This window comes from Falsochrobactrum shanghaiense (assembly GCF_003149535.1).
Classification (GTDB): domain Bacteria; phylum Pseudomonadota; class Alphaproteobacteria; order Rhizobiales; family Rhizobiaceae; genus Brucella; species Brucella shanghaiense.
This window is the reverse complement of sequence record NZ_QGDB01000003.1, coordinates 1-57,671: the sequence shown is the minus strand read 5'-3', so window position 1 is coordinate 57,671 and position 57,671 is coordinate 1. Positions and strand designations below refer to the sequence as shown.

Below are 57,671 nucleotides of genomic sequence, written 5' to 3'. Positions count from 1 at the left end.
TCTCCACTGGAACGTCACCCCTCGCTCGACATAGCCCTGGAGATCGCTGCCATCGCTCTTCGTCTCGAAGAAGCGGACGGCTGGAAAATCTGCCGCAATGGCAAAGAGCTCGACGAGGCGCTTGCCAGCGACACATTTGCGGCGGTTCTCCATATGGAAGGCTGCGAAGCCATTGATGCCGATCTTGCAGCGCTTGAGGTTTTCTACGCTGCGGGCCTGCGCTCACTCGGTCCCGTCTGGAGCCGCAATAATATATTCGGTCACGGCGTACCCTTTGCCTATCCCATGTCGCCTGATACCGGCCCCGGCCTGACCGATGCAGGCAGGCGACTGGTGAAGGAATGCGACCGCAAGGGCATCCTGATCGACCTTGCTCATATCACCGAAAAAGGCTTCTGGGATGTCGCGGAAATCAGCGATCACCCCCTGATCGCCAGCCATTCCAACGCTCACGCCCTCACCCCCGTTGCCCGCAACCTGACCGATCGGCAGATGGATGCGATTCGCGAACGCAAAGGTCTTGCCGGGCTTAATTTCGCGACCACCATGCTGCGGGCGGACGGGCTGGAAAGTGCGGCCACGCCACTTTCCGACATGGTGCGGCATATCGATTATATGGTCGAGCGCATGGGGATCGATTGCGTTGCGCTTGGTTCGGACTATGACGGCGCAACCATTCCTGCGGAAATCAACGATGCGGCGGGAACGCAGAACCTAGTCGCAGCCTTGCAAAAAGCCGGATATGATGAAATCGAGCTGGCAAAACTTTGCCGCGAGAACTGGATAAGAGTCCTCAAGCAATGCTGGCACGGAGCAGTTTGACCTCTACAGAATTCTTATAAATCACGAAAGGGAACTCAAGATGATGCATTTTGGACGTTTTCGAATTCTCGCTGCCGGTGCGGCGGTTTCAGCTCTGCTGGCGGCAAGCCCGGCCTGGACGGCAACGCCTGCCGACACGCTTGTGCAGGCATGGGCCATCGACGACACTATCACGCTCGACCCTGCTGAATCCTTCGAGTTCAGCCCGGCGGAATTCATCGGTAACACCTATGACATGCTGGTTCGCCTTGATCCCGAAGACACCTCCAAGGTCGTGCCGGGCGTTGCCGAAAGCTGGTCCGTTTCCGATGACGGCCTTACTTATACGTTCAAGCTCAAGAAAGGCATCACCTTCGCTTCGGGCAATCCGATTACGGCGGAAGACGTCGCCTATTCCTTCGAGCGAGCCGTACGTCTCGACAAGAGCCCGGCCTTCATCCTGACCCAGTTCGGCCTGACCGGCGAAAACGTCACCGAAAAAGCGAAAGCCGCCGATGCTGAAACCTTCGTCTTCACGACCGACAAGGTCTATGCGCCAAGCTTCGTGCTGAACTGCCTTTCGGCCACCGTCGGCGCAATCATCGACAAGAAGCTGCTTCTGGAACACACCCAGCAAGTGACGCCTGACGACAATTACAAATATGATAATGATTACGGCTCAGCCTGGCTGAAAACCGGCTATGCAGGCTCCGGCCCGTTCAAGCTTCGCGACTGGCGCGCCAATGAAGTTGTCGTACTGGAACGCAATGACAATTATTATGGCGAAAAAGCCAAACTGGCCCGTGTCTTCTACCGCCACGTGAAGGAAAGCGCCACGCAGCGCCTGATGCTTGAGGCAGGCGACATCGACGTCGCGCGCAATCTGGAGCCGGGCGACTTCGAGGCTGTTACGAAAAATGACAAGCTGTCGACCGTCAGCGCGCCCAAGGGCACGGTGATGTATATCAGCCTCAACCAGAAGAATGAATATCTCTCGAAGCCAGAGGTTCGCGAAGCGTTCAAATATCTGGTCGATTATGAAGCCATCGGCTCCACGCTGATCAAGGGTATCGGCGAACTTCGCCAGACTTATCAGCCAAAGGGTGTGCTGGGCGCACTCGACGAGGCACCTTATAAGTTCGACGTTGAAAAAGCCAAGGAACTGCTCGCCAAGGCGGGTCTGGAAAATGGCTTCTCCGTCACTTTCGACGTGCGAAGCAACCAGCCTTCGACGGGCATAGCCGAATCCTTCCAGCAGACCGCGGCACAGGCTGGCATCAAGATCGAGATCATTCCGGGCGACAACAAGCAAACCCTGACCAAATATCGTGCCCGCAACCACGATCTCTATATCGGTCAGTGGGGTATGGACTATTGGGATCCCAATTCCAACGCAGAGGCCTTCACCTCCAATCCGGACAACAGTGACGATGCCTCCGTCAAGACGCTTGCCTGGCGTAACGCATGGGATATTCCTGAACTGACCAAGCAGGTCCAGGCGGCCCTCCTGGAGAGCGATAGCGATAAACGAGCCGAAATGTACAGGAAACTGCAACAGGAAGCGCTTGATGAAAGCCCGTTCGTGGTGCTGTTCCAGCAGATCGAAACGGCGGGTCTTGGCGGTAATGTCAAGGATTTCAAGCTTGGTCCGACTTTCGACTCCAACTCGCTCATTTCCGTCAGCAAGGAATAATTGAAATTGCCGAAGCGGCACCCGGCCACTTTGCCGGGTGCCGCTTCGGCTTTGATGCAAGGTGTCAGGCGGTTTTCGAACATAAACAAGCAAGGCCGCTCTGAACGTCCCCACTGTTGGAAGCGGATGTAACATTGAGCACCACAGAAAATCTTTCAGCGAAAGGGAGCGCCCGACGGCGCTCCCCTTCCGTAATCTCCGCGATAGCCGGTTTTCTGGTCATCGTCGTGACCACTTATCTTGGTCTGCTGGCCGTCACGTTCTTCATCGGTCGTGTCGTCCCGATCGATCCGGTTCTGGCGATCGTCGGTGATCGCGCACCTGCACATGTCGTTGCGCGCGTGCGCGAGGAAATGGGCCTCAACCTGCCCTATTATCATCAGTTTTTCCTCTATGTGAAAGGCGTTTTGCAAGGCGACTTCGGAACATCGGTCCTTACGACAAATCCCGTCATGACCGATATACGCCGCGTCTTTCCTGCGACGATGGAACTTGCCACCATCGGCACCATCATTGGCGCGCTGATCGGCGTTCCGTTAGGCGTGCTGGCTGCGGTAAAGCGCGGCAGCCTTGTCGACCAGATCGTCCGTGTCATCGGCCTGATCGGCTATTCCGTCCCGATTTTCTGGCTTGGCCTGCTGGCGCTGCTTGTTTTCTATGCGCGCCTTGGCTGGACGTCCGGGCCGGGACGCATCGACATCATGTTTGAATATACCTTTACGCCGATCACCGGTTTTTACCTTATCGATGCACTCATTCAGCGCGACTGGGCCGCTTTGCGGAATATCGTGTCCCACCTTGTTCTACCCTCGGCGCTGCTGGGCTATTTCTCGATGGCCTATATCAGCCGCATGACGCGTTCCTTCATGCTCAATGAACTGGAGCAGGAATATATCATCGCGGCCCGCGCCAAAGGCATATCGGAAACCCGTATCATCTGGGGACATGCCCTGCGCAATGCCGCCGTACCGCTCGTCACGGTGATTGTCCTTTCCTATGCTGGCCTGCTGGAAGGCTCGGTCTTGACCGAGACCATTTTCGCCTGGCCGGGACTGGGCCTCTATATCACCAATTCATTGCAGAACGCCGATATGAACGCCGTTCTTGGTGGCACGATCATCATCGGTTCGGTCTTTATCGCGCTTAATCTTCTGTCCGATCTTCTGTATCGGCTTCTCGATCCGAGGACGCGCGCAAAATGAGTCAAATGACAGACACATCGACATCTTCCTGGCGCGAATGGCTGCTTTCCGAGCGCCCGCAATCGCGCATGCAGGCTCGCTTGGGTCGCTCCTATATGATCTGGCGCCGCTTTACCGCCAACAGGCTGGCCGTGGTGGGATTGCTGATCCTTCTCGCGCTTTTGCTGGTAGCGGCTTTTGCGCCCTGGCTGGCGCCGCATTCTCCCTATTCGGGTGATCTCGCCAATGCCCGCCTGCTCCCGCCCGGAACACCGGGCCACCTGCTGGGAACCGACGATCAGGGCCGCGATATTCTCTCCCGCCTGATCTACGGCTCGCGTATCACACTCTATGTCGTGCTGCTCGTGGCCATTATCGCAGCGCCCATCGGCCTGCTGGTCGGCACGGTCGCCGGCTATGCAGGCGGCTGGGTTGATGCGGTCCTCATGCGCATCACCGATATTTTCCTCGCTTTTCCCAAGCTCATTCTGGCGCTCGCCTTCGTCGCGGCGCTTGGACCCGGCATTGAAAACGCGATCATCGCCATCGCCATCACCTCATGGCCGCCCTATGCGCGTATTGCCCGCGCCGAAACGCTGACCGTGCGTAATTCTGACTATATTTCCGCCGTCCGCCTGATGGGGGCCTCGCCGTTCCGCATTGTCCTTCGCCACATCATGCCGCTTTGCACTTCCTCGCTGATCGTGCGCGTTACGCTCGATATGGCCGGAATAATTCTCACGGCGGCAGGGCTTGGTTTTCTCGGGCTTGGAGCACAGCCGCCATTGCCTGAATGGGGCGCGATGATTGCCTCCGGTCGCCGGTTCATCCTCGACCAATGGTGGGTTGCGGCCATGCCCGGCATAGCGATCCTTATCGTAAGCCTCGGTTTCAATTTTCTCGGCGACGGCCTGCGCGATGCGCTCGATCCGCGGGGGAGCAACCAGTGAAACCACTTCTGACAGTTGAAGACCTGCGCGTCACATTTCCAACCCGGACAGGCGCTGTCGAGGCCGTGCGCGGCGTCAGCTTCACGCTCGGCCGCGAACGGCTTGGCATCGTGGGTGAGTCCGGATCAGGCAAGTCCCAGACCGGCCGCGCCATCATGGGGCTGACCCCGCCTCATGCCCGCATTACAGCTAAAACGCTTCAGTTCGACGGTATCGATCTTCTGAATATTTCTGCTCGCGAACGCCGCAGCCTGCGTGGCAGCCGCGTCGCAATGGTGTTGCAGGATCCCAAATATTCGCTCAACCCGGTTATGACCATCGGCAGGCAGATTGCCGAGACGCTCAAGGCCCACGGCAAATATAGCAGTAGCGAGATTCGCAAGCGTTCTATTTCCATGCTCGAAGCGGTGCAGATCAGGGATGCCGAACGGGTCATGAAGCTTTATCCGCATGAAGTTTCCGGCGGCATGGGACAGCGCGTCATGATAGCCATGATGCTGGTCGCAGAACCCGAATTGCTGATCGCGGACGAGCCGACCTCCGCGCTCGACGTGACGGTTCAGCTCGAAGTTCTTGGCATTCTCGACAAGCTGGTGGCCGAACGCGGCATGGGATTGATATTCATCAGTCACGACCTGCGTCTCGTCTCCTCCTTCTGTGACCGCGTCATCGTCATGTATGCCGGCCAGATCGTCGAAGAAATCGCTGCGAGCGACCTCGCCAATGCAAAACATCCCTATACGCAAGGACTGCTCAACTGCATGCCCAAAATCGGAGCTGACCAGCACCCCCTCCCCACCTTGCAGCGTGAGGAGGCATGGCGTCTATGAACCCGGCACTGGCCATTGATAATCTTAACGTCTATTTCGATCATTTCCACGCGCTCAAATCGGTGAGCATCGAGGTCGCGCGCGGCAGTTCATTCGGGCTGGTGGGCGAATCCGGCTCCGGCAAATCCACGCTGCTGCGCGCCGTGGCCGGCCTTGCCCCCGTCGATAGCGGCGAAGTGCGCATTGACGGCAAGCCGCTTAAAACACCGCGCGACAAAGCCTTCTACCGGACGGTCCAGATGGTTTTCCAGGATCCCTACGGCTCGTTGCATCCCCGCCAGACCATTGACCGACTTTTGCTGGAACCACTGGCAGTTCATGGCATCGGTGACAGCGAACGACGCATCGTCCGCGCACTTGACGAAGTCGGCCTTGGCTCGGGCTTCCGGTTCCGTTATCCACACCAGCTTTCCGGCGGTCAGCGACAGCGCATCGCGATTGCCCGCGCCCTCATCATCGAACCAACCATCCTCTTGCTCGATGAACCGACCTCCGCACTTGATGCTTCCGTACAGGCGGAAGTTCTCAATCTGCTGGAACAGGTACGCCGGGATCGCAACCTGACCTTCGTCATGGTCAGCCATGATCTGGCAGTTATCACACATATGTGCGATCAGCTCGCTGTCATGCGCAATGGAGAAGTCGTCGAACAGCTGAAAGCGGATGCGCTCGTCAAAGGCGACATCAGCGCCGACTATACGAAGAACCTGATGCGCGCCAGTGAGGGCTTCCGCAGATAACCCAACAAAAAGGCAGGGAAATCCCTGCCTTTTGAATGAGTTGTGCGTTTTTATTGAATCACTTCCTGCGTGATTGTTTCTGTGGTGCTGTTCGCGCTTCTGCTTCCGCCTTTGCAGCAGCCGCTTCGGCGGCAACCTGGTCCGCGCTTTTGGGCGTCGTGTCGATAACAGCGCGCACCGAACCATTCGCAGAAACCTGACATACCGCCGTACGCAGATCGACCTGCAGATCGACATCCGTTCCGCCGCCTGCGCCCGGACGCGAATTGACAGCCGAAATCACACGCTCCGGCAGGAAGTATTTATTCGCCGCAGTGGTAATGCACGGCGCTGCCAGCGCAGGATCAACCGTCGAGGTCGGAATGAAGCGCCGCGTCGATATGGTCGGCGCGGTAACAGGTGCTTCGGACAGTCCGGGAGGCGTCGGGGTCTGTGTCGTGGTCGTACAGGCCGCAGCCAAAGAGGCCAGCATCGCGATAGCAAAAAAACGGGCTCCGTAATGGACTGCTCCGTGCATAATCAACCTCATAAGATTTGCTCTACAGCTCAGATTTAACCAGATAACTATTCTGTTTTGGTCCGTTGTCGAGTGCAGGAACGCCACATTGCAGGTTTTTCGTCTGGCGTCCACAGCCCCGTTATCACTGTTTCGCAAAAATCCAGTTCAGCATCTCGCGCCAGTCGCTCATGCGAATCGGCGTGCCGTGATTGCCCGTCTCAAACCGGCGAAACTGCACCGGATAGCCGGGCGCACGCCTGCGGATCTCGCGATAAAAGCCTTCCTGTTTTTCGACGGCAAAAACCGGATCGCGGCTGCCATGCGTGAAAAATACCGGCGTTTTCTTCTTGAATGCGGGTGAATTGAAAAAACTTTCATCCCACAGCGACCCCATAAGAATAAGTCCGGCAAGCTGGTCGCCCGCAGTTTTGCTGGAGGCCACGCGCCAGCACAGCGCCCCGCCCTGCGAGCCGCAGGCAAGAACCAGCGGCGCAGATGGAGATGAAGCCTTCGCGGCTTCAATCAATCCAGCAATCTGTGCCTCGCCTGCCGCTGCGAAATCCTTGAAGTCCGGGGTAAGATAAAGCCCGCCATTGCGGCTTGCGAGATTTTTCACACGGTTGAAATTGCCACCGAATGTGAAATCATTCACGCCCTGCAAGCGATTTCCACCGCGCCCATGCAGATATATGACAATGAAAGCTGCCCCTTCCCGCTTGCCGACCGCCATGGCTTTCACTGGACCGGCTTTGGTCTGAAATGTGACGTCTTTCTGATAGGCGCGCGCTTTCAGCGAAACATAGGCATCCCTGGCCCGCTTTTCCGGCACTGCATCGCGCCCGTTAATATCGCGCATTTCATTATAATCGACGATTTTATAGTCACCATTATCGGCGCTGCCGAGAATGCCGGGATAGGAAAAATGCTCGTCCTTGAACGAAGGAAGCGGCCCTTGCGCAAAGGCAGAAATGGCGGAGAAGAAAAACAATCCGGCAAATAGCCCAGCCCGCTTATGCATTATTTCTCCCCATCAACTCTTCTACAACTCCAGTCTATGATAGCGGCGGTTGAGATAGATCAGCGCCTCCTCGGCATCGCCGGAGCGCAATGCCACCACTTCACCGAAAAGAACATGATGGGTTGAGTGATCCTGCACGCTCGTCACCCGGCAATCGAACACCGCCAAAGCCCCTTTCAGCGTCGGTGCTCCCGTCGCAAGAATGTCCCATTGCGCCAGTTCGAAACGCTCATCCTGCGTCAGTCCGATACGTCCGGAAAAGGCGTCTGCCAATTGCTCATGGGGAGCCGCAAGCGTATTGACGGCAAAAACGCCGTTCTTCATGAAGATCCGGTTCTCTTCATGCACCTTTTGCAAGCATATCAAAACGGTCGGAGGATTGTCGGAAACCGAACATGAAGCTGTCAGGGTAAGCCCGCGCCGTCCGGCAGATCCACCTGTCGTTACGACCTGCACGGCCCCCGCATAATGGCTCATGGCGTCGCGATAGGCTTTCGGTGCGACAGGCGCTGTATCTGGAATGATATTTTTTATCGTTTGCACTTGATAAGCATCCGTATTGTCTTGCAAGCCATGGCGGAGCTATGCGCTGATTGCCTGCATGGATTACGGGCATTGCACAATGGCAAGGAAACCGCTACCCAATTTTCATTCAAATTACCATGAAATGTTAAAGAAGACCTGTCGCGTGAATGAGCCAGACCAGTTTGTAAAACCATATGATGCGGCTTTCCGCCTGATATTGCACGGCAATAATTACCCGAAGCTCTTTTCTGCCAGCCTCGCGGCCCTGGCGTTTCTCAGCCTCATACTGATACCTTCTGCCTTTGCGCAGGAAATGCGCATTGGATTTGCCGCGCCCTTGAGCGGTACATTCGCACCCTTGGGGCAGCAATTGCGAGATGGCGCGCAAGTCGCGGCAAACACAATGAGCGTCCAGCTGACCATATCCGACGATCAGTGCAGTGCTGAAGGCGGCAAGACGGCGGCTGATAATTTCGTCAGGGAAAATGTGCAGATCGCCACCGGTTTCCTCTGTTCCGAAGCACTGGAAGCAGCCCTGCCCATTCTCAATGAAAAGAATATCCCGGTTTTAACATCAGGGATCAGCGATCTCACCCTCTCCGAGCGACGCGCATCGACGCACCTGCCCGTCTTTCGTCTTTCAGCAGGGATTGAAAAGGAAATGCGGGCGACCAGCAGCTTTCTGGCAAGCCTCTGGCGCTCGCAGCCCTTTGCGATCATCGATGACGGCACCATAGAAGGCCGTCAGCGCGCTTCGCTTCTGCTTGCCAGCCTCAGGGAACAGCAGCTCCAGCCCGTATTTACCGATACCTATCGCCCGGGCCTTGAAAACCAGAACGCCCTTGTGGCTCGCCTGCGCCGGGCCGGTGCAACCCATGTCTATGTCGGTGGCGAACGCGACGACATTGCCGCCATTGGTGCCAGCGCCCAAACTCTCAAATATCCGCTGGTCATCGCAGGAGGCAGCGTCCTGAATGCCGCTGCCGGCCCGCAAGCTTTAAGCGATGGAACACTGATGATTGCCCCCATCAGACCGCAGGATCTGCCGACAGCCAGACCCGCCGCCGATGCTCTTCGTCAGGCAGGCATGCTCGTGGAAGCCTATTCCGTCACCGGTTACGCCATGATCGAGCTGGCGGCACAGGCGACAAAACAAGCCGAAGCGGAAAAACGCAGCGTAACAGGCATCCTCACCAGCAGTTCCTTTGAAACTGCGCTGGGCACGATCAAGTTCAATGAATTGGGAATGCGAAACGACAATCCCAATCGTCTGCAACGTTATGCAGGCAAGCGCTTCATACCAGCCGATAGATAAGTCCAATCAGGCTGGCCGTTATTGTCAAAGCCGTCAATAAGCTCATCGATGCCCAGAACAGTGTCACCGCTGCATCAATATCCCCGGCATTGGCGCTTCTTTTGCCTTGCATGTTGAGCATCGGCCCGTCAACCTTTTCAGCGCCATAGCGGCGCGGTCCTGCAAGCGCCAGCCCCAGCCCCCCTGCAAATGCTGCTTCAGGCCAGCCCGCATTCGGCGAACGATGCAGCCGCGCATCGGCGCGCATGACGCGAAAGGCTTTGCGCCCGCTTTCCTTACCCATATTGAGCCCGCACGCCAAAACAGCGAGCAAGCCGGTCAGCCGGGCCGGAACAAAATTTGCCACATCGTCAAGCCGGGCCGCAAAGCGCCCGAAATGGCGATAGCGTTCGTTCATATGACCGATCATGGAATCGGCTGTATTGATGAGTTTATAGGCAAGCAGTCCCGGCAAGCCGCCGACCAGAAACCAGAATGCGGGCGCGACAACTCCATCTGACGCGTTTTCGGCAAGGCTTTCGATGGCAGCGCGACTAACCCCGCTTTCATCGAGCTGCTCGGGATCCCGCCCGACGATCATCGACACAGCCATGCGCCCGCCTGCGATCCCATCGTCCCGCAAGCCTTTCGCAACATTGCCGACATGGTCGGCAAGGCTTTTTTGCGCAAGAAGGACGGCAACGATAACGATCTCGACCAGCGCGCCCGCTGTGCCAAGAAGCGGCAGAAGCGCTTCGATAAAAACTCCCAGAAAAAGGCAGCATGCAACGAGCCAGACAATCAGCCACATGCCGTTGCGGCGCAGTTTTTCAACCGGCAATGCGGGCTTGTTCCAGCGATGTTCGCCCCACGAAATGGCCTTGCCAAACAGAACGACCGGATGCGCAACCTTTTGCCAAAGAGCGGGAGGGTCGCCAGCCAGTCGATCCAAAACCAGCGCCAGAGAAAGGATTATCAGCTTAATTTCCATAGGCTTGGCCCGCTATTCTGAATCAGGTCTTCAAGCGCGATATGGTCTCAAGCGCCTCTTCCAGTCGCCTCAACCCCGCATCATCCAGCGCAAGGCCGATACGCAGCCATTCTGGCGCGTAAGAAAACTTACGGACGAGGATATGCCTTTTGCAAAGCTCCTCATGCACCGCATATGCATCGGGATGTTCCACGAGCGAAAAAAGGGCCACGCCTCCGATCTCTTTCAAGCCCGAACGTTCCAGAACGCCGGAAAGACCAAGACGCCGCAGGTCGATCCTCGCGCGAAAGTCGGTCAGTTCCGTGCGGCTTTTAAATGCCTGTCCGGCTATAGCCAGTGCAGGCCCGGACACGGCCCATGGGCCAAGGCGCTGCTTGACCCTTTCGGCAATAAGCGGATTGGAAATCATAAAGCCCAGCCGCAACCCCGCCAGCCCGAAAAACTTGCCGAAAGACTTCAGGACGATCATGGGAAGGCTGGCGGCTTCCGCCGCCACACTCACATGATGATGCGCATCGGCAAAAGCCTCGTCAACCACCAGAAAGCCGCCACGCGCGCCCAGTCTTTGCGCAAGCTCCACCAGATCCTTGCGCGCAATAACGCGCCCATCGGGATTATTCGGGTTGACGACCACAGCCACGCGCGCCTCATCCGGAATATCGTCAGGCCCGCGGCATTCGACCACATTCCAGCCTGCCGCCTGAAAGGAAGCGCCATATTCCTGATAGGTCGGCCCCATGATAGCGACTGTCGAAGCAGGAAGAAGCGTCGGAACAAGCTGTATCAGCGCCTGTGTTCCGGGCGCTGCCACGATGGGTGCCGTCTCCGCTATACCGTAATACAGCCTTGCCGTTTCAAGCGTTCGCTGAAAAAGCCCCTCATCCGGCAAACGGTTCCAGAGCGCCTCCCCCAGCGCGGGCAGCGGGAAGTGTTCGGGATTGATCCCGGTCGAAAGGTCGAGCCAGTCCTGCGCCTTGCCGCCATAACGTGCCACCGCCCGGTCAAGTGCTCCGCCATGTTCGACAGGCTTGATCACATATTGTCTCCACGCAAATCGATAATATGCATGAATGAGCCTGAAACCGAACCGACACGCTGTCCCGCCTCGCCCAGTTTTTCACCCTGAGCGTTGTTCACGCTAAAAAGCCTTTGCGCCGCCCCCTCCAGCACGATGCTCGTATAATGAAATTCATGGGCGCTCAGCGGCATTTTCCATGGCGCGCCTTCCAATGGCTCCACTATGCGATAGCCAAGATGCAGCTTCCTTTTGGCAAAGGATGTTTCAAGCGGCAACAGGCCCAGCATTTCATGGCGCAAACCCTCGGCGTCTTGCAGTCCCTCGCCAAGCACGATATAGCCGCCGCCCTCACCATAGACCATAGCGCCGCGTGACACGGCTCCGTTCATGCCTTCCCGAAAGCGATGCAATTGTGCAAGCTTGCCGGCAAAGGCTTCAGGATAACCACCCGGCAGATAGACGGCATCCGCATCCGGCGCTGGCCCCTCGTCTGCAAGGGGCGAAAAGAACGATATTTCCGCTCCGCGCCTGTGCCATGCTTCGAAAACATGCGCATAAGCAAAAGCAAAAGCATCATCACGCGCGACTGCTATCCGGTTCCCCAAGGGCGCAAGCCGCGGCACATTGGCCATTGCCGCAGGGCGTTTGGAGCCGAGCCAGATATGACGCAGAATCCTGAAGTCGATATGCGCTTCCATCATATCTGCGGCATGATCGAGAAAGCGTTCCAGATCGGAATGTTCTCCCGCCTGCACCAGCCCGAGGTGGCGTTCCGGCAGCAGCAACGCATCATCATGCGGCAAAGCGCCCAGCACCGGAATTCCAAGCGGCAGCAAAGCTTCGCGGAGCATGGCTTCATGACGCGCGCCGCCGACCCGGTTGAGTATCACGCCCGCAATCAGCACATTCTTGCGAAAGGCGCTGAAACCCGAGACAATCGCAGCCACCGAATGCGACAAGCGGGCGCAATCCACCACCAGCACGACCGGGAGATCGAGCATACGCGCGAGATCGGCAGACGATCCCCCATTGCTGTTTGCCCCGTCGAAAAGCCCCATCATGCCTTCCGCGACAAGCAGCTTTCCACCTTCGGTCATGCGTGAGGAAAGCGCGCTGATGAGTTCGGCCCGCATGCCCCATGGATCGAGATTGAAACACACAGCACCGCTTGCAGCCTTATGGTAGCCCGGATCGATATAATCCGGTCCCGCCTTGACGGGCGCCAGCGCCACGTCCATTCGTCTGAGCGCGCGCAGCAAACCAAGCGTTATCGTTGTTTTTCCCGAGCCCGATGACGGGGCTGCGATCATGAAACCATTCATGCCTTGTATGTTCCTCCGCTCTCCTCGACATGCATCGGATGTCTGAATGAGACCACTGGCGCCAGAGCTAACAGATAGGTTATAAGCCGTCCATGAATGATGAAAGCCCATTAGAAAATAAAAGCCCCGAGAACACCATCGGCACCTATGCGGCAGCCGCCGCCAAGGCTGCCCTGAGCGCGCTCATAACCGGCGAGTTTCCCGATCCTGTCGGCATTATATTGCCTGATGGCGAAGTGCCCTGGTTCCAGCTTGCCTATGAGGGGCTGGGCGAAGGCTATGCCATGGCAGGCATTGTCCGTCACGATGAGGATGCCCCGCAAGGCGAAGAGGGCAGAACCGTCATATCGACCGTCTTTCCCGCACCGCCGGGAAGCGGCATCGCATTTGAGGCCGGGGAAGGAATCGACGAAACAGCGCTCGACCCGCTATTTCGTCGCCTGACGATGGAAATCTGCGAGCAGATATGCGCCGAATATGACCTGCCCGCCGATCTGGTCATTACGGTTTCAATGCCAAAAAACGAAACCGCTCATTGAGCTTAGGTCAACTGCCGGAAGGTGAAGCCTGCCGCGCATCGCGCAATTCCTGCGCGGTGACGCCCAGCACTTCGGCGATACGCTGAATCATCGCGGTTTCGGTTTGATCGATTCGGTTATCGGCACAGGCAATCTTCATCAGATTGCTCAAAAGCGAAAGGCGTCGCTCAGGCGCCATTTCGGCCAGCATATTGGCTGCCTGTTTGGTCGTCGTCTCATAAGCGAAATCTTTGAGATATTCGGCGACTTCGGGAATTTCGTCAGGCGCAATGCCGAAATTCTCGAAAATAATCTGTTTGAAAGTGGCGATTTCCGCCGGATGCCGATCGCCATCGGCAAAGACGACATGCAACAAAAGCAGCAGTTCCGCGGCCAGTGCGGGATCATCCGCCACGCGCTGCACAGCACTTTTCTTGCTTAAAAACGTGGTAATGCGCTCGAAGATGCTCTCGCTCATAGGCGCCCTTCTCCCTCTATGGGCCAATCTGCCGCCAAGTGTTGCCGGAACGATAAAACAACGCAAGCGCATATGGAATTTGTCAGATAGATTTATGAAATAAGACACCGGCGAATCCCGAAAGCATATCTGCCTCAAACGGAATCACCGGGACATCCAAGCCCTTGTTTTAACGGATTATCCCGCGCTGAGCCTTTTTTTGCCTATGCCGCAAATGCTCTGGCACAATGAAATGGCCTGCTCTATGGTGCCGCCATCAGCATCTGGATTCTCCCATGCCCGAATTCTTCGATACTCTGACCTTGCTTCTCATTTTTGCAGCCTTCATCGCGGGCATCATCGATTCCATTGCAGGTGGTGGGGGAATGATTACCATTCCTGCCCTGCTTCTGGCTGGCATCCCTCCCGTGGAAGCGCTCGGCACCAATAAATTGCAGAGCCTGTTCGGCTCATCATCGGCAACCATCGCCTATGCCCGAAAAGGATATGTCAATATTCGCGAGCAATGGCCCGAGGCGATAGCATCGCTTGTCGGCTCCGTTCTTGGCGCGCTTCTGGCGATTATCCTGCCGGTCGATATTATGCGGGCAGCCTTGCCTGCACTGCTTATGGCAATTGCAATCTATTTTGCGATCAAGCCCAATATAGGCGACCTCGATCGTTCACGTCGCATCGGTCCGTTTCTCTTTGGCGTGACGATCGTTCCGCTGATCGGCTTTTATGACGGCCTGTTCGGGCCCGGAACCGGATCGTTCTTCATGCTCGCCTTCGTCGCGCTTGCAGGATACGGCATCCTGAAAGCCACAGCCCATACCAAGCTTCTCAATTGTGCTTCCAATGTGGGCGCCTTCGCCACCTTCGCGCTGGTGGGCCAAATCAACTGGAAAGTTGGTATCAGCATGGGGGTTGCCCAATTCATCGGAGCGCAGATCGGCGCAAGCCTGGCCATGAGGATTGGTTCACGGATTATCAAGCCGCTGCTGATCGTCGTAAGCCTTGCTCTCGCAATACGTCTGCTGATGGACCCCACCAATCCCCTGCGGCAATGGGCCGGATTTTAAAAACAGTTTTAAACCCGCAAGGCCACCAGAACCACGCCGCAGCCGATCAGGACAATGCCCGCCCAGTTGATCGCCGTCATACGCTCGCCTAGAAAGGCTGCGCCAAAAAGCGCAACCAGCACCACCGAAAGCTTGTCAATCGGCGCGACACGCGACGCTTCGCCAATTTGCAATGCGCGAAAATAGGCGAGCCACGATGCCCCGGTCGCAAGCCCTGAAAGAATGAGAAAAATCCACGATTTCGCGGAAACCTCCCCGGGCCGCTGCCACTGCCCGGTAACGGTCAGAAACAGGCACAAGGCGCCAATAATGACCAGCGTACGAATGAGGGTGGCGAAATCGGAATTGATGCCGTGAATGCCAACCTTGGCGAAAATTGCGGTCAAGGCGGCAAATACCGCCGACATGAGCGCCCAGAATTGCCAGCTGTCGACCATGATCAGAATTCAATTCCCTTCTGCGCTTTCACGCCCGAACGAAAAGGATGCTTGATCATTTCCATCTCGGTGACGAGGTCGGCAATTTCGATGAGTTCGTCCTTGGCATTTCGTCCGGTGATGATGACGTGTTTCATTTCGGGCTTTGCCGAGAGCACTTCGATCACCTCCTCGACCGGCAGATAATCGTAGCGCAGCACGATGTTGAGTTCATCGCAGAGCACCATGTCATAGCTTTCATCGAGGATCATGGCCTTGGCCTGCTCCCATCCCTCGCGCGCATTGGCAATATCACCGGCGCGATCCTGTGTTTCCCAGGTAAACCCCTCGCCCTGCGCGCAAATCGTTACCTGCTCCGGGAATTTCTCCAATACATGCCGCTCTCCGCTGTCCCATGCCCCTTTGACGAACTGGACGACGCCGATCTTCATGCCATGACCAATCCCGCGAAGAACCATGCCGAACCCTGCGGTTGACTTGCCCTTTCCCTTGCCCGTATGAACGATCACCAGACCCTTTTCTTCAGTCTTGGTCGCCTGAATCCTGTCGCGCGCGGCTTTCACCTTGCGCATTTTCTCCGCATGGCGCTCATTGATTTCCTCTTCCGTCATGGAGAGAAGTTTTTCTGATTTTTCAGCCATTTACCGCCCTTTCCGGATTCATTCTTCAAACTCGTTCACTTCATTTTGAGGGACAGGCCCGCAGCCATGAAAAAAACCTCATCGGCAGCGGAGGCCATTGCCTGATGCAGAAATCCGGCTGCATCGCGAAATTCCCGCGCCATGCGATTTTCCGGAACAATCCCCAGTCCGACCTCATTGGAAACAAGCACGACCGGACCGGGCAATTCTCCAAGCATAGCGACCAGCGCCGCACTTTCGGCGGCAATATCGCGCTCCGCCATCATCAGATTGGTGAGCCATAATGTCAGGCAATCAACCAATATGAAGCTCTCGCCGGAGCTATGCCGCACCAGCGCCTGTGCCAGTTCAAGCGGTTCTTCCACCGTTTGCCATTGCGGGCTGCGCCTGTCGCGATGAACGGCGATACGATTTTCCATTTCGGAATCAAAAGCCCGCCCCGTTGCCAGATAAACCGGCTTCAGACCAGAATTTTCGACCAGTCCCTCTGCAAAGGATGACTTGCCCGAACGGGCCCCGCCAAGAACGAAAGTGATTTTTACAGGCCGAGCCATTTTGCATCCGCTTCCGGTTATCTATGACTGGAACTGAGCACAAAAAGCCCGTCTATATCCAGACTGGCTTCCAGCCCTCGCGCCAGTTCATCGAGGGCCTCTTCAACGCCTGCACGATAATTGCTTTCACCCTGGCTCTCCACGCCCAGAGAGGCGAGAAAACGCCGCCGGAATTCATCCGGGCCGAAAACCCCGTGCAGGTAAGTGCCAATGATACGGCCATCAGCTGAGGTCGCGCCATCCGGCTTGCCATCCAGCATCGCAAAAGGACGAGCCGCATCGGTGCCTGTTGTCCGGCCGACATGAATTTCATAGCCTTCAAGCGGCGCGTCATGAAGCAGGGAACGCCCCGTAATATTGCGCACGCATTTTTCCGGCTTCATGATCGTGTCTATATCAAGCAGGCCCAGCCCGACAGTTTCATGGATCGCGCCTTCCAGCCCCTCCGAATCGCGAATTGTCATGCCGAGCATCTGATAGCCGCCGCAAATGCCAAAGACATGCCCGCCTCGTCTCACATGGGCATGAATGTCCCTGTCCCAGCCATTATCCCGCAACGCGCCCATATCCGCTATCGTCGATTTGGTGCCGGGCAGGATGATCAGCCCCGCATCCGCCGGAATCCGCGACCCCGGCGCAACCATGACGACTTCGACGCCAGATTCCGCCTTGAGCGGGTCGAGATCGTCAAAATTGGCAATGCGCGGCAGCATGGGCACGGCAATTCGGAATGCCTTTTCTTCCCCCTTTGCCACCTGTTCCAGCACGACCGAATCTTCTGCCGGAAGGCGCGAAACCGCTTTCAACCATGGCACGATGCCAAAGGAGCGCCAGCCGGTAAAGCTTGTTATCGCCGCAAGCCCGTCATCAAAAAGCGAAATATCACCGCGGAATTTGTTGATGAGAAAACCCTGCACCATGGCCCGGTCTTGTTCCGCCAGAACGGCATGGGTTCCCACCAGCGAGGCGATCACCCCGCCCCGGTCAATATCGCCGATCAACACCACCGGCACATTGGCCTCGATGGCAAACCCCATATTGGCGATGTCCCCGGCGCGAAGGTTGATCTCCGCAGGCGATCCGGCCCCTTCCACCAGCACGAGATCCGCACCCTCGCCGACACGCGTAAAGGAATCCATGACCGCCGCCATCAGTTGCGGCTTCAACTGCTGGTAATAGCGCCCGCGGGCTTCGCCGCGCACCTGCCCCTGCACGATAACCTGACTGCCGGTATCCGTCTGCGGCTTCAGCAAAACAGGGTTCATGTGAACGGAAGGCGCAACGCCACAGGCCAATGCCTGAAGCCATTGCGCCCGCCCCATTTCCCCACCATCGTCGCTGACGGCGGCATTATTCGACATGTTTTGCGGTTTGAACGGTCGTACCTTCAGGCCGCGATTGCGCGCAGCACGGCAAAGCCCGGCGACAAGCACACTCTTGCCGACATCCGAACCCGTACCCTGAAACATGATTGCGCGCGTCATATCATGCTGCCTATCCCAAGTTTACCGTGCTGGCAACAAGGGCTTGCGACCCGGCCTTATATGCAAAAATGCGCATCGGTTTATTGCAAATGCGCGCAATATTATTCCAATGGAGCGTTGGCAGTTTTCAGCTCTTATGCTCTAGTTGTAACCGGAGGCGCGGTCCCGGAGGGAGGAAACCATGGATACGGCGGACCAGAACCAATTCGAATTAAGCGAAGAGCAGGTCGCGATCCAAACGATGGCATCGGATTTTGCCGCCGACCAGGTCGCGCCGAACGCATTGCAATGGGATCGCGACAAGTTTTTCCCCGTCGATACCATTCGCGCGACCGGGCCGCTTGGCATGGGCGGCATCTATGTGGGCGAGGATGTTGGCGGCTCGGCACTCAGCCGTTTCGATGCAGTGCTGATCTTCGAAGCCCTTGCCAAAGCCTGCCCTGCCTTTTCCGCCTTCATATCCATTCACAATATGACCGCCTGGATGATTGACCGTTTCGGCACTGAAGACCAGCGCCGGAGATTTCTGCCCAGTCTTACCTCCATGGAATGGCTCGGCAGCTATTGCCTGACCGAGCCGGGTTCAGGCTCCGATGCTGCCGCCCTTCGCACCCGCGCGATACGCGATGGCGATCATTATATCCTCTCAGGAACCAAACAATTCATATCCGGTGCCGGCGCAACCAATATTTACGTGACCATGGTGCGCACCGGACAGGACGGACCGAAAGGCATTTCGGCGATTATCGTGCCCAAAGATGCCCCCGGCCTGTCATTCGGAGCCAATGAGCACAAGATGGGCTGGAACGCCCAGCCCACCCGCACGGTTATTTTCGATAATTGCCGTGTGCCGGTTGAAAATCGACTGGGGGAAGAAGGCGCAGGCTTCAGCATCGCCATGGCCGGACTGGATGGCGGTCGGCTCAATATTGCCGCCTGCTCGCTAGGCGGAGCCCAGTCAGCCTTGGAAAAAGCCCTCGAATATAGCAGCCAGCGCCAGGCATTCGGCCAGACGATCGACCGCTTTCAGGCCTTGCAGTTCCGCCTTGCCGATATGGAGACGGAGCTTACCGCCGCACGCCAGCTTCTTTATACGGCGGCAAGCAAGCTGGATCGCAAGACCCATGATGCAAGCAAATGGTCAGCCATGGCCAAGCGCTTCGTCACCGATACCGGCTTTGCGGTGGCCAATGACGCGCTGCAAATTTTTGGCGGCTATGGCTATCTTCATGACTACGGCATCGAGAAACTCGTCCGCGATCTGCGGGTGCACCAGATACTCGAAGGCACCAACGAGATCATGCGCCTCATCATCGCGCGACATATGATCGGACGCTGAAATTTCACATCTCCCGGGAGGATTTCGTCATGGCCACTATCGCATTCATAGGTCTGGGCAATATGGGTGGGCCGATGGCCGCCAATCTGGTCAAGGCAGGACACAGGGTGATCGGCTTCGATCTGCTGCCTGAACATCTGGAAGAAGCCAGGGCGAACGGGCTTGAAAGCGCGGCAAGCGCCAGCGAGGCAGCAGGCAGTTCTGACGCGATCATCACCATGCTGCCTGCGGGCAGGCATGTTCTTTCAGTTTATGAAGATATTGCCGCCAAGGCCCGAAAAGATTCACTTTTTATCGATTGCTCGACCATCGATGTCGATTCCGCGCGCAAGGCGCATGAGATTGCGGCCGCGCACGGCCATCTCTCGGTTGACGCTCCTGTTTCCGGCGGCACGGGTGGTGCTACGGCAGGAACGCTCACCTTCATGGCCGGGGGGAGCGGTGACGCTTTCATGCGTGCCGAACCCCTGTTGAAGCCCATGGCGGGCAAGATCGTGCATTGCGGTGGCAATGGCGCCGGACAGGCCGCCAAGATCTGCAACAATATGATTCTGGGCATTTCGATGATCGGCGTCAGTGAAGCCTTTGTCCTGGCCGAAAAGCTCGGCCTTTCGCATCAGGCATTATTCGATGTCGCCTCCACCTCGTCAGGCCAGTGCTGGTCGCTGACCACTTATTGCCCGGTTCCCGGCCCCGTTCCCGCTTCTCCAGCCAATAAGGATTACAAACCCGGCTTTGCCGCAGCCCTGATGCTCAAGGATTTACGGCTTTCGCAGGAAGCCGCCAGAAGCGCTGGCGCACACACGCCGCTTGGCGCCCATGCTCAGGAACTTTACGACCGCTTTGAGCATGAGGGCCATGGTGGCGAGGATTTTTCGGGCATCATCAATTTTCTGCGTGCCGCAACTGAAAATACCTGACGGATTTTCTCCAAAACCCTGAAAAAACTTGCGTTGTTTAGATTTGCTTAAGGCTCTGATAACCGTCCGGTAACGATGTTGGGCTAGAAAGGAGCAAGAGACGGGGCGCGCACCCTCTCATTGCTCCGGATCAGGTATTGCGTACCGGAGCTTCCAGTCTCTTCCGCTCGTGTATTGTTTGGCGGAACTCCATGCGTATTTGGCAAAACCGTGCACCCATAAGGCTGCGCGGTTTCTGCCATGTTGCAAAACTATAAAATATGCGTGATCTTGAGAAATCTTTCCAGACGGCAATTGAATTCCAGCCATTTTCCTGTGAAAGCTGCGCACAGCCGAAGCCTATTTTCATGCAGCCATTATCAGGGCCGAAGAAACTTTGACCAAAGACCAACCAGAATCGGCATCCATTGCCGACAAAACCATCTTCGGACTGCCATTGGCGGTCGCCTTTATAGTGTGTTATTTCGCTTTTCAGGCCCTTCTCGTTACTTACGTCTCCAATGGCGCGGGCGTCGATGATGCCGAACAGCTTGCCAATATCGGCTATCTGGACTGGGGATACGGCGGCTCGCAACCCCCGCTCTATACGTGGATAAGCAACCTTGCTGCCTCCATCTTCGGCACATCGATGCTGACCCTGCAATCTGTCAAATTTGGCGTCCTCGCCAGCCTGTTTCTGAGCGTTTTCAAAGCAATGCGCCTGCTGGGCTTTTCGCGCGCCGTTGCTTCCGCAAGCATGCTGGGATTGTTTCTCATTCCCCAGATAGGATGGGAATCCCAGCGTGCGCTTACGCATTCCGTGGCCGGGACCGCTGCGTGTGGATGGGCGTTCTGCGCCTTTGCCTGGCATATGCGTTCGCCGCGGCCCGTTTCAGCAGCCCTTCTGGGCATGACCATGGTTGCCGCCATTCTCGGCAAGTTCAACGCCTCGCTCTTCGTCGCCACGCTGATCGTGACAGGACTATCGGTTGCGGAATACCGCAAGGTTCTGCTTTCAAAACTCTCCATCGTCACCGCGCTTGCATTTGCGATCTGCATCGCACCGACCGCCCTCTGGATGCTCGATCACAGATCGAGTGTCATAGCGCGTTCGGAAAAGTTGCAAATCGGCACCTCCGGCAATCTCCTGCTCGACCGGATCAGCGGTATCGAAAGCCTGATCATCGCGGCATTTCTGTTTTCGGTGCTGGTCGTAGCCGTTGCGGGCATCATCGCCCTTCTCCACAGGGACAAACGCCTGAACGCCGGACATGCCCTGACGCCGGGCGAAAGCTTCATGCGCCGCATCCTTATCGTCGGCCTGCTGGTTGTTCTGGCCGGAATCCTGACGATGGGCATCACCAATATCAAGGACCGCTGGTTACAGCCGGTTCTTTTCCTCACCCCGGCAACACTTTCCTGCCTGCTTGCCCGCTATTGGCGTGGCGATCGCTCCCTCACCGATTTTGCAACCATGGGCGTAATCGCAGCGCTCCTCGTGCCGCCGGTCCTGAGCTATTATCTCGTCTATGGCTCCAGCGCCCCTCCCTATGGGCAGCTGGATTATCAGAAGCTTTATACGGAAATAAGATCAAACGGCGATTTCACGACGATCCTTGCCGACAACCCCCAGATTCCGGGCAATTTCAGGCTTTTCGATTCAGACATTCGGGTCATTCACTCTGAAACGCCCATTGACGCCTATAAAATAGAAAAACCTGTTCTGGTCATGTGGTTTGGCGATGCAACCCCAAATCCGGCGATCATGGAAATAATGAATGCCGCAAATATCGCTGTACCGCAAACAGGCGTCAAAACAACGACGCTCGCCTATAGAACCGACCCCCATCGGCAATTCACCATCAGCTATTTTCTGGCGCAATAGACGCGCATCCCGAAAAGGGTGAAACGGTTTTCGGAAAAGATGCGCGTTTAAATAAAAAGTGAGAGCGCCGATCCGATACTATCAGATCGACGCTCTAAAGCATGTCGCCCCAAAGTGGGAACCGGTTTCGGGATAACGACATGCGTAAAAACAATAACTTAAAGCGCAAGGAGTGAATCTGAAAGATCACGACGCGCTCTAAAGGCGGCTGTCCCGCTATTGGCTGGATAGTCGCTTATTCCACCACATCCTCCACGGCATTCGCCGTGCTTTTAACGTCACGACCGACGCCGCGCACCGTATTGGCGCACGATACGAGTGTGAAAGCACAAAGAATAATGGCAATCGGAACGATGCGGGATAATTTCATAATAGCCTCTCCATTGCGACCCTGCCTGTTCGGGCAGTCATATTAAGCAATTAGCGCGAGAATAATCGCCGACAAGAGAAGGCATGTCATCATATTTTTCAGCGGCCCATTAAATAGAACGAAAACTCTCGAAACGCCCGCATCGGCGGTATGTTTCAAATACATTGCGCAAATGCTCGGCTACCACCTGAATATGTTCTTCCGCATCGGGCTTGACCACCATGCCAAGCTGATAACGTCCAAGCTGTGGCAATCCATGCTCCTCCCCCAGCACCACAATTCCATCGTCAAGCAACGTCCGGGCAAACGGGGCGACGGCAAGATCGGCAACGATAGCCGCCCGCTGTCCCGTCGAGTGTGAACTCATATAGGCAATGCGATAGGAGCGTCCGTCTTTCTCAAGCGCTTCCAATGCATTGCCGCGCCATGCGCAACCATCTTCCCATATGGCGAGCGGCAAGGGATCGTGCCGATAGGCTGTGCCGCTTTTGGCGCCAACCCAGACCAGTTCTTCATCCAGTAAAATCTCGACATCGCCCTTGCCGGGAACGGTATGCGACATATTCATCAATGTCACATCCAGACGCCGCTCGTCGAAGCGCCTGCGAAGACTGACGCTTTGATCGATGACGACATCGACAGTCACGCCGGGATGGGTATGAGAGAACCGCTTGAGGACCAGCGGCAGGACACATTGCCCCAGATCATCCGGCGATCCAAGCCGCACAACGCCGGTTACGCCCGGCGCAATGAACTTCGAAACCGCCTCACGATTGAGCGACAACATGCGCCGCGCATATCCAAGCAGCACCTCGCCGTCGACGGTCAGCGTCACCGAACGGGCATCGCGGTCGAATACGCTCACGCCGATCTGTTCTTCAAGCTTCTTGATCTGCATCGACACGGCGGAAGGCGTGCGAAACACCACATTTGCCGCAGCCGAAAAACTGCCCGTATCGGCAATGGCTGCAAAAGTGCGCAGCACATCCATGTCGAGCAAAGGCAGAGGGAGTTTAACTGGTGCCGTCATAATGGACCTCGCTGCCTGATTAAGGTTCAATTTTTATGATCTTATACGTTTCTATATTTCATTCGATTGAACGTCAAGATGACTGCAGTGTGCATGTGAATGAGATCCATCCAAGACGATAAACCATTCGATCTCTTTTCATCAGGAGAAAGAAAATAACCATGCAACGTGATCTTTCACTCGTCCACACAGCCTCGCCGCTTCACTCCGTAACCGACCGGCTTAAAGGGGCAGGCGTCTTCGTTGCGCAGAGCTACAAGGCCTGGGCTCACCGCAGGCGCGTGGCGGGCAGCCTCCGTATCCTGGAGGCCCTGCCGGAGCATATTCTGCACGACATCGGCTGGCCCAATATCGACGACCGGCTGGCCGGGCCGGAACGAAAGAGGAAAGGATGATTCCAGAATGCGGGCGGATGATGGTTCGCCCGCAATTTCGCGACAGTCACCTGCCACTATACGGCAGGCATTTAGCCGCACTATGCAACCTGAATGTTCTGTGCCTCAATGCATATCTATTCCGTTTGCGCCATACCCTACCCCTTGTATAATCGGGCATGCGCAGTCGGATAGCGGTCAAGGAGCGACCGAAGAACGGAGCCGAAATTCGGCACCGGTGTCATGACGGAGGCACAAGGCTGAAAACCGCAATGGGAACTGCGGTAACGGCCTTCATGAATGGGAACGATCAGGCTATGAATCAGGCTTCGTCGATCAAGCGGTCTATTGTTTTTTTTCTTGTTCCAAATTTTTCGATGATTGCATTTGCAACGGCAATCGAGCCGTTGCGCATTGCCAATCGCATGCTGGGCTATGAAGCCTATCGCTGGCGGCTTACATCCGCCGACGGCAAGCCGGTCATGGCATCCAATGGCGTGGAATGCGCGGTCAACACATCGCTGGAGGAAGAACGTCGCCTGCTTCCCCAGGAGCAGCGCCCGTCCATGGTCTTCGTCTGCGCCGGCGTAAATGTCGAGGAGTTTCGGAACAAATCGGTCTTTGCCTGGCTTCGCGAGCAATATAATCGCGGCGTGGCCGTCGGCGGTCTTTGCACCGGCGCACATATTCTGGCCGCGGCAGGACTTCTTTCTGGAAAACGCTGCGCGATCCACTGGGAAAACCTGCCCGGCTTTTCCGAAGCCTTCCCGAAAGCGGAAGTTTATGCAGATCTGTTTGAAGTGGACGGGAATATCTATACCTGCGCTGGCGGGACTGCCTCGCTCGATATGATGCTCAAGCTGATCGGTGACGATTTCGACAGCAATCTGGTCAATAAAATTTGCGAGCAGGCGCTTACCGACCGCGTGCGCAACCCGCATGACCGCCAGCGCCTGCCCCTGCGTGCGCGCCTTGGCATCCAGAACTCGAAAATTCTCACTATTATCGAGATGATGGAGGCCAATCTTTCCGAACCGGAAACGCTCATCGATGTAGCGCATAATATCGGCCTCTCGCGGCGTCAGGTCGAAAGGCTTTTCCGGCAGGAAATGGGGCGCTCCCCTGCCCGCTATTATCTGGAAATCCGCCTCGACCGCGCCCGTCACCTGCTGCTGCAATCACCCATGCCGGTTGTGGAAGTGGCCGTTGCCTGCGGTTTTGTTTCCGCGTCGCATTTTTCAAAATGCTATCGCGAACTTTACGGTCGCTCACCGCAGCAAGAACGCGCCGAACGCAAAATGCTCACCGCCGCCTGAATTTGAAAAGCGAGAATGCTGCGACATCCTGTATTCACTCGAAATATCAAGGCACTGCCCTGACATCATGAATCAAATCGTCAGCCCGCGCTGACGATTTTCCGCATTGTCGAATCCTGTCGGCCATCTTGCCAAAAGAAGATTGCACCCGGTCGCCCCGCGCCGTGATTATGTCGTAGAAAGACAATTATCCCTTCTTGCCAGCCAGTATGGTTTCGTCAATTTCGTCCCTTACAAACCAAGGTCGCATAAAATGGCAGAATTTCCTAAAAAGGCGAAAGTCGTCATCATCGGGCTGGGCGGCATTGTCGGCGCATCGGTTGCCCACCACCTCGTTGAGCGCGGATGGGATGACATTGTCGGCATCGACAAATCCGGCATCCCGACCGACATCGGCTCTACAGCCCACGCATCCGATTTCTGCTATGCGACAAGCCATGATTTCCTTTCATGCTGGACATCGCTTTATTCCATCAATTTCTTTGAGAAAATGGGCCATTATGCCCGTATTGGCGGCATTGAAGTCGCACGCGTCGGTGACGATGCCCGCATGGATGAACTCAGGCGCAAAGTTGTTTCCGGCAAGGCGTTCGGCACCCGCGCCCGCATGATGGACCCGGCGGAAGTCAAGGAAAAATTCCCGCTGATTGAGGAAAGCATGGTGCAAGGCGGCATGTGGGATCCGGATGCCGGTCTCGTTATTCCGCGTTCGCAGACGGTTGCAGGCAAGCTTATCGATCAGGCCGAAGCTTCGGGGAAACTGACAAGTTTTGCCAATACGCCAGCGCAATCTCTCGTCATTGAGAATGGCCGCATCAAAGGCGTCGTCACCCATCGCGGCACCATCGAGGCCGATTATGTCGTGGTATGCGCCGGGCTTTGGGGCCGCCTGATTGCGGAAATGGCGGGCGAAGACCTTCCCGTCATGCCCATAGACCACCCGCTGACCTTCTTTGGCCCCTATAACGAGTTTTCAGGCACCGGCAAGGAAATCGGCTGGCCATTGCTGCGCGATCAGGGCAATTCCGCCTATATGCGCGATACCGGCGACCCCAAGACCGCCGAAGGCGGCCAGATCGAATGGGGCTATTACGAGGAAACCAATCCACGCCTCTGCCACCCCCGTCATCTACAGGAAAAGGACGAAGCACGGCTTTCGCCCTCGCAGCGCGATCTGGAGATGGAACAGATACTTGAGCCGCTGGAACGCGCTATCGAATTGACGCCCATACTGGGCGAGCTTGGCTATAATGAAAGCCACTCCTTCAACGGCTTTCTTCAGGTCACGACCGATGGCGGGCCTTCCATCGGCGAAAGCCAGAAAGTGCGTGGTCTCTGGTATGCGGTTGCAATCTGGGTGAAGGACGCGCCCGGCATGGGCAAATTGCTTGCCGACTGGATGAGCGATGGCCGCACTGCAATCGATCATAACGCCATCGACTATTCGCGTTTTTATCCGCATCAGATGGAAGAGCAATATATCGAGGACCGCTGCACCGAAACCGCGATGAAAGTCTATAATCCGGCAGTGCACCCGCGCGAGCCTTTCTCAAAGGGCCGCAACATCCGCCGCTCGCCCTTCTACGAACGCGAAAAGGAGCTTGGCGGTTATTTCATGGAGCTTGGCGGCTGGGAACGCGCGCATGGCTACGCCGCCAACGAACATTTACTCGAAAAATACGCAGACCGCGTTCCCCATCGTGAAAACGAATGGGACAACCGCCATTTCTGGCGTGTTTCCAATGCCGAACATCTGGCGCTCAGTGAAGATTGCGGCATCATCAATCTTTCGCATTTTGCCATTTATGACATTGAAGGCCCGGACCACGTCGAGCTGATGGAATGGCTGTGTGCTGCGAAAATTGGCGGCGACGCCAATATCGGCAAAGGCATCTATACTCATTTCCTCGATGATGAAGGCATGGTGCGCGCAGACTTTACCGCCATTCGCATGCCGGATCGTATCCGCATGATCAACGGTGCCGATGCGGGCCCGCGCGATTACCATTATATGCGGCGCGTGGCGCAGGATAAGGGTTTTGACGTCACCATTACCGATGTGACCGAAAAATATGTGACCATTGGCATATGGGGTCCGAATGCGCGCGAAAACCTCAAGAAAGTCGTAGAAGACCCCGACGGTCTGAACATCGAAAACTTCCCCTTTGCGGCAATCAAGCCGATCCGCATTGCGGGCAAGGACGTGACTGCATTCCGCATCTCCTATGTCGGCGAACAGGGCTGGGAATTGCATATGCGTTATGACGATGGCCTTGCCGTCTGGGACGCATTGCGTTCGACGGGCGTGATTGCGGTCGGTGTTGAAACCTATGCCAATACCCGTCGCATGGAAAAAAGCCTTCGCCTGCAAAATGCGGATTTGCGCACCGAATATAACCTGCTCGAAGCCGATCTGGCCCGGCCCAAGGTCAAGGAAGCCGATTTTTGCGGCAAGGCGAAGCATCTCGAATATAAGGCGCGCGATCATCAGCCTGCCATGCTTTGCACATTGGTCATGACCGATAATATCGATTCAAACGGCGTCGCGCGTTTTCCTGTCGGCATATTGCCCGTAATGGACCCGGAAACGGGAGAAACACTGGTGGATGAGCTAGGCCGCCGCTCTTATACATCCTCGATCGCCTATGGCCCCAGCATCGGCAAAAATATCGCCCTCGCCTACCTGCCCTGGTCTTACTGTCAGGAAGGTCGAAAGCTGATCGTGGAATATTTTGGCGAGACCTATCCGGTCGAAGTCACGTCCATCGGCTATAAGCCGCTTTACGACCCCGAAAACCTTAAACCGCGCAGCTAAAGCATATCGCCCGAAAGGGGGAACCGGTTTCGGGATAACGACATGCGGAAAACAAAGACTTGGAGCGGTTCAAATGTTTCTGTTTAAACAGGAACCGCTCTGGCTTTTATCCCTTTCAAGGGTGGCTATGATGCATCGTCCTTTGTCGATCGGATTTCATGCCTGTTCAACTCATTCGACAATTTCTCCACCTCTGCGGCATTGACCACCAGAGAAGTCGAGCTTGAAGCCAGTTGGATATTTTCAGCGTGAAATCTCTCGACAATCTGGAAACGTATCTCGTTCTTGATCCCGCCGGTTGAGGTAATATCCGCGACAAAGGCATAAATATCGAAGACCAGCAGCGACTCCGTCATGCTCTGAAGAGCCACAAACGGCTCAGGATTTTTCAGGATTGACGGATTGCTGCGTATGATTTCCGTCAGCAGCGTATGGACGCGGCGCGGGTCCGCCATATAGCCCGTCTGCACATTGATGTCGATGCGACCGAGCTTGTTGCGCAAGGTCCAGTTGCCGACATTGCCATTGATCAGGCTGGAATTGGGCACCACGATTGATTGTCGCTGGAAGGTCTCGACTTCCGTCGCACGAACGCTGATTTTCTTGACGATCCCGCTGACGCCGCCAGTTTCAACCCAATCCCCCACCTTGAAAGGGCGTTCGGCAAGCAAAATGAGGCCGGACACAAAGTTCTGGACGATATTTTGCAGGCCAAAACCAATACCCAGCGAAAGACCGCCCGCAATCAGCGCCAGACTGGAAAGATTGAAGCCCGCAGCCGAAACGCCGATCAGCGCCGCAAGCACGACGCCGACATATCCAATCACGGTGCGGATTGAATTACGCACCCCGGCATCAACCCGGCCCCGCGCCAGAACCTTGCTGTCGAGCCAGTTCTGAAACCAGTGCATCAGGAAATAGACAATGACAAACAGTGCCAGACCGGTCAGAATTCCGGTCAGCGAGACCGAAATACTGCCGATCTGGAAGCCCGTCATCAGGCCATAGAAGCCGCTTTTGAGTTCAGCCCATTGAAAGCCGAATTGCATGAGCACCAGAGGAACCCCGATCAGCGCCACCGCCAGATTGATCAGAATGCCAATCATCACGCCAAGCTGGTCAAGCGCCATGTCATCGAAATGAAAACGCTCATGCAATAGCCGCCCAACCGGTCTGGAGGCGAAAGCCTGCTCTTCCGAAATCGTTCGCCCCGTCAAAAAGCCCAGATACATCACAACCAGAAACGCACCCGTTACCACGATCTGCTGCGAGATAAACCGGGCCAGCCCGATAAAGCCCAGCGAGGCCACGATAATTGGCAGTAATCCCAATAGAATGAGAAATCTTCGAAAGGCTCTCGGCCAGGGCTGCACGCCATTTTCTTCCGGCTTTTCCATCGGCTTAAGAAAAGCCGCAATCAAAATGAGAAGCCCGATCACCAGCGTCAGCAACAAGCTCTTCGCCATGGTAAGCGAAAGGGGTGCCGCAAGCACTTCGTTGACCTTGCTGAAAAAGGAGTCGGCCCCGCTTGCCACGGCCATGGCAATGATAAGGCAAATAAGGATATACCCGGGTCGGGGAGCAATCGGCATCAGCCGCCATACCGGCATATTCGGACTGATGCAGACAAAAGCCAGTCGACCAATGAAAAAAATAATGCCCACTGCTATGAAGAAGGCTTGTAATATTATTACAACATTCGGCGTCATTATATCGAAATAATTTAAGAAAAAATATGCCGTGACTAAAAAGGTCGCGACGGCCCCAGCGGGAATTACCGTGGACCAGAATGCGACCGACAGGCGGCGCAGATTTGAGGGGACTTCATTTTCCGCAGTCCGGCTATAAAGGGATCCCAGAATTCTTCGCGCCCCCAGTTGCAGGAAGAACGCTGCGGCCAGGGCCAGCAGAGTGGCGGCAAGAAAGGCATGCAGTTTAAACTCAAGGACGAACCGCCACCAGGATTTCAGGATAAGGCCCAGTTCAGCCAGCTGGGTACGAGCGTCAAGGATCACTTTAGAAGCAAGCGTGGTATCGATATGAACCCGATGTGACAGGGTGCCTGTAAATAACTCCCGGCGAAGATTGCTAACCGTTGCTGATAATTGCTTGACGGTAAGCGCTGTATCTTCCGTATCGCTCAGCTTCGCATTGATTTCGCTCTTTTCCGCATTCAGCCGGGCGCGTTCCTCAGTGACAATAGCCGCCTCGGACGCCTCGTCTCCTGCCGGAGCGGTGCCAAGCTGTTCCAGCCGCCTGTTGATTTCTGCCAGACGCTGGCGAAGAACAGTATTCGTATCTGACAATTGGCGGGAGAGCGCATCCAGACGAAGCCTTAAACCGGCCAGTTCTTCATCACTGCTCATCGGCGCCTGTAATTGGTCGCCAATTGTTTGCGCCTGTTCCTTATAGTCGAGAAGCTCCTCTTTTTGCTGCTGCACCACGCCCGGCGCGGGAGCGTCCTGTGCGGATGCAATAACCACCCCTCCGAGAAGGAGGGCGAAGAGGACGGATAGGAATCCAGGAATGCGAAATCTTGAAATATATGCCAATTTAAGCGCCACCAGTTTCAAGTCCGATGCTCCAACATAGCGCAGGCCGAAGAGGTCGCAAGGCCACCTGCCTCCGAAAGTTCCTGCTTTATGAAGCATACCGGCGGCGCAGGCGATAGGTGAGAAAACCAGTATTTCCTTGTTCGCCGGGAGATAAATCGGTAATGAGGATTCGCAAATGGTGTTATAATTTCTCATTACAGCGCACTGACGAAGGAAGCCTCGGCGTTTTGACCAACGGCATCGATAAAAGGGATCGGCGCACCGACCTCAACGAACGGCATGGCTTCATGCTGTTTCTTTCGTGCGTCCTGTCGATTGCTGCAGTTCTGTTCTCCGCCGATTTCGCAGCGCTCAACGGGCAGTTTTTCCGCAATGGCCCCGCAAACGAGACCACACAACAGATTGAAGATGCCTCGGCAATTCCCCCGCGGCAGCAATCCGCATCCCTTTCGCAGACAATACGGGCAATCCTCGTGGAAGCGGCTTTGGCAAAGCCACAGCCGGCCTATCCAGACGGCAACAGTCATGGCCTTCCTGCCCGCTTTGCGGCCTTGAGCTTTCATGAGGCCAAAACTGCCGAAGCTGTGAGCCGACCCCGCGCTTTTCGCCTCTTCGCCAGCAGCAAAAAGAGCCCGCGAGCGCCGCCCGCTTCTGTATGAACCATTTTAAATGATTGACCAGGATCAATCCTGAATCACATTACAAGAATAGCGCCGTAACCCTTTTATTCAAAAGGGATTTCATAGGCGCCAAGCTTCGGAACCTGAATTCATGCGTACTTCAAAATGGGTCGCTGTGCTATATGGCCTGATCGTCCTGATCGGCGTCGCCATCGCCTTGCCCAACTTCATCTCTCAAAAGCATCTCGATGCGCTTCCATCCAGGCTCCCCAAGCGACAGGTTACACTCGGCCTCGATCTGCGCGGCGGCTCCTATCTCGTTCTGGAAGTGGATGCGGCGAGCCTTAAAAAAGACCGTATGCGGGCGCTGCTCGATGATGCGCGCAGCAAGCTGCGTGCCGAGCGCATCCAGCCGCAATCGATCCGTGCCGTGGGCGATTCCGTCATCGTTACAATTCCCGATGCAGATCAGCGCACAAAAGCCGATACGGCCCTGCGCACGCTGATTTCGCAGGTCAACACCAGCGGCTTCGGCACTGCGATCAACGACATCGACGTAACGAGCAATGACAATCAGGTTCGCCTGACGCTGACGGAGGCGGGCTTCACCTATCGTCTCGACTCCGCGCTTCAGCAAAGCCTTGAAATCATCCGCCAGCGCGTTGACCAGGTCGGTGTCGCCGAACCATCGATCCAGCGTGTCGGCGCCGACCGCATCGTGGTTCAGCTTCCGGGCCTTCAGGACCCGGCGGAACTTCGCCAGCTTCTTGGCAGCACCGCGAAAATGAGCTTCCATATGGTCGCGGATGCCAGCCTCAATGACACGCCGCCTCCCGGCGTGAGCATCCTGCCTGACGCCAAGGATCCAAATATCAGATACCCGATCGAGGATCAGGTCGCCCTTTCCGGCGAACGCCTGACCGACGCACGCGCAGGCTTCGACCAGCGCACCAACGAACCTATCGTTTCATTCCGCTTCGATAGCCTTGGTGCACGCCAGTTTGCCGATATTACGACCAAAAATGTCAACCGGCCCTTTGCAATCGTGCTTGACGGCAAGGTCCTGAGCGCGCCGGTTATCCGCGAGCCGATCACCGGCGGTTCGGGACAGATCAGCGGCAGCTTCACGGTTCAGGATACGGTCGTCCTTTCCGCCCTCCTGCGCGCTGGCGCCCTGCCCGCTCCACTGACGGTTATTGAAGAACGCACCGTTGGCCCCGATCTGGGCGGCGATGCGATCCGAATGGGCCTGATTACCGGCATTATCGGCTTTGTTCTGGTGGCCGTCTTCATCCAGCTTCTTTACGGCGTATGGGGGACCATCGCCAACGTGGCCCTGCTGCTCCATACCTTGCTCACCTTCGCGGCGCTGAGCCTTATTGGAGCAACGCTTACCTTGCCGGGCATCGCAGGTATCATTCTGGGCATCGGCATCGCGGTAGATGCGAATATTCTCATTAACGAACGAATACGGGAAGAGACCCGCAAGGGGCTGGGTGCCATGGCGGCCCTCGACAAAGGCTTCCACGCGGCTTTTGCGACCATCGTCGATGCCAATGTGACATCGATGATCTCGACCCTGCTGCTGTTCATGTTCGGTACGGGGCCGGTGCGCGGCTTCGCCATCACCATGATGCTCGGCATCGCCATTTCCATGTTCACCGATGTGACGCTCGTTCGCATGGCCATGGCATGGTTTGTTCGCAAGCGTAAGCTCAAGGTTCTTCATATTGAGCCATTCCTGAAATTCGTGCCGGAAAAGACGAATATCAGCTTCATGAATGCGCGTTTCTTCGGCATCGGTGTTTCCATCGTGCTGTCGATCGCCTCGATCTTCCTGTTCTTCAAGCCCGGCCTGAATTACGGCATCGACTTCATGGGCGGTATTCAGGCGGAAATCAGCACGTCGCAACCCGCCGATCTGGCACAATTGCGCCAGAAGCTTGGTTCGCTCGAACTGGGTGAGGTTGCTCTCCAGACTGCGGGCAGCCCCAGTCAGGTGCTGATCCGCATCCAGCGGCAGGAGGGCGGCGAGGAAGCGCAATCCATAGCCGTCGCCAAGATGCGCGACGCCGTAACCGAAGTCGATCCGGGCGTGAAAATCGAACGGACCGAAGTTGTCGGCCCCAAGGTTTCCGGAGAACTGGCCCGCAACGGCTTTATTGCGGTCGTGCTTTCCGCACTGGGCATGACGGCCTATCTCTGGTGGCGCTTCGAGTGGTTCTTCGCCATGGGTGCGATTGTCACACTCATCCTCGACACGACGAAGATGGTCGGTTTCTTTGCCTTGTTACAGCTCGATTTCAACCTGACCGCAATCGCAGCCCTTCTGACCGCAATCGGCTACTCGGTAAACGATAAGGTTGTGGTCTATGACCGCATGCGTGAAAACATGCGGCTTTATAAGTCCAAATCGCTGCGGGAAATCATCGATATGAGTATCAATCAGGTGCTCGTGCGCTGTGTCTACACATCGCTTACGACCTTCCTGTGTATGCTGCCGATGGCGATCTGGGGCGGCAGCGCCGTGCACAATTTTGCTGTGCCCATGCTGTTCGGCATCGTGATCGCCACCTCCTCGTCGATCTTCATTGCAGCACCGATTCTCCTTCTGCTCGGAGATTGGTGGCAGCATCGCAAAGATGCGCATAAAGAAGCCGAGGAAACGGCTGTTCCCCAGAAGTAACCTTCAAGCCGGGCAAGATAAAACTTGCCCGGCTTTTTCATCATTGCCATTCCCATCTGCCGGATAAAACGGAACAGGCCGCAAAAGCGGCATCTCTTTTTCGCGCAAACCAAATTTCGCCCAAGATTTGTGTCGCATTGAAAGAATTTGTCATCCAGCCTATTGCAGCTCAGGCTACAGATGCGAAAATATGACAAAGACGAATCCCGGACGGCATCAGGACGCGGAGCTGCTCGCCACTCCCAACGAGGTGTTCAAACTACGGAAAGAGCCATTATGGATGAAGCCCGCGCGCAGCATATGCGGAATGAAAGTGCGGTGAGCCGTTAATGAAAGCCAAGGATTATATCTGGCCGATCGTGGGCATTTGCGCTGTCGGCATTTCAGCTTGGCTTCTCTATCGCGAATTGCGCAGCATTTCGATAGATGATGTCATAGATAGTCTTTACGCAATCCGATTTTCCCATTGGCTCCTGGCGTCCGCTTCCGCAATTCTCGCCTATAGTTCGCTCGCAGGCTATGATCGCATTGCACTGCTTCATCTGCGCCGCAAAATATCCTGGCTCTTTATCGCGCTCTGCTCCTTCACCACCTATGCGCTGTCCCACAATATCGGTGCTTCGGTCGTTTCGGGCGCTGTGGTGCGATACCGGGCCTATTCATCCCAGGGTATGCCCGGCAGTGAAATTGCCGTCCTCATTGCCTTCTGCTCTTTCACCTTTGTCATCGGCGTCATCATCACATCCAGCCTCGTTCTTCTCTTGGAACCGCATATCCTCATGCGCTTCAACGAAGAGCTGACACCGGCAATTTCTATCGGCATTGCGCTGGTGATGCTGGCCTTCATACTGCTTTATATATTCGGAAGCTGGCTGCAATTGCGTCCCTTGCAGATCGGCAGGTTCCGTCTGGAATACCCTCGCCTGACGGTCGTTTCCCAGCAATTGATTGTCGCCCCGCTCGAACTGATCGGAGCAGCCGGCATCATCTATTTTGCACTTCCAGAAGCCGGAAATCCGGGTTTTCTGATTATTCTGGGCATTTTTCTTGTGTCGTTTTCGGCAGCATTGATCTCGCATGCACCGGGCGGACTGGGCGTCCTCGAACTGGTTTTCCTCACCGGATTACCCGATATGGATCAGGCCGACGTATTGGCGGCGCTGATCGTTTTCCGCCTGCTCTATCTGCTGATACCCTTCGCAATCTCGCTGATCGTGGTTCTCGTTTTCGAGAGATCGCAATTCGTCCTGCGATGGAACGAGAAGCGGAAATAAAGCATTTCCAACAAAAGTGCGTAGCGGTTTTGTGTCCGGAAAATGCGACAAAAACAAATAGATGAAATATTTACAGCAAAAATGCGTAGCAGCATCCCGAGCGACCAATCGGTCCTTTTCGAGACACCCTATTTATGAACAGATAGGCTGCCGGGCCTCTTACCAGAAACCACGATGCTGCCAGCACCAGAGAAAATTATGCTCGCCCCGCTCCAGCCTGTTGCGGCGCCGTTCTGCGATTTCCTCAGCATTCAGTTTCATCCCGGTCCAGGGATGCTCAAGCCAGGCCGTTGCGGAGCGCAATAGCTTTTTCATGCCTTGGGTATAGAAACGCAGATTACGCATGCACCGCCTCCTGATCGCGCCTGCCATTCCTCATTGCATTTTACCACATGGTGAATGACAGGTTAATTTTGAAGGCTTTGCAGCTTTTGTCAATATCCGACTAAACCTATCGGAGATTGCAGGGTGAAATATTTTGTTAAAACATCACCAGCAAGACGATGGAGCAGCCAGACGCGCGGATAATGCGTGAGGATTTTTCCTCACGCATCGGCTCATGCCGCTAATTTACACCTCATCATCCGATATGGGTCTGATCCGCACTTTCTCGATATGACGACCATCCATCGTCTCGATTCGGAATTCGAAATCGTCCGCAACAAAACTTTCGCCACCCACGGGCAAATGGCCCAGATGCCAAAGCATATAGCCCGCAAGCGTCGTGTAGCGGTCGCCATCATCCACCAGATCACGGCGCAACAGCCCACTCAATCGACGAATATCGGCAAAACCATCGACGATATAGCCGCCCTCTCCGTCTGATTCCGCGACTGCGGCTTCTTCGTCCTCATCGGGGAATTCACCGGCTATGGCTTCAAGCACATCCGTAGGCGTTACGACACCTTCAAAGGAACCATGCTCATCCACGACCACCGCCAGCTGGATGGGAGACACACGCAATTGCTCCATAACGCGCAGCACATTGGCATTCTCGTGTACGACCAGCGGCTGTTTGATGACGCGCTCCCAGTCGATGGGCTTGCCGTCGCTCATATAAAGCAGCAAATCCTTGACCGGGGCCACGCCGGTAAACTCATCCACCTGACGCCGCGCGACGATCACGCGTGAATGCGACAATTCTCGAATCGCCTGATGGATTTCCTCTTCGTCTTCATCCAGGTCCAGCCACTCGATTTCATTACGCGGCGACATGATCGAGCGAACAGGACGCTCTGCGAGATCCAGAACGCCGCGGATCATTTCCTTTTCTTCCGGTAAAAACACGTCATTGGCCGCCGTCTGCTGGGCAATGACGTCAACCGTATCCGAAAGCGGATCCTCGCTGCGTCCGCCGCCCAGCAGGCGTAAAACCGCTCCTGCCGTACGCTCGCGCAGATCATTGGTGGTAACGAGCTTTTCCCGATTGCGCCTTCCCACCTGATTTGCAGCCTCGATAAGCACCGAGAAGCCGATAGCCGCGTAGAGATAGCCCTTTGGAATATGGAACCCGAAGCCCTCTACGATCAGACTGAAACCGATCATCATCAGGAAGCCAAGGCAGAGGATCACCACGGTCGGATGCTTGTTGACAAAATCCATCAGCGGCCTGGACGCGAGCATCATGACGCCGACCGCAATGATGACTGCAATCATCATGACCGGAAGATGCTGCACCATGCCCACAGCCGTAATGACGCTATCGAGCGAGAAGACCGCATCCAGAACCACGATCTGGACGATGACCTGCCAGAAAACCGCATGCACAACACGCGCGCCCTTGGTATCGTGCGCGCCTTCGAGGCGCTCATGCAGCTCCATCGTGCCCTTGGCGAGCAGAAACAGACCGCCAAGCAACATGATGATGTCGCGTCCCGAGAAGGAAAGCCCCAATACAGTTATCAGCGGGGCGCGCAGCGTCACGATCCAGGAGATGGAGGCAAGCAGCACCAGCCGCATCAGGAGCGCCAGCGTCAAGCCGACTATGCGGGCGCGATTACGCTGCTGGGGCGGAAGCTTGTCCGCCAAAATCGCGATAAAGACGAGATTGTCGATGCCGAGAACAATCTCAAGCACCACCAATGTCACCAGTCCTATCCAGGCATTGGGGTCGGCAATCCAGTCCATGGACCAATCCATGATATGTCGGCTCCTATCGATCAGAAGAAATAAAAACGGCAAAATCGCCGCGCAGGCACTTCTTCCGAAGCCGCAAAGATACGGTCCGGCCAAAAGGAACTACGTCCGGCGGAAAACATGCAATATCGGTTAATCCCGTGGCTCCCGGTAAGGGAGCGGGACTTCGCGAAGACGAATCGTCAGAACTGTCGTCGGGCATAAAGCGCGATCAACCTTTCAAATTGGCACGATAGAGGTGATTTTCCCGCATCGCGTACCGTATTGCCATCAAACACTTGGTGCTTCGTTATTATTTGCAGACACAAGGCGCTTGCGCAAGACTGTTGATCTATTCAGCCGGAGAAACATGAACCCGACGCTTGCGTTCGCGGCGCGGGCGCGCCTTGAAGAACCGCACACCGATCACCGTAACGATAATGGTCGCGACTGTGATACCGATGGCAAACCAGAACATGTGATCGCCATCCATATGGGCAAAAATGCCGGCGCCACGGCCCGCAAGCCAGCCCGGCAGGAACATCACCGGTGCCCAGACCATTGCCGAAAGCACATTCGCTGTCTGGAATCGCGTCTGGTCCATCGACATCATGCCCGCCACCATCGGGACCGTGCAGCGCACAGGTCCGAAAAAGCGCCCCAGGAAAACGGCCATGAAGCCGTAACGCCGAAACAGCAGCCGCGCGCGCGCCACACCGCTTCGATGCTTGTTGAGCGGCCATTTGTGGATAATGTTGCGGCCAAGCCACCAGCCGAGAAAATAGGAAATAATATCGCCGATCACGGCACCGATGATCGCGCCGATTATGACCGGAACCGGCTCGACAATGCCTGCGCCCACCAGTCCTCCGATGGCGATCATGATGGGCGTTGCGGGAATGAACATTCCAATGATAGCGAGAGATTCGCCAAAGGCGATCACACCGACGATAGGACCGGCCCATGTCCGATGATCGGAGATGAACTGTCCAAGATCGCTAATTATGCTTTCCATTCCGTCCTCAAACTGCCGCGAACCGGACTCTGAAGTTACCCGCCCGGTCTCGCTTCATATTTTGGGAAACGAGGATAACCCGGTGCATGAACCCCCGTCTGCATGTGCTAAGCACTTACACCATATTCTTGATTGGCAAATGCTATAATTGCCGATCACGTCATTTATATGCCCGATCATCACAAACAAGCATCAATAATTGATGACAGAGCCGTGACATTTAAAGCACCCAGAGCCACCAATTCGCAGAGCCTTGATCGAAGCAAAAGGCTGCCTGGCGGTTGCTGCGCCCTGTGCATAAAGAAATCGAACGCTGAACATATGGAATTTGAGGTGGCTGAATACAACGCCACCACGAAAATTGATTCACTATTCGGTCCCAAAAGCGGTGCAGCACACCGCAGGTCGATCCAAAAAGCGGTGCAATACACCAACATCCTGCCTGCATTCCGGTCCCAAGGCAGCATTTATCCAGCTAATAATAAAGGCCGATGCACTTTTTTGTATTTTTTGCGATTACAGGCTGGACAGGTTGCAAAGAGGCCGTTATAGAACCGCTCACCTCACCGGGGACGCTGCCCCGGCCGAGCGAGTGGGTGATTAGCTCAGTTGGTAGAGCAGCTGACTCTTAATCAGCGGGTCGTAGGTTCGATCCCTACATCACCCACCATTTTCTCTTTTACCGCAAATACTTACTTCGATAATTCGCACTCATTAACATCGAGCGCGTCTTGTTTGTTTGTCAGCCGTCGAAACCAGCGGGAAACGGTTCAATCGCGGAATATCCAGCACAAGATACCGCGATACCTATCCACAAAGCCGTTATAAAATTTTCAATAAACGGTGAAGATACTGTTACATTACAAGTTTACTCCCCGATCAGTCTCAAATCGGTCACCAGCATTTTGGTGCCGCTATTTTCGGGGTAGGATATGCTTATAAACCGTCGCCACGCACTTGGCCTGATGGGCGCCACAGCCGGCACCTTGTTCATGCCGGGAATTGTTCGCGCCAATCAGCGCCCTTCCATCACGATCGCTGTTCAGAAGATCACGAACAACAATACGCTCGACATCTGGAATGAACAGTCCAACGTGGGTGAGCGCGTCTTCTTCCCCAATCTCTGGGAAGGCCTGATTTTGCGTGACTGGATGGGCAATCAGGGCCCGGTTCCCGGTCTTGCTACCGAGTGGAAACGCCTCGACGACAAAACGATCGAGCTCACGCTGCGTCAGGGCGTCAAGTTCCACAATGGCGATGAAGTGACAGCCGACGACGTTGTCTTCTCCTTCTCCGACGAGCGCCTGTTCGCCGGAACCGAACCAGCGGGCGGCAAGACGCTTTATGCGGAAAATTTCAAGCCTCAGACGGAAAAGGAACTGCCGGCATCGGTTCCGGGCATCGCCCGTCGCCTTTGGCCTGCCCTGCGCGGCGTCGAAGCCGTCGACAAATATACGGTGCGCTTCCACAACGCCACGCCGGACGTCACCCTCGAAGGCCGTCTTTATGCATTTGGTTCGCAGATCGCCAACAAGCGCGCATGGGACGAAGCCAAGTCCTATACGGAATGGGCGCGCAAGCCTGTTACGACCGGCCCTTACAAGGTTGTCGAATACAAGCCCGACGTCGAACTGGTGCTCGAAGCCCATGACGACTACTGGGCCGGACGTCCGCCCCTTCAGCAGATTCGCTTTGTCGAGGTTCCGGAAGTTGCAAGCCGCGTCAACGGCCTGATTTCCGGCCAGTATGATTTTGCCTGCGACCTGCCGCCGGATCAAATCGGCACCGTAACCAGCAATCCGGGCCTTGAAGTTCAGAGCTCGACCATCTGGAACCACCGCATCACCGTTTTCAACACAGAAAACGAAATCCTGAGCAATCCGCTGGTGCGGCGCGCAATGACGCATTCGATTGACCGGAAGGCAATCGTCGATGCGCTCTGGGCCGGGCAGACGGAGATTCCGGCAGGGCTTCAGTTCGACAGCTATGCCGCTTCGGGCATGTTTGTTGATGACTGGGCCCCGCCGCAGTTCGACCCGGAGCTTGCTCGCGAGCTGCTCAAGCAGGCAAATTATAAGGGTGATGCCATCCCTTATCGTCTGCTGAACAACTACTACACAAACCAGACCACCACGGCTCAGGTTCTGGTCGAGATGTGGAAGCAGGTCGGCCTCAACGTCGAGATCGAGATGAAGGAAAACTGGGCGCAGATTCACGATCCCGCAGGCACCAAGGGCGTGCGCGACTGGTCGGCATCCAATAACATCAACGATCCTATCACCCCGATGGTCGTTCAGTTCGGCCCCAATGGTGAAGTACAGCAGAAAAAGGACTGGTCGAACGACGAGGTCAACAAGCTGTCCGTTGTCATGGAAACCTCGACTGATCCGGCAGAGCGCAAGAAGGCATTCAAGCGCATGCTGGAAATCTGCGAGCGTGAAGACCCCGTTTACAATATCCTGCACCAGAATGCCGTCTTCACCGGCATGAAGAAGGAACTCAAGTGGAAGGCCGCGCCTGCCTTCGCCATGGATTTCCGCACCCCCAACTGGAACAGCTAATCCGCAAATCTGGCTGGCGCTTTATGCGCCAGCCTTTCCAGCATCTGCATTCACCGAAATAATTATCCGGTTCGGATGATGCATACAAAGCCCTTGAAAGGCGTAGACGATGTCTTTCGTCTCCATTCGGGACTTGAAAGTCTCTTTTAGCGGCGTGCAGGTCCTGCACGGTATTGATCTTGATGTCAGCCGTGGCGAAACCTTGGGGCTTGTCGGTGAATCGGGCTGCGGCAAATCAGTAACATGGCTGGCAGCACTCGGTCTCCTGCCCGGCAAGGCATCGGTGTCCGGTTCAGTCCAGATAGACGGCGAAGAGCTCGTCGGTTCATCCCGCAGCGCCAAGGAAAGCGTTCGCGGCAGCCGCATCGCCATGATTTTTCAGGATCCGGGTTCATCGCTCAATCCGGTCAAGAAAGTCGGCGCACAGATCGTCGAATCTCTTGGCTTGCATCGCGGTTTAAAAGACAAGGCCGCGCGCGACGAAGGCATCAAACTGATGGAGCGCGTCGGCATTCCCGATGCAGCCCGCAGGTTCGATCTCTATCCTCATGAATTTTCAGGCGGGCAGTGCCAGCGTCTGATGATCGCCATCGCATTGGCAGGGCAGCCCGACGTGCTCATCGCCGATGAGCCTACAACGGCACTCGACGTCACCATCCAGGCCCAGATTCTTGATCTTCTGGATCAGATACGTCGCGAAACGGGCATGGCCATCGTCTTCATCAGCCATGATCTGGGTGCGGTCAGCCAGGTTTGCGAACGCGTCTGCGTGATGTATGCCGGGCGCATCGTGGAAGCTGCGCCAACGACTGAACTTTTCGAAACCCCTGCACACCCTTATACGCGCGGTCTGTTCGATGCCATTCCACGGCTTGATGGCGGACGCGAAAGGCTCAATGCGATTCCGGGCACCGTGCCTGATCCGCGCAATCTTCCGCAAGGCTGCGCCTTTGCTCCTCGTTGCCCGCGCGCCAATGATGAATGCGAAACTGACAGCCCTCTTTTGAAAATGCACCATTCACGCGAAGTCGCCTGTTTTCAGCCTTATACCCCTTCCCCTTCCCTCCCGGCGGACAACGGCGTCAGGACGAACCGCGTGGAAGGAATTCCGGCATGAACGCATTGCTTGAAGCACGCGATCTGGTGCGGGTCTATTCGAGCCACGGCCTGTTCAGGAAGGGTACGCCGGTCAAAGCCGTCGATGGCGTAAGCCTCCATATTCGGTCTGGTGAAACACTTGGCATCGTCGGAGAATCGGGCTGCGGTAAATCCACTCTCGGCCGCATGCTGCTCGGTATTGATGACGCGACGGAAGGCGAGGTGCTTTTCGACGGGAAGCCATTGCCGCGTCGCAATACACAGGAGTGGCGAAAACTGCGCGCGCAGATGCAACTGGTCTTTCAGGACCCGCTGGCTGCTCTGGATCGCCGCCTGACCATTGCCCGCCAGATCGGAGAGCCTCTGGAGATTCACGGGCTTGCAGCCGGCACCGACCTCAAGGATCGTATCGCTGAACTGATGGAGTCCGTCGGCCTGCGGCGCGATCAGGCCGAGCGTTATCCCCACGAACTTTCCGGCGGCCAGCGCCAGCGTGTGATTATCGCCCGCGCGCTTGCGACAAGCCCGCGGCTTCTCGTCTGCGACGAACCCGTATCTGCACTGGACGTTTCAATCCAGGCGCAGGTTGTCAATCTTCTGCGTGATTTGCAGGAACGGCATGGCATCGCCATGATCTTCATCAGCCACGACCTCAAGGTGGTCCGCAACATCTGCGACCGGGTCGCCGTCATGTATCTGGGCAAGATCGTCGAGGAAGCAGGCTCGGACGTTATTTTCGACACGCCTATGCATCCCTACACCAAAGCGCTGGTCTCATCAGTCCCCATACCGGGGGAAAAGCTTACCCGGCGGCTGATTTTGAAGGGCGAACCGCCTAACCCGGCCAACCGGCCCTCAGGCTGCGTATTTCATCCGCGCTGCCCGATCGCTGGCCTGCAATGCCCAGACTCGATGCCTGAACTGGAGCTTTCCGGATATGACCGGCACACCGCCTGCCATCTTGTAGAACCAGAACTGAATGCAGCGTGAGAATGCATAAATGTTGACATATATCGGATCTCGGCTGCTTCGCGCGCTCGTCACCGTATTTCTCGTGATGACCTTCGCCTTTGTCGTCCTGCGCATGTCGGGCGATCCGGCGCAGATCATGCTCGGGCCCGATGCGCCTCAGGAATCTGTCGATGCATTTCGCAAGGCATGGGGTCTGGATGATCCAATATGGCTGCAATATCTCTCCTATCTCAAGGGTGTGCTGACCTTTGATTTCGGCATCTCCATGCGCGACAAGGCCCCTGCCCTCGACCTGGTGCTCCAGCGTGTTCCCGCGACGCTGCAAATCACGATCCCTGCCCTTATCATCAAACTTTGTCTGGGCATTCCTGCTGGCGTCTATGCAGCGCTGCACAGGCAGGGTTTTGCAGATCGTGGCGTCATCACCCTGTCTATTCTTGGGTTTACAGTGCCGTCCTTTGTCCTTGGGCTGGTGCTGGTCCTGATCTTCTCGATCCAGCTTGGCATACTGCCTTCAGGCGGCAGCGACACCTGGATACATGGCATCCTTCCCACCCTAACCATCGCCATTGGCGGCACAGCTATTCTTGCCCGCTTTTCACGCTCGGCCATGATCGAGGTTCTCGGCCAGCCCTATATCCGGACTGCCTCTGCCAAAGGCGTTCGCTGGCATAATGTCGTCTGGAAACACGCTCTTCCCAATGCATCCGTGCCGATCGTGACTATTGCCGGCTTTATGGTCGGCGCATTGATCGCAGGTGCGGTGGTTGTTGAATCGATATTCTCTTGGCCCGGCGTGGGCCGCCTGCTGGTTGTTTCCGTCGCCAATCGCGATCTTGCCGTTGTGCAATGCCTGCTGCTCATGATCGCAAGCTGCATGGTGATTGCAAATCTCACAGTCGATGTCCTCTATGGCGTCCTCGACCCCCGCCTGCGGACCAAGGCTGCGCATTAAACAAAACCTGGCGCGTCGATCTGATCGAAACATGCTCTCGCTCGCTTCAAAATGTGCTGCACCGGATTCATCTTCGATTTCGATAATGCGTAAGAACAAATAAAGGGCCGATCAATGTCGGACACAGCAATTCACCATAGCGGCATGATCAAAGCGCCCGCATTCATCCGGCGCCTGCGTTCCATGATGCCCGCCAGCATCATTTTCGCCACGCTCTGGCTTGGCTTTATGGTGTTCGTCGTATTTTTTGCCGATTTCCTGCGCCCCTACCCCATCACAAAAATGGATCTGAGCGCGCGACTGGTGCCAATCGGCACACCCGGCCATTGGCTGGGCACCGACGAATTGGGACGCGACGTTTATTCCCGGCTTATTCAGTCGATCAGGGTTTCGCTGGTAATCGCCTTCGGGGCCACCATTCTGTCCGCTGTTTTCGGGACGATGCTCGGCTTTCTCGCGGCGCGGTTTCGCGGCTGGGTCGAACATGCCGTGTTGATGCTGGCCGATTTCCAGGCCGCCCTGCCCTTCATGATTCTCGCTTTGTCAGTATTGGCCTTTTTTGGAAATTCCATGCCCCTGCTCGTCGGCCTGATGGGTTTTTATGGCTGGGAGCGCTATGCCCGTATTGCGCGCGGCCTCGCTATCTCCGCCAGCGCCCAGGGCTATGCCAGTGCGGTCATCCAATTGGGAGCGACGCCGCTTCGTGTCTATTTCCATCACATCCTGCCCAATGTAGCCTCGACATTGATCGTCTCCATGACGCTGACATTTCCAGAAATAATTTTGATGGAATCGGGTCTTTCGTTCCTCGGGCTTGGCGTCCAGCCTCCCGAGACTTCACTCGGCAATATGGTGGGTTTCGCCAGGGAATATCTCACCCAAGCGCCCTGGATCATGCTCGCTCCATCCCTGATCATTGTACTGACGACCCTTTCGATCTCACTGCTTGGCGACTGGCTTCGCGACAAGCTGGACCCTACTGTTCAATAGGAAATAATCGGATGTTGAAAATCATGGCGCATCGCGGTGCGCGCAATCTCTGGGCCGAAAATTCGCTGACCGGCTTTCGCAACGTGCTTGCACTTGCCGTCGAGGGGGTGGAATTCGACCTTCACCTGACCAATTCCGGCCAGATCCTCGTAATCCATGACGCAACGCTCGACCGCACCACGACCGGCAGTGGCAATGTCTGCGATCTCGACGACACCGCACGCCGGTCAATTCGTCTGAAAGACGAAAATGGCAATATCACGAGCGATCATATTCCGACCTTTGAAGAGGTGCTCAATGTATTGGAGGTCCGGCCCGACCTGAAACTTTATGTGGAGTTGAAATCCGGCCCTGACGGCAAGCCCTATGAGGACCTGGTGGAAAAGACGGTCGAAATCATCGAAGCCCGCAACATTGCTGAGCGCGTCGTGCTCCATTCATTCGACCGCAGCGTCGTCGAACGCTGCGCGGAGGTCGCGCCGGCCATCGAACGGCTGATGTCCCTGAATACCGAATGGGTCGAGCGCAATGGCGGGCTTGAACATTTCTTTCGCACGGTCGAACCGCTGGTTCGCTTCGTTGGCGTTCACCACGTCCTTTTTGAAGCCGAATTCGACCGCATCCTCAGCCTTTTCCCCAAGGACCGCCTCGGTGTCTGGACACTCAATGACCGCGAGCTGATCGACCGCTGGATGGACCGCGATATTCCCTATATCACCTCCGACAGTCCGGATCTGGTTATCGAGGCCCGCAACGAACGGCTGACAACAATCCTCTGATATAACAAAGGAAATAACAGTGACTGATTTGCCTCTTCTCGGCGCGGCGATGCCATTGGATATTCTCGAAGAAAATCTTGAATTCATCATAGGCGAACATCGCGATCTTGAAATTCAGGACTTCATCGATGTTTCGCTTTTGAAGGGAGACTGGAAAACCCCGGCCAGCCGCATCAAAACTTTGCTGGAAGGCTACAGAGGCCGTCTGGGTATCCATGGACCATTCTGGGGCCTCAATTTTTCCAATCCCGATGCGGATATTCGCAAGATTGTCACCGAGCGCTACCTGCAGGGCTTGAAAGTCTGCGAATATATGGGTGCCACGCAGATGGTCATCCATAGCCCCTATAATTTCTGGTATAATAACAATATCGGCAATGTTCCGGCCAGTTCGACGCAGATCATCGAATATGCGCACGATACTTTGGCACCCGTCGTCAAATACGCCGAAAATATCGGCTGTACCCTGGTCGTGGAGAATATCGAAGATATTGATCCCGAAGCCCGCTGCCTGCTTGCCGACAGTTTCCAGTCACCCGCGGTCGCCATATCGATCGATACTGGCCATGCCCAGTTTACGCATGGCTCGCTGAATGCCTGCCCGGTCGATTATTTTGTCCGTGCAGCCGGCAATCGCTTGCAGCATGTTCACCTGCAGGATGCAGACGGCTATGCGGATCGCCATTGGGAAATCGGCAAAGGCAATATCCACTGGGAGTCGGTTTTCACAGCCTTGGCCGAACTGGAAAGCAATCCGCGTCTCATTCTCGAATTACGCGACAAAAAGGCGATATTGCCTTCGGTAAATTATCTGCGGGCAGCTAACCTCGCGCGCTGACAGCGCGCCTGCCTGATAAAACCCAAACATGCCTGAAAATCAGGTCTCAAGCAGTCTCGAAACCTATCGAGGCTGCTTGGTACGAAGCCTCGATGATTGTCCAGCTTAAAACTCCATATTAGCGCTCAATGACGTAAATTTGGCAAATCAATCCGGTTTCGATGCGTGATCGCTCTTGGATAAATCTGGCATATGGAAATTCAGCGCCAATCCGATTTCATTCGCTGGAAAAGGTCTCGGCCATGATTTTTCAATGCCGCTGAAACCATGGCTCCAATTCAACAAGGTTGGACTGCAGTGCCTGGATTCCCAGCCAAGCCAAATTCCTCAATGATTTCAATAAATCATTTTTTCACATTCGCCAAATGTGTCATAGGTTTGTGCTACACTTGGCGCACGGCGTCAACCGATCAGCCCAAGCACTCGCAATCCAAGCGATAGCTGTTGAACGCCAATCCTAATCCGGGCCGCTGCTGAGCACCCCGAAAGGCCATTGTCTGATGCAGCCAGAACGCTGCTATATCGACTAAGAGCATGGCCCCGAAGATTTCGAGGCCACTTTCTTCAATTAATCACGCTGAGCTTCCCACCCCTGGTATTCTTCAATATTGTCACGGGTAACTAGCTTTGAATCCAGCAAAACAATGGGGTTTTCAGACTTCTCGCCGTTCAGTGCCTTATATCCAAGCTCGACAGCGGTTCGAGCCATCATATAAGGGTCTTGGCTGGCTGTTGCCTGAATCGAAGGATTATTTGGATTTTTTAGTTCAGATTCGATATCTGGCGCGCCATCAACTGAAGTTATAATAATCCCTTCACGATTTAGCTGTTTCATTGCAAGGCTGCTACCAATGGCTTGTGGATCTGCAACAGCGAAAACCGCATCAATCTTTGGAAAGCGGGTAAGCTGCGATTGCATTACTTCAAGCCCGCCATCTCGCGAACTCTTACCATTTTGATCGTCAGAGAGAACTTTGATACCAGGATTTGCCTCAAATACCGATTTGCAGCCCTCAACTCTGTCAATGATGGCAGAATTTTGTGGGCCGTTCTGGATAATCACATCGCCTTGGCCATTCAGCTTATCGACAATGAACTGACAAGCTATCTCTCCTGCCTGATGGTTATTCGTCGTTACAGTTAGATCTGCACCTTTAGCTGCGGTGTCTACAGATACAACGACTATACCAGCATCCTTTGCTTTCTGAATTGCTGGAGCGAGTGCGTTAGGATCCCCTGGATTGAGCATTATCATCTGCACACCCGCAGCAATGAAATTATCAATCTGATCGACCTGCTTGTTGAGATCCTGCTCGAAACCAACGGTTATTACTTTTACGTCGGGGCTGATTTTTTTCGCCTCCGCCTCAGCTCCGCTGGCCAGGGCAACAAAAAAGGGATTTCCTAGGGAGGCTAGAGAGATTCCTATGGATTTCAATTCTGCTGCTGAGGACATTGACGTGCACAAAAGCAAAATTGATGCTGCGGTCGACAGTATTCTTTTCATTTTGTGTTCCCTTCGAGGTCGGCACGATGATTAGTTCAGAGCGACCGCCGACATTCCGCCTGAACAAGCTCTCTTAGGTCCGGACGGAACCTTTGAGGCGATATCGGTCAAGAGCAACTGCTCCTACGATGACTCCACCCTTAATAATAAACTGCCAAACGTCAGAGACCCCTGTGAGGATAAGCCCATTGGACAAGACAGCGATAATCAGCGCTCCAATGAGAGTGCCCCATATCGTACCCACCCCCCCGACGAAGCTGGTTCCTCCGAGGATTACGGCAGCAATGGCATCTAGTTCATAGGCTTGACCCAGTTGTAATCCATTTGCTGCAAGCAGGCGCGTTGATGACATGACGCCGCCAAGTCCAGCCAGAAAACCTGAAACCACGTAAACGAAAAGGAGTACGCTCCACACTTTTATGCCGGAAAGTCGGGCGGCAATTTCGTTACCACCAACAGCATAAATTCGCACACCGAGAGCAGTGAACCTCAAAATAAACCAAGAGAAAAGGATCACAGTGACTGCGATTAATGTGAGCCATGAGATACCGAAGAATGCCGTACCATTTATAAATGCAAATGGCAGATCCGGATTAAAAACAGTCTTATCATCTCCAAGAAGACGGGCCAGTCCACGTACCGCAGTTAGAGTTCCCAACGTAACGATAAAAGGAGGAAGTTTTCCGAATGCGATCAAGGAGCCATTGACTAAACCGAGCAACGTGCCCAACAAAATTCCAGCTGGAATTCCTAGATAGCCGTAGCCATCCGGTAACAGCGAAGCGATTACCGCCACCATCGCTGAAGCCGCCAGAATTGAGCCAACCGATAGATCAATACCACCGGTTAAGATTACGAAGGTCATGCCAGCGGCCAGAACTGTATTAATTGAAGCCTGCTGAGCGACAATTGACAGGTTTTGAGCAGTCAGAAACCGTCCTGCCGACCATGCTTCCGCAAAACTCCCAGCTTCGGCATAGCCGCTTAGAAACTGGAACATAATGCCTATCAGAATCAATACCGGTAGCATGCCCAGAGCATAGAATGACGATTTCAAATTCCGCTTGTGACGTGTCCCTGGGTCCTGACCCCTTGCAGTCATTGTCATAAGACTGTTCCCTTTTAGTGTGTTATCTGCTGCCGCGTGGCACCGGTAGCTTTTGCAATAATAATCTCTGGATCAATGGCAACACCGGTAGTCCCACCTACCTCGCCTGCAATTGCGCCTTCACGCATAATGAGAACCCGATCGCAAATCCCCACCAACTCAGGTAACTCGCTTGAAATGACGATGACCCCGGTGCCCGATGCAGCTAAAGTTTCGATGATCCGATAAATTTCTGATTTTGCGCCAATATCCACGCCTCGTGTAGGCTCGTCTAAGATTAGAATCTTGGGATTGGTTTGGAGCAGGCGTGCTAGAAGGACTTTTTGCTGGTTTCCGCCAGATAAAGATCCAACATTAACGAGCGCGTCAGATACAGCAATTTTCATATCTTCAATTGCAGAGGCTGTTCTTGCTTTTCCCTTGCGAGAATCGAGAACGCCGAAGAAATGACAGTCAAATTCCATTACTGCGATATTGATATTCTGATCGACACTCATATCGAGAAACAGACCTTCCTGCTTTCGATCTTCTGTCAAATACACAATACCCGCTGCGATCGCATCTTGGGGACTGGCAACTTCGACAAGCTTGCCGCCAAGCGTCAGAGAACCAGTGTGTTTACGATCCGCTCCGTAAATCAATCGCGCTAACTCAGTTCTCCCCGCACCGACAATACCTGCTACGCCTAATATTTCGCCTTCAAACAAATCGAACGACACGCCCTTAACTTTTCGAGCATCGGACATATTTGAAACGGTCAAAAGCTTTTGAACGGCTTTATGCGAGGCACTACGGTCTTTTTGATAAAAACTGGAAACGTCGCGTCCCACCATCATCCGCACTAGACGTTCTTCAGATAGCTCATCGCGTAAAATGCAACCGATATAGCGCCCGTCACGCAGTACAGTGACTCGGTCGCTGAGTTCATATATTTCGCTCATTCGGTGACTGATGTAGATGATTGCCAGCCCTTGCTTACGCAATTTCTTTATCAGATCAAACAAGCTCTCACATTCTTTTGAAGAAAGGGACGTAGTCGGCTCATCCATCACAAGAATTCGACAGTCCGCAAGAAGCGCCCGAGCTATTTCCACCTGTTGTTGCTGGGCAAGAGATAAACTGCGAACTTTATCATCAACATGAAAACTCACATTAAGTTCTTGCAGAATTCTGCCGCAAGCAGCCCGCATCGCGCTCCTGTCAAGGACTCCGGCGCGAGTTAATTCGCGGCCAAGAAGCATATTCTCAGCTACGCTCAAATTGGGAGCCAGCGAAAGCTCTTGGTATATAATGGAAATTCCAAGGGACTTAGCCTCTTTTGGACCATTAATTTTCTTGTTTTCTCCATCCACCAGAATGGAGCCGGAAGTGGCTTTATGGGCTCCGGAAAGCACTTTCATAAGCGTGGACTTACCCGCCCCATTCTCGCCCATGAGAGCATGGATCTCACCGGGATAGACGTCTAGGTCGACACCATCTAACGCCTTTATATACCCGAACCTCTTTGTGATATCTCTCATCTGTAAAAGCGGCTGCTTGGGAGTGAGATCACTTGTTGTTACCGCTTCTGCCATGGCAAACCTCTATAATATTAACGAGTTATTGCTGGCGATCTGCGACCAGACCTGATTGCTCTTGGGATAGAAACATCCGATTCCAGGTTGGACTAATCAGTATTTCATTAAGGCAAACTCTGTCGGGCAGATTACAGATCATTGATATGACTTCAGCAAGATCATGGGGCTGAAGCATCCGATCACGCTCTTCTTGCGGCACTGGAACAGGCCTGTTATCCAACACTGGTGTAGCGACCTCACCCGGGCAAATAACACATGATCGAATATTGTTTGAATACTCTTCCATGTTAACGGCATGGCTCATGGCTACTACTGCATGTTTTGCCGCGCTATAGGCCGCTCCCGCCAGTTTGTGACTGTGACGTCCTAACCATGAGGCAGTGTGTATCATCAACCCGCCGCCTTGCTTCCGAAAAACGGGAAGCGTACTAGTCACGCAGTAGAAAGCCGCAGACAAATTAGTAGAAATCAAGGTATCTACCCCTTCTGGGGTCAGTTTATCTGTACTTCTGTCGCGAATATTTACACCAGCATTATTTACCAGTATATCCAGTTTAGAAAAACGACAAACTATTTCGTCAACAATTGATTGCACCTGGGCAGCATCAGTCAAATCAGCAGGAGCTACGACGGCGTCTCCTCCCGCCGCTTGGATTTTTTCTGCTACTTTTTTGAGAGGCTCTAAACGTCGACCGGTAAGCACTACGGTAGCCCCGGAAGCTGCCAATTCAATAGATGTAGCCTCTCCAATTCCACTACCAGCGCCCGTAACCCATGTAACTTTGTTATCGAGTTTTCCCATTTAGATATCTTCCAAATTATAACAGCATGGATATTTGTTAACGACAGTTTCATATAAGAAACTTTGTGTCAATACGGGAACGTGAGGAATTTGATTTGACCTACCCGTGCACGCTGCTTAAATACCGTAAGAGTAGGTTTTCTGTCGCAAACTATTTGGAATATTGATAATGGCATTTGACAAGAACGCACCATCAATCGGCGAAGCTTTGCGCGAGCGGCGCAGCTATCACGGCTGGACTTTGGCTGACGTCGCAGCCAAAACGGGTATTTCCAAATCTACTTTATCAAAAATCGAAAATGACCTGATTTCACCTTCTTACCAAACAATATTGCAATTATGTGCTGGACTCGGCATTGAAATTGGCGATCTTATTTCAAAATCTACTGAAAAAAATGGGGGCTTGCGCCCTCTAACAGGTCGTCGAAGCGTTTCTCGTGGGACATCCGGCCTCACTATGAGTGATGAACACTTCACATATACTTATTTATGCACGGACATTGCTCATAAGCGCATTATTCCGATGATAATTGAAGTTCGTGCGCATTCGCTTAATGAGATTAATGGACTCTGGACTCATGTCGGCGAAGAATATCTATATGTATTGGAAGGCAGCATAGAACTCCAAACAGAGCTTTATGAACCGACAGTTTTGGAGGCAGGAGATTCCGCTTATTTTGATAGCACGATGGGGCATGCCTACCTGGCCGCTGGTGACAAACCTGCAAAGTTACTTGTCATGTGCTCAAGCGCAACACCCAATCTTGCTCAGGTGCTCCGAGAAGTTTTAAGCGAGCGCCTCGATAAAAGAGGCAAAGCCAAGACTGCGCGGTAGGCGTTCATGATAGAATTTTTTTCTTATCGTAAACCATTGACAACTTCTGTACCTAGATATCCTAATGAGCAATCAACCACTCACACAAGGTACACAGTCTATGCCTGATGCTAAAACCCTTTTAGCCTTAATCAAAAGCGCTAAGCTCGTGGATTTATCGGTTCTTACCGGGGAAAACCAACCCTCATCGCCTCCTGAAGGTCAGCGTTTTGGACAATTCATGATGAATCATTACACTTGGCCACGTGGTCAGTTTCTTGAATATGTACAAATACATGACGACCATACTGGGACCCACTGCGATGCCCCTTGCCATATGATCCCCTCAATTGAAAGCGGACTGCCTCACGCTACCGAGTTTGGAACTGTTACGATCGATCAACTCGACTTGAATGATATGATCGGTGCCGCTGTCGTGGTAGACGTACGACCTCTTATTGATACAGTTCCAAAAGGGAAAACAACCCACCTTGAACGGAGTCCCGTGATTGATCGGGTATTTTTAGAGAATTGGGAAAAGGAAAATGGAAAGTTTTCCCCAGGTGAGATAGTGCTTTTCCGTACGGATTGGTCGGATAATTACTTCCGGCCATACCCGGAAGGTTTCAAGTACGACCGCTCACACCCAGCACCGGGTGCTGATGCTATCGAATTGCTGCATGAGCGTGGCATTAAGCATATCGGAATTGATGGCAGAGGCATCGGGCTTATGCAAGATGATTATACTCCTCACTGGGCAGCGCTCGGCAAGGGAATGATCGCAACAGAGAACCTGACAAACCTGGGAAAATTGCCTACTCGGGGCGCAGTTTTTATCTTCCTGCCGCATAAGTTTGAAGGTGCCACTGGCGGACTAGGCAGAGCTATCGGGCTAATCACTTCCTGATGCCAACTGGCTGGACCCGGTTTCCTCAAATGCAACGGGCACGCTAATTTTAATTAGGTCAAACGTACCCACTCGTTTAACAACGAGTAATTGACTTCCACCTGCCAGTGGGAAGGCGTCCTTTGCGGAACGATGAATGGGGTGAGTTCGATGCCCCGCTTGTGCCGATCCCAGAGAGAAGCGAGACCCTGCGAAAGGCTTCACTTGCCGAAGAAGAGGAAAGCTTGAAAGCGCTTGACACAAACATGCCGAATAGAGAAACTGGGGCAAATCTTGAAATAAACCTTGACTTCCGCCTACCCCCGTAACTATCGACAATCATTCGGGGGTAAAGGGCGCTCACTTATGGTTTATCGGTATGATATTGACGGCTTAAGAGCGATTGCGGTTCTCGCAGTCGTTTTATTTCATATTGATCCAAATTGGGTGCCAGGTGGTTTTATCGGTGTCGATATATTTTTTGTGATCAGCGGTTTTCTGATCACAAGTATCATCCAGCGCCAGATGCAGACAGGTAAGTTCAGTTTCCGCGAATTTTACCGGCGGCGCATTCTCCGTATCCTCCCTGCCGCAACTCTTGTGATTACAACCACACTGCTTGTCGGGCAGTTCGTGATGCTTCCCGATGACCTCAACGAATTGGCAAAATCAGCCGCCGCTGCGCAGCTTTGGTCGGCAAATATATATTTCACATTTTTTCTGGACACAGGCTACTTTGCCGACGCTGCCATTCTTCAGCCTCTCCTACATCTATGGTCGCTAGGTATCGAAGAGCAGTTTTATCTTTTCTGGCCGGTCGCATTGCTCTTTGGAATGCGGTGGCAAAGACAGAACCTATTTTGGGTTCTCGTTATCGTGACGATGATCGCGTCTTTCATTTTGGGTCAGTTGATCGCCGCTGAGCATACGGAGTTCGCATACTACATGCTCCCTTCACGCGCAGGTCAACTTCTTGCCGGCGCTTTGATTGCCGCCGCTATTGCGCGCGGATTAAAACCGGCGCCATTGATTGCCAATATATCGAGCTTATTCGGAGCAATACTGATTGGATGGAGCCTGTTTGCGCTTAGCGGTGACATGATTTATCCGGGCATCAATGCAGTGCCACCAACTATAGGCGCGGCCCTAATGCTGTATGGCGGTGCTGGTCGTGGAAACTTTGTTTCGGTTCCTTTGATGCTGCCTCCCGTCCGTTATATCGGCCTCATATCCTATTCTCTCTACCTTTGGCATTGGCCGATTATGTCTTTCTACTGGTACGCTTTCGGAGAACCTTACCTCACAGCCAAGCTAACGCTATTCGGCATGATGCTACTGCTGTCAATTATGAGCTACTATCTGGTCGAGAACCCATTCCGCCACCTTCGGGTCAACGCATCCGCAGCCTTTCTTCGCATCGCCGCGATCCCGGCATTATGTATCATTGCGTTATCCAGTATGCTCCTTACAACAGACGGATATGGTATTTATGCCCTTTCTCCCGTATATAAGACAGAGTTGACGCGCCTCGCCGCAGATAGCCGTCCGGCCTTCAGTGCACAGTATGTATGCCAAAGTTACTTGGTTACCGATAAGATGCTGACAAATCCGGACTGCATAATAAATGGCGACATCCCAGATGCACTACTTTGGGGAGATTCTAATGCTGCACATTACGTCGGCGTTTTATCCCAAGCGGCAGAGGAACTGGGTTTTTCATTTAGAAACATTGCGCATTCAAGCTGCCCGCCAGTGCTTGACATACCGGAGCACTTCGTTCGTGACACTGTAAAGGAGCGTTGCCGAGAGTCAGGAGAAAGAGTCCGGACAATTCTTACCAAGTATCACACTATTATAATAGCGGCTCAATGGGATGCCTATCTGAATAAGCCAGACTTTAACACTGCAATGTCATCAACACTTACAAAGCTTATAATGGGAGGACACCAAGTGTTTGTTATTGGGATAATCCCCCGCCTTGGCAAATATGATCGGAATTGTTCTTTAAAGCGCCTAAAACTCCCTTCACTCCATTGTGAAGCACAGACAACGATACGACAAGACATAACCACTGCGACGAATGAAAAGATCCGAGCATTAACAGAAGAAACGGGAGGCACTTTTCTTTCGTTCAATCAAGGTACTTGCACTAAAGGGCGATGCTCGCCGTTTATGGACGGCGAAGGTCTCTACTATGATACTTCACATTGGAGCGTCTTCGGCTCGTTGAAAATAGGTTCAGCGCTCCGCAAAGCAGGTCTTTTTCCTCAAGAGCTACGGCGAGTTCCTGCTTTTTCATCTACTCTAGCACCTGCGACTGCATCTCAAAATACACATTAATGGGTTCGAGCATGTCAGTGGGCGCCTCCAAACAAGTGGAAATTGCCAGATCCCGTTATTAACGGGGGATTGCCGGTCACCGTTGGGAATTTTACAAATGTGGAATTTGGGCATTCAATCAATAATTGTGTCGCTTGCGATTTGTATAGGGATGGCTGGGACAGCTACAGCTGGACAATTCAAGCAGCATAAATTTGCCTACGATATTGAAAAGGTTCGCTTAGATGGATGGGAAACGCTGCCTGAAAGGGCGTGGGAGCCAACATTCGATAATAAAAGGCTTGGATTGCGGCTTCCGTTTGATTGGAACGAAATTTATCGCAACCAACACGAACAGAACTTTGAATCATTGGTATTCTATAATAATTCTATTGCGCTCTGTAATTACGCACACAAGTATCCGGGGAGTAAAGATGAAGCTGGCCGCCTCTTTCATGAACTGTTTGAACGGGCCATGGAATATACAGATCGGGATGGCGATGTCTACTGGGTGCGAATGGACTTTTTCTTCCCGCGTCCGAAGGGAGTGGGTTTGCAGCCCCCTTGGTATAGTGCGCTAACTAATTCGTTTGTTCTATCGGGCCTTCTTCGTGCCACTGATTGTTTCAAAAAGCCTGAATACTATGAAGCCATTAAAGGATTAGTTGCAGCATTTAAGACCATCCACACATTTGGAAACCCGCCTCCAAAACGATGGTTCTCCTATATAGATGAAAATGGATACTTATGGTTTGACGAATACCCTCTGCCAGACGGTCAATCGTCACGTGTTTTGAATGGTGACATATTCTCTCTATTCGCTCTAGCTTTGTATGAAAGAAAGCTCGGAGATAAAAGCGTAACGCCACTCATAAACGGCAATCTTACCACACTGCGCGAAAACGTTCAGCGCTTCCGCCGAAAAGACATGATCAACTCTTACGAATTGCGATCATTATCACATCCAGATTATTCACCCACACGGACGATACGGCAGCAATGTCAGCTTTTTAAACTTACAGGCGATATCTTTTTTAAGAACATGGCCTCAGCATTCCAAAAGGATATCACGGCGGCGGGGGTAACTGGCGCTGCTTCCGCATTATGGCAGTGCTTTTGATATGGTAATCCCCCCGTTTTTAACGGGGCTCGTCAGTAGAATTCACGCGGCCATTTTCAGTTTCTGTGCGGGCGTTACGCCGCCGATGCCCATATTGGGACGTTCGTTGTTGTAGGTCCATAGCCACTGCGTGGCAAATTCCTGCGCCTCCTCAATGCTTTCGATGATATATTGGTCGAGCCACTCAGTCCGAACGGTGCGATTGTAGCGCTCGACATACGCATTCTGTTGTGGCTTGCCGGGTTGGATATGGCTCAAGGCGATGCCTTGGTTGGCAGCCCACTCCATCAGTTTGCCACTGACGTATTCCGGCCCATTATCAACACGAATTGCGAATGGTTTGCCGCGCCATTCGATGATCTGGTTGAGGCTGCGGATGACGCGTTCAGCAGGCAGCGAGAAATCCACCTCAATGCCCAAACCTTCGCGGTTGAAGTCGTCCAGGACGTTCAGCAGCCGGAATTGCCTTCCATCTTCCAGCCGGTCGGCCATGAAATCCATGGACCAGACCATGTTCGGCGCATCTGGCACGGTCAGAGCATCGGGCTTGTCCCGCTTCAACCGCTTGCGTGGCTTGATCCTGAGGTTCAATTCAAGCTCACGATAGATGCGGTAAACGCGTTTATGGTTCCAGTGATGTCCCCGGACATTGCGCAGATAAAGGAAACACAGACCGAAGCCCCAGGTCTTCTTTGCCCGCGTCAGTCCGATCAGGAGATCGGCAATCTGCTCGTTCTCGTCGTTCAGCCTGGCGCTGTAACGATAACATGTCTCGCTGACCTCGAAGGTGCGGCAGGCAAGCGCAACGCTCACCCCTCGCAATGCCACTGCTTTCCCGGCCATCTCCCGGCGTTGAGATGTAACGGCCTCTGTGGTTGCCGCCCGTTTTGCAAGAGGTTTTTGACCTTGTCATTCGGCGTGGAATAAGGACCCCTTTCTGGGGGTTATCGGCATCCAAACGGGACCCCTTATTAGAGGGTAACATGATCTTCGGTTTTCAATCGGAGGTTATCTATT

Annotated in this window: 49 protein-coding genes, 1 tRNA gene and 2 pseudogenes (1 of these 52 running past the window's edge); 29 read left to right on the top strand and 23 right to left on the bottom strand. The window is 54.4% G+C overall.

Features of this window, described 5'->3' with window-relative positions:
* From DKP76_RS08020 to DKP76_RS07995, 6 genes are all read left to right on the top strand, one after another.
* Nucleotides 1-822: the 3' portion of a dipeptidase gene (locus DKP76_RS08020; protein WP_109705950.1), read on the top strand. Its footprint begins 237 nt before the window's first position; the window shows 822 of its 1,059 coding nt (coding positions 238-1,059); its start codon lies off the left edge, out of view; its stop codon occupies nucleotides 820-822.
* A gap of 40 nt (nucleotides 823-862) precedes the next feature.
* A complete protein-coding gene (locus tag DKP76_RS08015) occupies nucleotides 863-2,494 on the top strand; it encodes an ABC transporter substrate-binding protein (RefSeq protein ID WP_109705949.1) in 1,632 nt (543 codons plus the stop codon).
* 194 nt (nucleotides 2,495-2,688) lie between these two features.
* Nucleotides 2,689-3,696: an ABC transporter permease gene (locus tag DKP76_RS08010; protein ID WP_425349389.1), complete on the top strand. Its 1,008-nt coding sequence runs from the start codon at nucleotides 2,689-2,691 to the stop codon at nucleotides 3,694-3,696.
* A complete protein-coding gene (locus DKP76_RS08005) occupies nucleotides 3,693-4,625 on the top strand; it encodes an ABC transporter permease (protein ID WP_109705947.1) in 933 nt (310 codons plus the stop codon). The genes DKP76_RS08010 and DKP76_RS08005 overlap by 4 nt, the downstream gene beginning before the upstream one ends.
* Nucleotides 4,622-5,455 (top strand): ABC transporter ATP-binding protein, encoded by an 834-nt coding sequence (locus tag DKP76_RS08000; protein ID WP_109705946.1) that lies wholly within the window; start codon nucleotides 4,622-4,624, stop codon nucleotides 5,453-5,455. The genes DKP76_RS08005 and DKP76_RS08000 overlap by 4 nt, the downstream gene beginning before the upstream one ends.
* Nucleotides 5,452-6,195, top strand: a complete 744-nt coding sequence (locus DKP76_RS07995) for an ABC transporter ATP-binding protein (protein WP_109705945.1) — start codon at nucleotides 5,452-5,454, stop codon at nucleotides 6,193-6,195. Before DKP76_RS08000 ends, DKP76_RS07995 begins: the two co-directional genes overlap by 4 nt.
* Nucleotides 6,196-6,253: 58 nt before the next feature.
* On the opposite strand, the gene DKP76_RS07990 is transcribed toward DKP76_RS07995, so the two are convergent.
* From DKP76_RS07990 to DKP76_RS07980, 3 genes are all read right to left on the bottom strand, one after another.
* A complete protein-coding gene (locus tag DKP76_RS07990; protein ID WP_109705944.1) occupies nucleotides 6,254-6,712 on the bottom strand; it encodes a hypothetical protein in 459 nt (152 codons plus the stop codon).
* Nucleotides 6,713-6,836: 124 nt separating this feature from the next.
* Nucleotides 6,837-7,712, bottom strand: coding sequence for an alpha/beta hydrolase (locus tag DKP76_RS07985; protein WP_109705943.1), 876 nt, complete (start codon nucleotides 7,710-7,712; stop codon nucleotides 6,837-6,839).
* 21 nt (nucleotides 7,713-7,733) lie between these two features.
* Nucleotides 7,734-8,255 (bottom strand): flavin reductase, encoded by a 522-nt coding sequence (locus tag DKP76_RS07980; RefSeq protein ID WP_425349380.1) that lies wholly within the window; start codon nucleotides 8,253-8,255, stop codon nucleotides 7,734-7,736.
* 247 nt (nucleotides 8,256-8,502) lie between these two features.
* On the opposite strand from DKP76_RS07980, the gene DKP76_RS07975 reads away from it, so the two are divergent.
* Nucleotides 8,503-9,552 carry a branched-chain amino acid ABC transporter substrate-binding protein gene (locus DKP76_RS07975; protein ID WP_245410198.1) on the top strand — a complete coding sequence of 350 codons (1,050 nt, stop codon included), beginning with the start codon at nucleotides 8,503-8,505 and terminating at the stop codon, nucleotides 9,550-9,552.
* Here the strand turns inward: DKP76_RS07975 and cbiB are convergent.
* From cbiB to DKP76_RS07960, 3 genes are read right to left on the bottom strand one after another with little or no spacing between them, the layout of a single operon-like run.
* Nucleotides 9,533-10,522: an adenosylcobinamide-phosphate synthase CbiB gene (gene cbiB / locus DKP76_RS07970; RefSeq protein WP_109705941.1), complete on the bottom strand. Its 990-nt coding sequence runs from the start codon at nucleotides 10,520-10,522 to the stop codon at nucleotides 9,533-9,535. The genes DKP76_RS07975 and cbiB overlap by 20 nt on opposite strands.
* 22 nt (nucleotides 10,523-10,544) lie before the next feature.
* Nucleotides 10,545-11,558: a threonine-phosphate decarboxylase CobD gene (gene cobD / locus DKP76_RS07965; RefSeq protein ID WP_109705940.1), complete on the bottom strand. Its 1,014-nt coding sequence runs from the start codon at nucleotides 11,556-11,558 to the stop codon at nucleotides 10,545-10,547.
* Nucleotides 11,555-12,862 carry a cobyrinic acid a,c-diamide synthase CobB gene (locus tag DKP76_RS07960; RefSeq protein WP_109705939.1) on the bottom strand — a complete coding sequence of 436 codons (1,308 nt, stop codon included), beginning with the start codon at nucleotides 12,860-12,862 and terminating at the stop codon, nucleotides 11,555-11,557. The genes cobD and DKP76_RS07960 overlap by 4 nt, the downstream gene beginning before the upstream one ends.
* 92 nt (nucleotides 12,863-12,954) lie before the next feature.
* On the opposite strand from DKP76_RS07960, the pseudogene DKP76_RS07955 reads away from it, so the two are divergent.
* A pseudogene (locus DKP76_RS07955) lies at nucleotides 12,955-13,389 on the top strand (cobalt-precorrin-5B (C(1))-methyltransferase); the annotation flags it as partial.
* 19 nt (nucleotides 13,390-13,408) lie between these two features.
* Here the strand turns inward: DKP76_RS07955 and DKP76_RS07950 are convergent.
* A complete protein-coding gene (locus DKP76_RS07950) occupies nucleotides 13,409-13,858 on the bottom strand; it encodes a tellurite resistance TerB family protein (RefSeq protein WP_109705937.1) in 450 nt (149 codons plus the stop codon).
* Between the two features lie 275 nt (nucleotides 13,859-14,133).
* Between DKP76_RS07950 and DKP76_RS07945 the strand changes: the two genes are divergently transcribed.
* The gene (locus DKP76_RS07945; protein WP_109705936.1) at nucleotides 14,134-14,919 is read left to right on the top strand and encodes a TSUP family transporter; all 786 of its coding nucleotides are present in this window, start codon (nucleotides 14,134-14,136) and stop codon (nucleotides 14,917-14,919) included.
* A gap of 8 nt (nucleotides 14,920-14,927) precedes the next feature.
* On the opposite strand, the gene DKP76_RS07940 is transcribed toward DKP76_RS07945, so the two are convergent.
* Genes DKP76_RS07940 through DKP76_RS07925 form a run of 4 tightly spaced genes read right to left on the bottom strand, consistent with a single transcriptional unit; the run spans nucleotide 14,928 to nucleotide 18,035 of the window.
* Nucleotides 14,928-15,356, bottom strand: a complete 429-nt coding sequence (locus DKP76_RS07940; protein WP_109705935.1) for an EamA family transporter — start codon at nucleotides 15,354-15,356, stop codon at nucleotides 14,928-14,930.
* 2 nt (nucleotides 15,357-15,358) lie between these two features.
* Nucleotides 15,359-15,997 carry a cob(I)yrinic acid a,c-diamide adenosyltransferase gene (gene cobO / locus DKP76_RS07935; protein WP_109705934.1) on the bottom strand — a complete coding sequence of 213 codons (639 nt, stop codon included), beginning with the start codon at nucleotides 15,995-15,997 and terminating at the stop codon, nucleotides 15,359-15,361.
* 35 nt (nucleotides 15,998-16,032) lie between these two features.
* Nucleotides 16,033-16,551 carry a bifunctional adenosylcobinamide kinase/adenosylcobinamide-phosphate guanylyltransferase gene (cobU, locus tag DKP76_RS07930; protein ID WP_109705933.1) on the bottom strand — a complete coding sequence of 173 codons (519 nt, stop codon included), beginning with the start codon at nucleotides 16,549-16,551 and terminating at the stop codon, nucleotides 16,033-16,035.
* A gap of 17 nt (nucleotides 16,552-16,568) precedes the next feature.
* A complete protein-coding gene (locus DKP76_RS07925) occupies nucleotides 16,569-18,035 on the bottom strand; it encodes a cobyric acid synthase (RefSeq protein ID WP_109705932.1) in 1,467 nt (488 codons plus the stop codon).
* A 181-nt stretch (nucleotides 18,036-18,216) separates the two neighbouring features.
* Between DKP76_RS07925 and DKP76_RS07920 the strand changes: the two genes are divergently transcribed.
* The 3 genes from DKP76_RS07920 (at nucleotide 18,217) to DKP76_RS07910 (ending at nucleotide 22,158) form a co-directional block, all read left to right on the top strand.
* A complete protein-coding gene (locus DKP76_RS07920) occupies nucleotides 18,217-19,374 on the top strand; it encodes an isobutyryl-CoA dehydrogenase (protein WP_109705931.1) in 1,158 nt (385 codons plus the stop codon).
* A gap of 29 nt (nucleotides 19,375-19,403) precedes the next feature.
* Nucleotides 19,404-20,294: a 3-hydroxyisobutyrate dehydrogenase gene (gene mmsB, locus DKP76_RS07915; protein WP_109705930.1), complete on the top strand. Its 891-nt coding sequence runs from the start codon at nucleotides 19,404-19,406 to the stop codon at nucleotides 20,292-20,294.
* Between the two features lie 376 nt (nucleotides 20,295-20,670).
* Nucleotides 20,671-22,158, top strand: a complete 1,488-nt coding sequence (locus DKP76_RS07910; protein ID WP_109705929.1) for an ArnT family glycosyltransferase — start codon at nucleotides 20,671-20,673, stop codon at nucleotides 22,156-22,158.
* 235 nt (nucleotides 22,159-22,393) lie between these two features.
* Here the strand turns inward: DKP76_RS07910 and DKP76_RS07905 are convergent, their stop codons facing one another.
* Nucleotides 22,394-22,528, bottom strand: coding sequence for an entericidin A/B family lipoprotein (locus DKP76_RS07905; protein WP_109705928.1), 135 nt, complete (start codon nucleotides 22,526-22,528; stop codon nucleotides 22,394-22,396).
* Between the two features lie 109 nt (nucleotides 22,529-22,637).
* Complete coding sequence (locus DKP76_RS07900; protein ID WP_109705927.1) at nucleotides 22,638-23,558, bottom strand: LysR family transcriptional regulator; 921 nt, start codon at nucleotides 23,556-23,558, stop codon at nucleotides 22,638-22,640.
* Between the two features lie 161 nt (nucleotides 23,559-23,719).
* Here DKP76_RS07900 and DKP76_RS07895 point away from each other — a divergent pair, with 161 nt between their 5' ends.
* From DKP76_RS07895 to DKP76_RS07885, 3 genes are all read left to right on the top strand, one after another.
* Nucleotides 23,720-23,953, top strand: a complete 234-nt coding sequence (locus DKP76_RS07895) for a YjiS-like domain-containing protein (RefSeq protein WP_109705926.1) — start codon at nucleotides 23,720-23,722, stop codon at nucleotides 23,951-23,953.
* Between the two features lie 296 nt (nucleotides 23,954-24,249).
* Nucleotides 24,250-25,248, top strand: a complete 999-nt coding sequence (locus DKP76_RS07890; RefSeq protein ID WP_109706491.1) for a GlxA family transcriptional regulator — start codon at nucleotides 24,250-24,252, stop codon at nucleotides 25,246-25,248.
* Nucleotides 25,249-25,501: 253 nt separating this feature from the next.
* Complete coding sequence (locus DKP76_RS07885) at nucleotides 25,502-28,063, top strand: GcvT family protein (protein ID WP_109706489.1); 2,562 nt, start codon at nucleotides 25,502-25,504, stop codon at nucleotides 28,061-28,063.
* Between the two features lie 125 nt (nucleotides 28,064-28,188).
* Here the strand turns inward: DKP76_RS07885 and DKP76_RS07880 are convergent, their stop codons facing one another.
* Both DKP76_RS07880 and DKP76_RS19000 read right to left on the bottom strand, forming a co-directional pair.
* The gene (locus DKP76_RS07880; protein WP_425349388.1) at nucleotides 28,189-30,591 is read right to left on the bottom strand and encodes a mechanosensitive ion channel domain-containing protein; all 2,403 of its coding nucleotides are present in this window, start codon (nucleotides 30,589-30,591) and stop codon (nucleotides 28,189-28,191) included.
* Between the two features lie 221 nt (nucleotides 30,592-30,812).
* Nucleotides 30,813-31,145, bottom strand: coding sequence for a hypothetical protein (locus tag DKP76_RS19000; protein WP_146198913.1), 333 nt, complete (start codon nucleotides 31,143-31,145; stop codon nucleotides 30,813-30,815).
* A gap of 244 nt (nucleotides 31,146-31,389) precedes the next feature.
* On the opposite strand from DKP76_RS19000, the gene secD reads away from it, so the two are divergent.
* Both secD and DKP76_RS07865 read left to right on the top strand, forming a co-directional pair.
* Entirely contained in the window at nucleotides 31,390-33,924 is a 2,535-nt protein-coding gene (gene secD / locus DKP76_RS07870) for a protein translocase subunit SecD (protein WP_109705924.1), read from the top strand.
* Between the two features lie 329 nt (nucleotides 33,925-34,253).
* Nucleotides 34,254-35,198, top strand: a complete 945-nt coding sequence (locus tag DKP76_RS07865; protein WP_109705923.1) for a lysylphosphatidylglycerol synthase domain-containing protein — start codon at nucleotides 34,254-34,256, stop codon at nucleotides 35,196-35,198.
* Between the two features lie 159 nt (nucleotides 35,199-35,357).
* Here the strand turns inward: DKP76_RS07865 and DKP76_RS07860 are convergent, their stop codons facing one another.
* The 3 genes from DKP76_RS07860 to DKP76_RS07850 form a co-directional block, all read right to left on the bottom strand.
* On the bottom strand, nucleotides 35,358-35,543 hold the full coding sequence (locus DKP76_RS07860; RefSeq protein WP_109705922.1) for a hypothetical protein: 186 nt from the start codon (nucleotides 35,541-35,543) through the stop codon (nucleotides 35,358-35,360).
* 225 nt (nucleotides 35,544-35,768) lie between these two features.
* Nucleotides 35,769-37,337 (bottom strand): TerC family protein, encoded by a 1,569-nt coding sequence (locus DKP76_RS07855; protein ID WP_109705921.1) that lies wholly within the window; start codon nucleotides 37,335-37,337, stop codon nucleotides 35,769-35,771.
* A 328-nt stretch (nucleotides 37,338-37,665) separates the two neighbouring features.
* Nucleotides 37,666-38,328 (bottom strand): DedA family protein, encoded by a 663-nt coding sequence (locus DKP76_RS07850; protein ID WP_109705920.1) that lies wholly within the window; start codon nucleotides 38,326-38,328, stop codon nucleotides 37,666-37,668.
* 594 nt (nucleotides 38,329-38,922) lie between these two features.
* Between DKP76_RS07850 and DKP76_RS07845 the strand changes: the two genes are divergently transcribed.
* From DKP76_RS07845 to DKP76_RS07810, 8 genes are all read left to right on the top strand, one after another.
* Nucleotides 38,923-38,998: transfer RNA gene (locus DKP76_RS07845), tRNA-Lys, on the top strand.
* 262 nt (nucleotides 38,999-39,260) lie between these two features.
* Complete coding sequence (locus tag DKP76_RS07840; RefSeq protein WP_109705919.1) at nucleotides 39,261-40,889, top strand: ABC transporter substrate-binding protein; 1,629 nt, start codon at nucleotides 39,261-39,263, stop codon at nucleotides 40,887-40,889.
* A gap of 109 nt (nucleotides 40,890-40,998) precedes the next feature.
* Nucleotides 40,999-42,006 carry an ABC transporter ATP-binding protein gene (locus tag DKP76_RS07835; RefSeq protein WP_109705918.1) on the top strand — a complete coding sequence of 336 codons (1,008 nt, stop codon included), beginning with the start codon at nucleotides 40,999-41,001 and terminating at the stop codon, nucleotides 42,004-42,006.
* Nucleotides 42,003-42,977: an ABC transporter ATP-binding protein gene (locus tag DKP76_RS07830; protein WP_109705917.1), complete on the top strand. Its 975-nt coding sequence runs from the start codon at nucleotides 42,003-42,005 to the stop codon at nucleotides 42,975-42,977. Before DKP76_RS07835 ends, DKP76_RS07830 begins: the two co-directional genes overlap by 4 nt.
* Nucleotides 42,978-42,987: 10 nt before the next feature.
* A complete protein-coding gene (locus DKP76_RS07825; RefSeq protein WP_109705916.1) occupies nucleotides 42,988-43,914 on the top strand; it encodes an ABC transporter permease in 927 nt (308 codons plus the stop codon).
* A 144-nt stretch (nucleotides 43,915-44,058) separates the two neighbouring features.
* Nucleotides 44,059-44,904 carry an ABC transporter permease gene (locus tag DKP76_RS07820; protein ID WP_425349387.1) on the top strand — a complete coding sequence of 282 codons (846 nt, stop codon included), beginning with the start codon at nucleotides 44,059-44,061 and terminating at the stop codon, nucleotides 44,902-44,904.
* Between the two features lie 11 nt (nucleotides 44,905-44,915).
* Nucleotides 44,916-45,683 carry a glycerophosphodiester phosphodiesterase family protein gene (locus DKP76_RS07815; protein WP_109705914.1) on the top strand — a complete coding sequence of 256 codons (768 nt, stop codon included), beginning with the start codon at nucleotides 44,916-44,918 and terminating at the stop codon, nucleotides 45,681-45,683.
* A gap of 19 nt (nucleotides 45,684-45,702) precedes the next feature.
* Nucleotides 45,703-46,521, top strand: coding sequence for a sugar phosphate isomerase/epimerase family protein (locus DKP76_RS07810; RefSeq protein ID WP_109705913.1), 819 nt, complete (start codon nucleotides 45,703-45,705; stop codon nucleotides 46,519-46,521).
* A 568-nt stretch (nucleotides 46,522-47,089) separates the two neighbouring features.
* Here the strand turns inward: DKP76_RS07810 and DKP76_RS07805 are convergent.
* From DKP76_RS07805 to DKP76_RS07790, 4 genes are all read right to left on the bottom strand, one after another.
* Complete coding sequence (locus tag DKP76_RS07805; protein WP_109705912.1) at nucleotides 47,090-48,028, bottom strand: ABC transporter substrate-binding protein; 939 nt, start codon at nucleotides 48,026-48,028, stop codon at nucleotides 47,090-47,092.
* A 73-nt stretch (nucleotides 48,029-48,101) separates the two neighbouring features.
* On the bottom strand, nucleotides 48,102-49,130 hold the full coding sequence (locus DKP76_RS07800; RefSeq protein WP_199224796.1) for an ABC transporter permease subunit: 1,029 nt from the start codon (nucleotides 49,128-49,130) through the stop codon (nucleotides 48,102-48,104).
* Between the two features lie 20 nt (nucleotides 49,131-49,150).
* On the bottom strand, nucleotides 49,151-50,710 hold the full coding sequence (locus tag DKP76_RS07795) for a sugar ABC transporter ATP-binding protein (RefSeq protein WP_199224782.1): 1,560 nt from the start codon (nucleotides 50,708-50,710) through the stop codon (nucleotides 49,151-49,153).
* A gap of 25 nt (nucleotides 50,711-50,735) precedes the next feature.
* Entirely contained in the window at nucleotides 50,736-51,515 is a 780-nt protein-coding gene (locus DKP76_RS07790) for an SDR family oxidoreductase (RefSeq protein WP_109705910.1), read from the bottom strand.
* 169 nt (nucleotides 51,516-51,684) lie between these two features.
* On the opposite strand from DKP76_RS07790, the gene DKP76_RS07785 reads away from it, so the two are divergent.
* From DKP76_RS07785 to DKP76_RS07765, 4 genes are all read left to right on the top strand, one after another.
* Nucleotides 51,685-52,350, top strand: coding sequence for a helix-turn-helix domain-containing protein (locus tag DKP76_RS07785; protein ID WP_109705909.1), 666 nt, complete (start codon nucleotides 51,685-51,687; stop codon nucleotides 52,348-52,350).
* Between the two features lie 64 nt (nucleotides 52,351-52,414).
* Nucleotides 52,415-53,236, top strand: coding sequence for a cyclase family protein (locus tag DKP76_RS07780; protein WP_109705908.1), 822 nt, complete (start codon nucleotides 52,415-52,417; stop codon nucleotides 53,234-53,236).
* A 345-nt stretch (nucleotides 53,237-53,581) separates the two neighbouring features.
* Nucleotides 53,582-55,555, top strand: a complete 1,974-nt coding sequence (locus DKP76_RS07770; protein ID WP_109705906.1) for an acyltransferase family protein — start codon at nucleotides 53,582-53,584, stop codon at nucleotides 55,553-55,555.
* A gap of 97 nt (nucleotides 55,556-55,652) precedes the next feature.
* Entirely contained in the window at nucleotides 55,653-56,654 is a 1,002-nt protein-coding gene (locus DKP76_RS07765; RefSeq protein WP_109705905.1) for a D-glucuronyl C5-epimerase family protein, read from the top strand.
* Nucleotides 56,655-56,696: 42 nt separating this feature from the next.
* Here DKP76_RS07765 and DKP76_RS07760 read toward each other — a convergent pair.
* Nucleotides 56,697-57,512 (bottom strand): annotated as a pseudogene (locus tag DKP76_RS07760) (IS3 family transposase); the annotation flags it as partial.
* Nucleotides 57,513-57,671: the final 159 nt, after the last annotated feature.

Coding starts and splice junctions, on each gene's coding strand:
- DKP76_RS08015 (WP_109705949.1), top strand. CDS start 863: ATGATGCATTTTGGACGTTTTCGAATTCTCGCTGCCGGTGCGGCGGTT.
- DKP76_RS08005 (WP_109705947.1), top strand. CDS start 3,693: ATGAGTCAAATGACAGACACATCGACATCTTCCTGGCGCGAATGGCTG.
- DKP76_RS07995 (WP_109705945.1), top strand. CDS start 5,452: ATGAACCCGGCACTGGCCATTGATAATCTTAACGTCTATTTCGATCAT.
- DKP76_RS07990 (WP_109705944.1), bottom strand. CDS start 6,712: ATGCACGGAGCAGTCCATTACGGAGCCCGTTTTTTTGCTATCGCGATG.
- DKP76_RS07985 (WP_109705943.1), bottom strand. CDS start 7,712: ATGCATAAGCGGGCTGGGCTATTTGCCGGATTGTTTTTCTTCTCCGCC.
- cbiB (WP_109705941.1), bottom strand. CDS start 10,522: ATGGAAATTAAGCTGATAATCCTTTCTCTGGCGCTGGTTTTGGATCGA.
- DKP76_RS07960 (WP_109705939.1), bottom strand. CDS start 12,862: ATGAATGGTTTCATGATCGCAGCCCCGTCATCGGGCTCGGGAAAAACA.
- DKP76_RS07950 (WP_109705937.1), bottom strand. CDS start 13,858: ATGAGCGAGAGCATCTTCGAGCGCATTACCACGTTTTTAAGCAAGAAA.
- DKP76_RS07945 (WP_109705936.1), top strand. CDS start 14,134: ATGCCCGAATTCTTCGATACTCTGACCTTGCTTCTCATTTTTGCAGCC.
- DKP76_RS07940 (WP_109705935.1), bottom strand. CDS start 15,356: ATGGTCGACAGCTGGCAATTCTGGGCGCTCATGTCGGCGGTATTTGCC.
- cobO (WP_109705934.1), bottom strand. CDS start 15,997: ATGGCTGAAAAATCAGAAAAACTTCTCTCCATGACGGAAGAGGAAATC.
- cobU (WP_109705933.1), bottom strand. CDS start 16,551: ATGGCTCGGCCTGTAAAAATCACTTTCGTTCTTGGCGGGGCCCGTTCG.
- DKP76_RS07925 (WP_109705932.1), bottom strand. CDS start 18,035: ATGACGCGCGCAATCATGTTTCAGGGTACGGGTTCGGATGTCGGCAAG.
- DKP76_RS07920 (WP_109705931.1), top strand. CDS start 18,217: ATGGATACGGCGGACCAGAACCAATTCGAATTAAGCGAAGAGCAGGTC.
- mmsB (WP_109705930.1), top strand. CDS start 19,404: ATGGCCACTATCGCATTCATAGGTCTGGGCAATATGGGTGGGCCGATG.
- DKP76_RS07905 (WP_109705928.1), bottom strand. CDS start 22,528: ATGAAATTATCCCGCATCGTTCCGATTGCCATTATTCTTTGTGCTTTC.
- DKP76_RS07900 (WP_109705927.1), bottom strand. CDS start 23,558: ATGACGGCACCAGTTAAACTCCCTCTGCCTTTGCTCGACATGGATGTG.
- DKP76_RS07895 (WP_109705926.1), top strand. CDS start 23,720: ATGCAACGTGATCTTTCACTCGTCCACACAGCCTCGCCGCTTCACTCC.
- DKP76_RS07890 (WP_109706491.1), top strand. CDS start 24,250: ATGAATCAGGCTTCGTCGATCAAGCGGTCTATTGTTTTTTTTCTTGTT.
- DKP76_RS07885 (WP_109706489.1), top strand. CDS start 25,502: ATGGCAGAATTTCCTAAAAAGGCGAAAGTCGTCATCATCGGGCTGGGC.
- DKP76_RS19000 (WP_146198913.1), bottom strand. CDS start 31,145: ATGACTGTTGCCGTCTGGATAGGCCGGCTGTGGCTTTGCCAAAGCCGC.
- secD (WP_109705924.1), top strand. CDS start 31,390: ATGCGTACTTCAAAATGGGTCGCTGTGCTATATGGCCTGATCGTCCTG.
- DKP76_RS07865 (WP_109705923.1), top strand. CDS start 34,254: ATGAAAGCCAAGGATTATATCTGGCCGATCGTGGGCATTTGCGCTGTC.
- DKP76_RS07860 (WP_109705922.1), bottom strand. CDS start 35,543: ATGCGTAATCTGCGTTTCTATACCCAAGGCATGAAAAAGCTATTGCGC.
- DKP76_RS07855 (WP_109705921.1), bottom strand. CDS start 37,337: ATGGATTGGTCCATGGACTGGATTGCCGACCCCAATGCCTGGATAGGA.
- DKP76_RS07850 (WP_109705920.1), bottom strand. CDS start 38,328: ATGGAAAGCATAATTAGCGATCTTGGACAGTTCATCTCCGATCATCGG.
- DKP76_RS07840 (WP_109705919.1), top strand. CDS start 39,261: ATGCTTATAAACCGTCGCCACGCACTTGGCCTGATGGGCGCCACAGCC.
- DKP76_RS07835 (WP_109705918.1), top strand. CDS start 40,999: ATGTCTTTCGTCTCCATTCGGGACTTGAAAGTCTCTTTTAGCGGCGTG.
- DKP76_RS07830 (WP_109705917.1), top strand. CDS start 42,003: ATGAACGCATTGCTTGAAGCACGCGATCTGGTGCGGGTCTATTCGAGC.
- DKP76_RS07825 (WP_109705916.1), top strand. CDS start 42,988: ATGTTGACATATATCGGATCTCGGCTGCTTCGCGCGCTCGTCACCGTA.
- DKP76_RS07820 (WP_425349387.1), top strand. CDS start 44,059: ATGATCAAAGCGCCCGCATTCATCCGGCGCCTGCGTTCCATGATGCCC.
- DKP76_RS07815 (WP_109705914.1), top strand. CDS start 44,916: ATGTTGAAAATCATGGCGCATCGCGGTGCGCGCAATCTCTGGGCCGAA.
- DKP76_RS07805 (WP_109705912.1), bottom strand. CDS start 48,028: ATGAAAAGAATACTGTCGACCGCAGCATCAATTTTGCTTTTGTGCACG.
- DKP76_RS07800 (WP_199224796.1), bottom strand. CDS start 49,130: ATGACTGCAAGGGGTCAGGACCCAGGGACACGTCACAAGCGGAATTTG.
- DKP76_RS07795 (WP_199224782.1), bottom strand. CDS start 50,710: ATGGCAGAAGCGGTAACAACAAGTGATCTCACTCCCAAGCAGCCGCTT.
- DKP76_RS07790 (WP_109705910.1), bottom strand. CDS start 51,515: ATGGGAAAACTCGATAACAAAGTTACATGGGTTACGGGCGCTGGTAGT.
- DKP76_RS07785 (WP_109705909.1), top strand. CDS start 51,685: ATGGCATTTGACAAGAACGCACCATCAATCGGCGAAGCTTTGCGCGAG.
- DKP76_RS07780 (WP_109705908.1), top strand. CDS start 52,415: ATGAGCAATCAACCACTCACACAAGGTACACAGTCTATGCCTGATGCT.
- DKP76_RS07770 (WP_109705906.1), top strand. CDS start 53,582: ATGGTTTATCGGTATGATATTGACGGCTTAAGAGCGATTGCGGTTCTC.
- DKP76_RS07765 (WP_109705905.1), top strand. CDS start 55,653: ATGTGGAATTTGGGCATTCAATCAATAATTGTGTCGCTTGCGATTTGT.